This window comes from Xanthomonas vasicola, from assembly GCF_000772705.2.
Lineage (GTDB): Bacteria > Pseudomonadota > Gammaproteobacteria > Xanthomonadales > Xanthomonadaceae > Xanthomonas > Xanthomonas vasicola.
Genome location: NZ_JSBW02000037.1, coordinates 57,672 through 115,342, shown reverse-complemented (window position 1 = coordinate 115,342; position 57,671 = coordinate 57,672). Strand labels below are relative to the sequence as shown.

Annotated in this window: 49 protein-coding genes, 1 tRNA gene and 3 pseudogenes (1 of these 53 only partly in view); 46 read left to right on the top strand and 7 right to left on the bottom strand. The window is 63.0% G+C overall.

Annotation, left to right across the window (positions count from 1 at the left end; translation table 11 throughout):
• The 10 genes and pseudogenes from NX05_RS09095 to NX05_RS09050 all read left to right on the top strand — a co-directional run.
• A pseudogene (locus NX05_RS09095) lies at positions 1-83 on the top strand (DegT/DnrJ/EryC1/StrS family aminotransferase); it begins 1,030 nt to the left of the window's first position.
• Positions 80-1,333, top strand: a complete 1,254-nt coding sequence (locus tag NX05_RS09090; RefSeq protein WP_039432752.1) for an O-antigen translocase — start codon at positions 80-82, stop codon at positions 1,331-1,333. The pseudogene NX05_RS09095 and the gene NX05_RS09090 overlap by 4 nt, the downstream one beginning before the upstream one ends.
• Positions 1,330-2,280 (top strand): glycosyltransferase, encoded by a 951-nt coding sequence (locus NX05_RS09085; RefSeq protein ID WP_039432755.1) that lies wholly within the window; start codon positions 1,330-1,332, stop codon positions 2,278-2,280. The genes NX05_RS09090 and NX05_RS09085 overlap by 4 nt, the downstream gene beginning before the upstream one ends.
• The gene (locus NX05_RS09080; protein WP_039433020.1) at positions 2,277-3,410 is read left to right on the top strand and encodes a hypothetical protein; all 1,134 of its coding nucleotides are present in this window, start codon (positions 2,277-2,279) and stop codon (positions 3,408-3,410) included. Before NX05_RS09085 ends, NX05_RS09080 begins: the two co-directional genes overlap by 4 nt.
• A gap of 44 nt (positions 3,411-3,454) precedes the next feature.
• Positions 3,455-4,291 (top strand): Wzz/FepE/Etk N-terminal domain-containing protein, encoded by an 837-nt coding sequence (locus NX05_RS09075; RefSeq protein WP_039432758.1) that lies wholly within the window; start codon positions 3,455-3,457, stop codon positions 4,289-4,291.
• Between the two features lie 297 nt (positions 4,292-4,588).
• A complete protein-coding gene (locus tag NX05_RS09070) occupies positions 4,589-5,431 on the top strand; it encodes a class I SAM-dependent methyltransferase (RefSeq protein ID WP_039432760.1) in 843 nt (280 codons plus the stop codon).
• A gap of 12 nt (positions 5,432-5,443) precedes the next feature.
• The gene (locus NX05_RS09065) at positions 5,444-6,679 is read left to right on the top strand and encodes an amidohydrolase family protein (RefSeq protein WP_039433021.1); all 1,236 of its coding nucleotides are present in this window, start codon (positions 5,444-5,446) and stop codon (positions 6,677-6,679) included.
• The gene (locus NX05_RS09060; RefSeq protein ID WP_039432762.1) at positions 6,676-7,374 is read left to right on the top strand and encodes a class I SAM-dependent methyltransferase; all 699 of its coding nucleotides are present in this window, start codon (positions 6,676-6,678) and stop codon (positions 7,372-7,374) included. Before NX05_RS09065 ends, NX05_RS09060 begins: the two co-directional genes overlap by 4 nt.
• 121 nt (positions 7,375-7,495) lie before the next feature.
• Entirely contained in the window at positions 7,496-8,626 is a 1,131-nt protein-coding gene (locus NX05_RS09055; RefSeq protein WP_039432764.1) for a glycosyltransferase family 4 protein, read from the top strand.
• Complete coding sequence (locus NX05_RS09050) at positions 8,623-9,717, top strand: glycosyltransferase family 4 protein (RefSeq protein ID WP_039432767.1); 1,095 nt, start codon at positions 8,623-8,625, stop codon at positions 9,715-9,717. Before NX05_RS09055 ends, NX05_RS09050 begins: the two co-directional genes overlap by 4 nt.
• A 119-nt stretch (positions 9,718-9,836) precedes the next feature.
• Here NX05_RS09050 and NX05_RS09045 read toward each other — a convergent pair whose 3' ends face one another.
• Together NX05_RS09045 and NX05_RS09040 are read right to left on the bottom strand one after the other, a co-directional pair.
• Entirely contained in the window at positions 9,837-11,051 is a 1,215-nt protein-coding gene (locus NX05_RS09045) for a nucleotidyltransferase family protein (protein ID WP_039432769.1), read from the bottom strand.
• A gap of 55 nt (positions 11,052-11,106) precedes the next feature.
• Positions 11,107-12,725, bottom strand: a pseudogene (locus tag NX05_RS09040) (B12-binding domain-containing radical SAM protein).
• A gap of 132 nt (positions 12,726-12,857) precedes the next feature.
• Here NX05_RS09040 and NX05_RS09035 point away from each other — a divergent pair.
• Positions 12,858-13,916: a phosphoenolpyruvate carboxykinase (ATP) gene (locus NX05_RS09035; protein ID WP_039432775.1), complete on the top strand. Its 1,059-nt coding sequence runs from the start codon at positions 12,858-12,860 to the stop codon at positions 13,914-13,916.
• A 93-nt stretch (positions 13,917-14,009) separates the two neighbouring features.
• Complete coding sequence (locus tag NX05_RS09030; RefSeq protein WP_039433022.1) at positions 14,010-15,731, top strand: ATP-binding cassette domain-containing protein; 1,722 nt, start codon at positions 14,010-14,012, stop codon at positions 15,729-15,731.
• Positions 15,732-15,884: 153 nt separating this feature from the next.
• Here the strand turns inward: NX05_RS09030 and NX05_RS09025 are convergent, their stop codons facing one another.
• Entirely contained in the window at positions 15,885-17,309 is a 1,425-nt protein-coding gene (locus NX05_RS09025) for an MFS transporter (RefSeq protein ID WP_039433028.1), read from the bottom strand.
• Positions 17,310-17,682: 373 nt separating this feature from the next.
• Here NX05_RS09025 and NX05_RS09020 point away from each other — a divergent pair, with 373 nt between their 5' ends.
• Complete coding sequence (locus tag NX05_RS09020; protein WP_039432777.1) at positions 17,683-18,684, top strand: LLM class flavin-dependent oxidoreductase; 1,002 nt, start codon at positions 17,683-17,685, stop codon at positions 18,682-18,684.
• A 60-nt stretch (positions 18,685-18,744) separates the two neighbouring features.
• Complete coding sequence (locus tag NX05_RS09015) at positions 18,745-19,245, top strand: pyridoxamine 5'-phosphate oxidase family protein (RefSeq protein WP_010363632.1); 501 nt, start codon at positions 18,745-18,747, stop codon at positions 19,243-19,245.
• 31 nt (positions 19,246-19,276) lie between these two features.
• Here NX05_RS09015 and NX05_RS09010 read toward each other — a convergent pair whose 3' ends face one another.
• Entirely contained in the window at positions 19,277-19,945 is a 669-nt protein-coding gene (locus tag NX05_RS09010; RefSeq protein WP_010378275.1) for an exopolysaccharide biosynthesis protein, read from the bottom strand.
• Positions 19,929-21,269 (bottom strand): hemolysin family protein, encoded by a 1,341-nt coding sequence (locus tag NX05_RS09005; RefSeq protein WP_010363627.1) that lies wholly within the window; start codon positions 21,267-21,269, stop codon positions 19,929-19,931. Before NX05_RS09005 ends, NX05_RS09010 begins: the two co-directional genes overlap by 17 nt.
• A 273-nt stretch (positions 21,270-21,542) precedes the next feature.
• Here NX05_RS09005 and NX05_RS09000 point away from each other — a divergent pair, with 273 nt between their 5' ends.
• From NX05_RS09000 to NX05_RS08990, 3 genes are all read left to right on the top strand, one after another.
• Complete coding sequence (locus NX05_RS09000; protein ID WP_010363624.1) at positions 21,543-22,169, top strand: DUF47 domain-containing protein; 627 nt, start codon at positions 21,543-21,545, stop codon at positions 22,167-22,169.
• A gap of 9 nt (positions 22,170-22,178) precedes the next feature.
• The gene (locus NX05_RS08995) at positions 22,179-23,306 is read left to right on the top strand and encodes an inorganic phosphate transporter (RefSeq protein ID WP_010378272.1); all 1,128 of its coding nucleotides are present in this window, start codon (positions 22,179-22,181) and stop codon (positions 23,304-23,306) included.
• 106 nt (positions 23,307-23,412) lie between these two features.
• Complete coding sequence (locus NX05_RS08990) at positions 23,413-24,174, top strand: YdcF family protein (RefSeq protein ID WP_039432782.1); 762 nt, start codon at positions 23,413-23,415, stop codon at positions 24,172-24,174.
• Between the two features lie 59 nt (positions 24,175-24,233).
• On the opposite strand, the pseudogene NX05_RS08985 reads toward NX05_RS08990, so the two are convergent.
• Positions 24,234-24,907 (bottom strand): annotated as a pseudogene (locus NX05_RS08985) (peptidase S10); the annotation flags it as partial.
• A gap of 299 nt (positions 24,908-25,206) precedes the next feature.
• Between NX05_RS08985 and thrS the strand changes: the two are divergent.
• From thrS to NX05_RS08840, 29 genes are all read left to right on the top strand, one after another.
• On the top strand, positions 25,207-27,111 hold the full coding sequence (thrS, locus tag NX05_RS08980; protein ID WP_039432783.1) for a threonine--tRNA ligase: 1,905 nt from the start codon (positions 25,207-25,209) through the stop codon (positions 27,109-27,111).
• A gap of 48 nt (positions 27,112-27,159) precedes the next feature.
• Positions 27,160-27,702, top strand: a complete 543-nt coding sequence (gene infC / locus NX05_RS08975; protein WP_080762940.1) for a translation initiation factor IF-3 — start codon at positions 27,160-27,162, stop codon at positions 27,700-27,702.
• A 248-nt stretch (positions 27,703-27,950) separates the two neighbouring features.
• Positions 27,951-28,148, top strand: a complete 198-nt coding sequence (gene rpmI / locus NX05_RS08970; protein ID WP_002811096.1) for a 50S ribosomal protein L35 — start codon at positions 27,951-27,953, stop codon at positions 28,146-28,148.
• A gap of 10 nt (positions 28,149-28,158) precedes the next feature.
• Positions 28,159-28,518, top strand: a complete 360-nt coding sequence (rplT, locus tag NX05_RS08965) for a 50S ribosomal protein L20 (RefSeq protein WP_003484828.1) — start codon at positions 28,159-28,161, stop codon at positions 28,516-28,518.
• Between the two features lie 289 nt (positions 28,519-28,807).
• Complete coding sequence (pheS, locus tag NX05_RS08960; protein ID WP_010363591.1) at positions 28,808-29,803, top strand: phenylalanine--tRNA ligase subunit alpha; 996 nt, start codon at positions 28,808-28,810, stop codon at positions 29,801-29,803.
• A 124-nt stretch (positions 29,804-29,927) separates the two neighbouring features.
• Positions 29,928-32,306 carry a phenylalanine--tRNA ligase subunit beta gene (pheT, locus tag NX05_RS08955; RefSeq protein ID WP_039432786.1) on the top strand — a complete coding sequence of 793 codons (2,379 nt, stop codon included), beginning with the start codon at positions 29,928-29,930 and terminating at the stop codon, positions 32,304-32,306.
• A gap of 21 nt (positions 32,307-32,327) precedes the next feature.
• Complete coding sequence (locus NX05_RS08950; protein WP_002811076.1) at positions 32,328-32,627, top strand: integration host factor subunit alpha; 300 nt, start codon at positions 32,328-32,330, stop codon at positions 32,625-32,627.
• Positions 32,608-32,964, top strand: a complete 357-nt coding sequence (locus NX05_RS08945) for a MerR family transcriptional regulator (protein WP_010363548.1) — start codon at positions 32,608-32,610, stop codon at positions 32,962-32,964. Before NX05_RS08950 ends, NX05_RS08945 begins: the two co-directional genes overlap by 20 nt.
• A 61-nt stretch (positions 32,965-33,025) precedes the next feature.
• Positions 33,026-33,102, top strand: a tRNA-Pro gene (locus NX05_RS08940).
• 473 nt (positions 33,103-33,575) lie between these two features.
• A complete protein-coding gene (locus NX05_RS08935) occupies positions 33,576-34,274 on the top strand; it encodes a polysaccharide biosynthesis/export family protein (protein WP_005914015.1) in 699 nt (232 codons plus the stop codon).
• Positions 34,256-35,695 (top strand): GumC family protein, encoded by a 1,440-nt coding sequence (locus tag NX05_RS08930; RefSeq protein WP_039432789.1) that lies wholly within the window; start codon positions 34,256-34,258, stop codon positions 35,693-35,695. Before NX05_RS08935 ends, NX05_RS08930 begins: the two co-directional genes overlap by 19 nt.
• A gap of 243 nt (positions 35,696-35,938) precedes the next feature.
• Complete coding sequence (locus tag NX05_RS08925; RefSeq protein ID WP_010378258.1) at positions 35,939-37,393, top strand: undecaprenyl-phosphate glucose phosphotransferase; 1,455 nt, start codon at positions 35,939-35,941, stop codon at positions 37,391-37,393.
• A gap of 94 nt (positions 37,394-37,487) precedes the next feature.
• Complete coding sequence (locus NX05_RS08920) at positions 37,488-38,777, top strand: hypothetical protein (RefSeq protein ID WP_052239615.1); 1,290 nt, start codon at positions 37,488-37,490, stop codon at positions 38,775-38,777.
• On the top strand, positions 38,774-39,865 hold the full coding sequence (locus NX05_RS08915) for an acyltransferase family protein (protein ID WP_039432794.1): 1,092 nt from the start codon (positions 38,774-38,776) through the stop codon (positions 39,863-39,865). The genes NX05_RS08920 and NX05_RS08915 overlap by 4 nt, the downstream gene beginning before the upstream one ends.
• A gap of 13 nt (positions 39,866-39,878) precedes the next feature.
• Positions 39,879-40,904 (top strand): acyltransferase family protein, encoded by a 1,026-nt coding sequence (locus NX05_RS08910; protein ID WP_039433030.1) that lies wholly within the window; start codon positions 39,879-39,881, stop codon positions 40,902-40,904.
• A gap of 67 nt (positions 40,905-40,971) precedes the next feature.
• Positions 40,972-42,114, top strand: coding sequence for a GDP-mannose:cellobiosyl-diphosphopolyprenol alpha-mannosyltransferase (gene gumH, locus NX05_RS08905; protein ID WP_039432797.1), 1,143 nt, complete (start codon positions 40,972-40,974; stop codon positions 42,112-42,114).
• Positions 42,111-43,160, top strand: a complete 1,050-nt coding sequence (locus NX05_RS08900) for a glycosyltransferase (RefSeq protein WP_039432800.1) — start codon at positions 42,111-42,113, stop codon at positions 43,158-43,160. The genes gumH and NX05_RS08900 overlap by 4 nt, the downstream gene beginning before the upstream one ends.
• Positions 43,161-43,177: 17 nt before the next feature.
• Positions 43,178-44,668: a lipopolysaccharide biosynthesis protein gene (locus NX05_RS08895; RefSeq protein WP_010363528.1), complete on the top strand. Its 1,491-nt coding sequence runs from the start codon at positions 43,178-43,180 to the stop codon at positions 44,666-44,668.
• A gap of 63 nt (positions 44,669-44,731) precedes the next feature.
• Positions 44,732-45,928, top strand: coding sequence for a GumK N-terminal domain-containing glycosyltransferase (locus NX05_RS08890; RefSeq protein ID WP_039432803.1), 1,197 nt, complete (start codon positions 44,732-44,734; stop codon positions 45,926-45,928).
• Positions 45,929-45,967: 39 nt separating this feature from the next.
• A complete protein-coding gene (locus NX05_RS08885) occupies positions 45,968-46,762 on the top strand; it encodes a polysaccharide pyruvyl transferase family protein (protein ID WP_039432806.1) in 795 nt (264 codons plus the stop codon).
• A gap of 4 nt (positions 46,763-46,766) precedes the next feature.
• Complete coding sequence (locus tag NX05_RS08880) at positions 46,767-47,561, top strand: WecB/TagA/CpsF family glycosyltransferase (RefSeq protein ID WP_017112201.1); 795 nt, start codon at positions 46,767-46,769, stop codon at positions 47,559-47,561.
• Positions 47,562-47,595: 34 nt separating this feature from the next.
• Positions 47,596-48,057: a cupin domain-containing protein gene (locus tag NX05_RS08875; RefSeq protein ID WP_039432809.1), complete on the top strand. Its 462-nt coding sequence runs from the start codon at positions 47,596-47,598 to the stop codon at positions 48,055-48,057.
• A gap of 89 nt (positions 48,058-48,146) precedes the next feature.
• Positions 48,147-49,163: a TraB/GumN family protein gene (locus NX05_RS08870; RefSeq protein ID WP_039432810.1), complete on the top strand. Its 1,017-nt coding sequence runs from the start codon at positions 48,147-48,149 to the stop codon at positions 49,161-49,163.
• A gap of 427 nt (positions 49,164-49,590) precedes the next feature.
• Positions 49,591-50,622: a 3-oxoacyl-[acyl-carrier-protein] synthase III C-terminal domain-containing protein gene (locus NX05_RS08865; RefSeq protein ID WP_039432812.1), complete on the top strand. Its 1,032-nt coding sequence runs from the start codon at positions 49,591-49,593 to the stop codon at positions 50,620-50,622.
• Positions 50,622-51,470 carry an MBL fold metallo-hydrolase gene (locus NX05_RS08860; protein WP_010363513.1) on the top strand — a complete coding sequence of 283 codons (849 nt, stop codon included), beginning with the start codon at positions 50,622-50,624 and terminating at the stop codon, positions 51,468-51,470. Before NX05_RS08865 ends, NX05_RS08860 begins: the two co-directional genes overlap by 1 nt.
• On the top strand, positions 51,467-52,426 hold the full coding sequence (locus NX05_RS08855) for an NAD-dependent epimerase/dehydratase family protein (protein WP_039432813.1): 960 nt from the start codon (positions 51,467-51,469) through the stop codon (positions 52,424-52,426). The genes NX05_RS08860 and NX05_RS08855 overlap by 4 nt, the downstream gene beginning before the upstream one ends.
• Complete coding sequence (locus NX05_RS08850) at positions 52,417-53,571, top strand: glycosyltransferase (protein ID WP_039432814.1); 1,155 nt, start codon at positions 52,417-52,419, stop codon at positions 53,569-53,571. Before NX05_RS08855 ends, NX05_RS08850 begins: the two co-directional genes overlap by 10 nt.
• Positions 53,561-54,160 carry a hypothetical protein gene (locus tag NX05_RS08845; RefSeq protein ID WP_039432816.1) on the top strand — a complete coding sequence of 200 codons (600 nt, stop codon included), beginning with the start codon at positions 53,561-53,563 and terminating at the stop codon, positions 54,158-54,160. Before NX05_RS08850 ends, NX05_RS08845 begins: the two co-directional genes overlap by 11 nt.
• Positions 54,150-55,406 carry a glycosyltransferase gene (locus NX05_RS08840; protein WP_039432819.1) on the top strand — a complete coding sequence of 419 codons (1,257 nt, stop codon included), beginning with the start codon at positions 54,150-54,152 and terminating at the stop codon, positions 55,404-55,406. Before NX05_RS08845 ends, NX05_RS08840 begins: the two co-directional genes overlap by 11 nt.
• Before the next feature lie 34 nt (positions 55,407-55,440).
• Here NX05_RS08840 and dxs read toward each other — a convergent pair whose 3' ends face one another.
• A complete protein-coding gene (gene dxs, locus NX05_RS08835) occupies positions 55,441-57,357 on the bottom strand; it encodes a 1-deoxy-D-xylulose-5-phosphate synthase (protein ID WP_039433031.1) in 1,917 nt (638 codons plus the stop codon).
• Positions 57,358-57,671: the final 314 nt, after the last annotated feature.

Genomic DNA, 57,671 nt, shown 5'->3' with positions numbered 1-57,671 from the left:
GCCTGCCGATGGGGCCGGCGCTGGATGACGCAGCGGTTGCGCACGTGATTGCGGCCTGTCGGTCGTTCGGTTGCGGCACATGAATGTCGTGCGCAGCAGCGCCTACACCGGCGTTGCAACGCTGGCCAAGCTGCTGGCGGGTTTGGTCCTGGTCAAGTTGGTTGCCGTCTATGCCGGGCCGCAGGGCGTGGGCCGGCTTGGCCAGTTTCTCAACCTGATGTCGGTGCTGGCGGTCGTGGCCGGCGGCGGCATCAGTGCCGGCATCGTCAAGTATGTGGCGCAGTACCGTGACGACGCGCCCGCGTTGGCGCGCTTGCTGAGTGCAGCGCTCTGGTATGCGTTCTGCGCGGCCTGCGTGATGGCACTGCTGGCGGTTGTATTCAGTGGAGCGATTGCCGAGCGCCTGCTGGGTGATGCGAGTTACCGCCCGCTGATTTGTGTGTTGGCGATTGCGCAGCTAGGCATCGCACTGCTCAATTACACGCTGGCGGTGATCAACGGCTTTATGGATGTGCGGCGGCTCGCCTTCGTGCAAGTGTCTGGCGCCGTGCTGAGCGTTGCACTGGTCACGTGGCTCTCCAGCCGGGCACAGTTGCACGGCGCGTTGCTGGCACTGGTGCTAGGCCAGGTGCTGTGGCTATTGGCCGCGGTCCCGGCGCTGCGGCGTAGCCCGTATTTTCAGCCTGCCATGTGGCGGATGCGCTTCGATGCGCAAATGACCTACCAGCTGGCAGCATTTTCGGTGATGACGCTCACCTCTACGCTGGTGCCGCAGCTGGTGTCCATCCTGGTGCGTGACCATCTGGCGCTGCAGTTCGGCTGGGAGCAAGTCGGTTACTGGCAGGCGGTGAGCCGGGTCTCGGATGCCTATCTGCTGTTCTTCACCACTGCCATCAACGTGTACTACTTGCCCAAGTTGGCCTCGCTGCGCGGCTCTGCCGCCTTGGGCCAGGAACTTCGCAGTGCATATCGCTACGTGATGCCGGCGGTGATCGTGATGGCACTCGGCGTTTACGTGTGTCGTGACTGGGTCACCTGGCTGCTGTTCGATACACAATTTGCCGCGGCAGCGCCGCTGTATGGCCCACAATTGCTGGGCGACGTGATCAAGATCGCCGCCTTCGTGCTGTCGTACGTCATGCTGGCCAAGGCAATGACGCGGCTGTTCGTGATCTCCGAATGCGTGTTTGCGGCGAGTTATCTGACGCTGGTGTACGTGTTCACCGCGCAGTTCGGGCTGATCGGTGCGATGTATGCCTTCGCCGCCAACTACGTGCTGTATCTGTTGTTCAACATTGTGGTGGTGCGGCGCTATCTGGGGCGCACGGCATGAACGATCAGGCGCCTGCATCGGCACGTGCACGCTTGCCATTGGTGTCGGTGCTGATTCCGGCGTTCAATCATGAGCGTTTCGTGCAGCGCTGCCTGGATAGCGTGTTGGAAGATCCGTATCCATGCAAGGAGATCGTCATCATCGACGACGGCTCCAGCGATGCCACCGGCGAAACGATCAGCCAGTGGATCAGCGATCATGGGCAGCGGCTACCGGTGCACTTCGTGCAGCGCAAAAATCGTGGTGTAGCCGCTACGCTCAACGAACTGGCGTTGCGTGCGCGGGGAGAGTATCTGCGGCTTGGCGCAAGCGACGATTACCTGCTGCCCGGCGGGCTGGACGCGCAGGTGCGTTACCTGCGCGCGCACCCGCAAAAGCTGGCGGTGATTGGCGATGCCTGTGTGGTCGATGAGCATGGGCAACTGCTGCATGGCAGCGCCATGCGCGATCTGCACGGGGTGGATACGGACCTGTATCGCTCCGAGTCCGGCATCCGCCGCGCGGTGATACGGCACTGGGCGGTCAGCGGGGCAGTGGCGCTGCTGCGGCGTAGTGCCTTCGATGCATGCACCGGCTGGGATGAGTCGTTGCGTATCGAAGACTGGGATTTCTTCCTGCGCCTGGCCGCACGTAATGCACTGGGCTTTGTCGATCTACCGGTGTGCGCGTACCGCCTGCATGGTAACAACCTCAGCAAGACCGTGCATGTACCGGCGCGCATCGCCAACCTACGCGAGTCGCAGCAGGTGGCGCTGCGTTGCGCGCCATTGTTCGGCGAGCCTGATCGCACGCTGGCGCATGCACAGGCGCACTACATCGCAGCCAAGGTCGCGTTTCTGCGGCGCCGGCCGCACCAGGTGGTCATGCAGTTATTGGCCTACGCATGGTTGTCGCTGCCAGCGAGATGGTGGCCCAAGCGCGCCGCGCGCGCGGCAAAGCTTGCATGAGCGCGCTGCTGCGTCGTCCGGCGACCTATCTCGCATTTCCGATGCTGCTCAGCTGCGCGTTGACGTGGATGACCTACGCGCTACCGGACGGGTACGTAGAAGGCATTGTGTTACTCGCGCTTGCGGCGGCGGCAACCTTCGCGCTTGATACGGCGTTGCGCACACAGCTGCCGTCGGTCGAGCGCTTTCGCCATTACCGTTACGCCGGCACCCGCGATGCATTCCTGGCGATGACCTTGGCCGCGGTGGTGACGGTGTTCTGCATCGCCGACGTGGTGCTGTTTCCGATTCCGTTATTCAGCGATCCGTCGTCGTACGCCACCTTGAGCCCGTTGCGCGCGCATGTGCGGCATATCTCCAACATGTGCTGGATCCTGCCGCCGATTGCACTGCTGTGCGTGCGCCATCGCGGGCTACGCGCAGCGATGGTGACGCTGGGGTTCGTGTTCCCGATCGTGGTGATCGACCGCAACCGTATCTTCGCTGGCCTGTTCTCGTTCGTGCTGGTGATGCTGTTGCGCCGCGACCCGGCACGCCGCCTGCCGTGGAAAACCATCGGTCTGCTAGTGCTGGCGGGTGGCGGGGTGTTTTCGATCCTTGGCGCGTTTCGGTCCGGCTCCCTGGCGACGGTGGCATTGCCGTTCAGTCCCTTCTATCGCGCTATGCCGCAGGGCGTGCAATGGCTGCTGCTGTACATCAGCGCCGGGCCGTACAACTTCGGCGCGATAGTGGCCAAGGGCTACATCAATGCCAGTTTTTTGGTCAATCAGCTGGTGCCGTTCAGTAGTTCGATTGCGACTGCCGGCACCAGCATTCCGCTGGATGCACCCAACATCAATGTGGGCACCGAGTTCTTTCCGTTTTTGATGGCGTGGGGCGCACCAGGGGCATTGATGGCGTTGTTTGCCCTGTATGCCGGCTTGGTCTGGAGCGTACGCCGGCTCAATGGGTCACTGTCGATCTTCCATGTACTGATCTTCCTGCGCATCGCCTACGCCTGCTTGATGTCGCCTTTCGCGCCACAGGCATTCACCTGGACCAACTTCGGCTTCATTGCGCTGTGCCTGGTGCTGCATGCCTGCACGCTGTTGTTGCCCAACCGCCTGTCCGCATGTCCGTCTGCCGCGTAAGCGCGCAGCACGCCGTTCTTCGCCCCATTGCAGAGCCGCACCCCATGAATCAACACGACGAAATCTATCTGATCGACCTGTGGCGCATCCTGCGCCGGGAATGGCGCTGGGCAGCGGCGGCGCTGGTGGTGGTGCTGGGCCTGACCTTTGCATTCATCCACCTGGCCACACCGCAATGGGAAGCCACCGCATGGATCCAGGTTGGCGAGATCGGCCCGACCCCTGCTGGCCGCGACCCCAAGGTCGAGCCGTTCCAACGCGTCATCGACCGCATGAAGACGCGGCTGTTTCAGGATGCGGTGTTGCGTCAGGCGCAGGTGCCGCTCACGGGCCGCGCTGCGCAGTTGTATCGCGGCAGCCTGAAGCCGGACCCCGACCCATACGCCAATCTGATCGGTGTGACCATTCGCGCCGAGTCGGCGCAGCAGGCGCGCACCTTGGCGATGGCCACCGTGACCCAACTGCAGATGTTGCATAGCGACACCAATACGGCTGCGCTCGAGCTTGCGCGTGCGCGCCTGCAAGGCTTGAGCGAAGATCTGCGTGCGGCCACCACTAACCGCGAGCAGGCGCAGAAGCAGTTGCAAGCCGGGCAGGGCAGTTCCGCTGCCACGCCTGCGCAGGTACTAGCCGGCGTGTTGTTGACCGACAGCAACACCACCATTCGTGCTTTGAAGAGTGAGCGCGATGATCTGGTGGCACGCCTGACCGCGCGCTACACCTATCAGACCTCGCTGGCATGGCCGCTGTATGTGCCCGACCGCCAGGCGTATCCGAACGCGATCACCGCCTGGGCAGCCGGCCTGCTGGCCGGGGCAGGGCTGGGCGTGCTGGTCGCGGTGCTGCGCAATGCGGTACGTCGCCGTGCGCAGCCGCTGTAAGCGCTGTTGCTTAACGGCTACGGTGGAGCATCGGCACAATGGCGATGGGTTGAGTTGCGCGTGACGCAGGTGCTAAGTGCTATGGCCGCAGAAGGTAGGCCGCACTGTGCATTGCTGTGCGTCGAGCCCACGTACTCGTGTCGAACGTGATCGCCTGAACAGCGTGCGTTTTACCCACCACGCTGCAACCAAAAAGGCAGCACCTGACACTCACAGGTCTATCAAGCGATGCCGCGTTGGCGGCGTTGCGTCCGGAGAGGGTCGTGAGAACAGCAGGACTGGTGTGGGAGGCTGCGCATGTCGTCAATCAATGAGCATGCGGCGCGAGGTGGCACGGTTGCGCCGGAACAATTGCTGGAAACGCAACGCGCGTTCGATAGCGTGGCTCCCGACTACGATGGCCCACGTGGTAACAACGCGCTAATCCAGCGCATGCGCACCACGTTGTGGGACACGGTGGCAGCCGAGCTGCCGGTGGGTTCGCGGCTGATCGATCTGGGCTGCGGCACCGGCCTGGATGCTGGCGAATTCGCACGCCGCGGGTATTCCGTTCTGGCCACTGACTGGTCGCCGGCAATGGTCGAGCGCACCCGCCACCGCGCGGTAATGCAGGGTCTGGATGAACGCCTCACCACCGCGCATGTTGGTATTCAGCAGCTTGATCGGCTGGAAGGCAGTTTCGATGGCATGTACTCCAATTTCGGCCCGCTCAATTGCGCGCCCGATCTGCCGGCCGTCGCCGCCGAATGCGCACGTCTGCTGCGCGCCGATGGCTGCCTGGTGTTTTCAGTGATCGGGCGGATCTGTCCCTGGGAAATCGGCCATTACGCCTTGCGTGGGCGTTTCAAGCGCGCCGCGGTGCGTGCCGCCAAAGGGGCAATTGCGGTGGGCATGAACGGCCATACCATCTGGACCTGGTATCACCTGCCGCGTGAGTTCTACCGCGCATTCGAAAAGCATTTCGTGCTGGAAAGTTACCGTGCCTTGAGCTTGTTCCTGCCGCCGCCGTATCTGGTGGATTTTTGCGAACGCAATCCGCGCCTGTCCGAGCGCCTTGGGCGCTGCGACGACCGCATGGGCGGGCTGCCGCTGCTGCGCGACATGGGCGATCACTTTCTGATCGTGATGCGCAAGCGCTGAGTGGAGATGCCGATGGCCATGGCCGATGTCTGCCTGCAAGGCGCGCGCACGGTGACACGAGCGGGTCCGTCGCGCACCGCAGTGACCATCCGTGCGGGGCACTTCGGCGGCACCCTCGGCACCGGCACCTTGCGGCTGGATCTGCAAGGGCATGTGCTGGCACCGGGCCTGATCAACGCGCACGAGCATTTGCAGGTGAACTGCGTGCCGCCGCTGCCGCAGACCGCGCCGTTCGCCAACAGCTATGTATGGATCGAGGCATTTCAGGCGCATTTTCAGCACCCAGACGTTGCCGCCGCACTGCGCGTGCCCAAGGCAGTGCGGCTGCGCCATGGTGGCTTGAAGAACCTGTTGGCCGGCGTCACCTGCGTGGCCCAGCATGACCCATGGCACGCCACGCTGGATGAAGCGAATTTCCCGGTGGGCCTGCTGCGCAAATTCGGCTGGAGCTATGCGCTGGGCTGGACCGGCTACGGTCCGCCAGTGCAAGGCAGTTTTGCCGCAACTCCTGCTGCGCATCCCTGGATGATCCATCTGGCCGAAGGTACCGACGCCGTAGCGCGTGCCGAGCTGGACGAACTCGACCGGCTTGGATGCCTGGCCGCCAACACGGTGTTGATCCATGGCGTTGGCATGGGCGAGCAGGATATCGAGCGGGTGATTGCGCGTGGCGCCGCCGTGGTGTGGTGCCCGTCCAGCAATCAGGCGCTGCTCGGGCGCACGCTCGATCCGTGGCGCTTGTGCACGGCCGGCCGGTTGGCGCTGGGCACCGATTCGCGCATCAGTGGCGCACGCGACCTGTTGGAAGAGTTGCGCGTTGCCAGCGAGAGTGGGTTGGCGCCGGATCTGTTGTTTGGCATGGTCACCACTGACTCCGCACGCATCCTGCGCATGGCCACGCGTGGACGTATCGTCCCCGGTGCCGTTGCAGATCTGCTGATCGTGCGCGACCGCGGCGGCGGGCCTGCCAACAGCATCATCGGCTGTGACCGCAGTGCGTTGCGTGCAGTGATACGCAATGGCAAGCCGCGCATTGCCGATCCAGATTTTGCGCCGTGGTTCGACGCGGCCGGCATCCAGACCGTGCCGGTCTTGTTGGATGGGCGGCCCAAGTTAATTGACGCCACATTGGCCGACCCGGCGGTGCTGGCGCTCGAACCCGGCCTGCAGCGCGTGTCGCTGGAGCAGCCACCGCAGGCCACTGCGCAGATCGCGCATGCGCTGGCTGCCAATGGAGCAGTTTCGTGAGCGCAGTGCCGGTCCTCGAACCCACCGCGGCATATGCACTATGGGCGCAGGCGTATCCGCCGCACGCGCACAACCCGGTGATGTTGGCCGAAGAACGCGCCATGCTCGCCCTGATGCCTGCCAGCCTGCAGGACCAGCACGTGTTGGACGCCGGCTGCGGCAGCGGCCGCTACATCCTGCACGCATTGCGCCGCGGCGCGCGGCACGTCAGCGGTGTCGATCTGTCGCCGGAGATGCTGCAGCGTGCCGGCGCCGAGTTGGTACAGGACTGGCCGGCCGCACGCATCGACTTGCAACAAGGCAGTCTGGATCAGTTGCCGCTGACCGATGCGGTAGCCGACCTCAGCGTGTGCGGCCTGGTGGTGGGGCATCTGCAACGGCTGTGGCCCGCGCTGGAAGAACTGCATCGCGTCACCCGCGTCGGCGGCACCGTGCTGTGCAGCGACGTGCATCCGATCGGTCACGCGCTGGGCTGGCGCCGCGACTTCAAAGCGGACGGGCAGCACTACGCAGTGCGGCATACCCAGCATCTCTACAGCCACTGGCATTCGGCATGCACCGCACTCGGCTTTGCAATCGAAGCCGTTGCCGAGCCGATGCTGGACTCCGCCGATATTCCCGCAGGCGCGCGTTTCGACCAGACGGCATTACAGGTGCCGGTTGCGTTGGTGCTGCGTCTGCGGCGCGTCGCGTGAGCAAGATGTTGCACGCGGTGGTCGCTGTCTGTGCGGTATGCGCAGCCATTCATTGGCACGCCGCGAGTGCGGCGTATGGCGGTGTCGTCATATTGATCGGCGTGCAAGCGCTGTCATCCATATGAGCCTGCACGTCGCACAGCTGAATCTGGTTCCCACGCCCGATGGCTTAAGCGCGGAGCAGGTATTCGCACAATGGCCATCGCTGGCCGACATTGCCGAGGCTGTCGCCAGCGCAGGTGTGCGTGTGTCGGTGATCCAGGCATCTGCCTTGAACACCCGCCTGCGTCATCAGGGCGTGGACTACCGCTTTGCCGATCTGCAACGACGTGGCAGCGCAAGTCGTGCGCGCACGCTTGCCGCACTGTTGGGTGAGATCGATGCTGACGTATTGCATGTGCACGGTCTGGAATTCGCAGGCGATGCGCGGCGTCTGACGCGCCTGCTGCCGGAGCTGCCGATTCTGCTACAGGATCACGCCAACCGGCCGCCGCGCTGGTGGAGCAGAAGCCTGTGGCGCACCCGTTACGCGGCCGCATCTGGCATTGCATTCACTTCGCTGGAGCTGGCGCAGCCGTTCACGCGTTCGCGGCTGTTCCGCCGCAGCACGCAATTGTTTGCAATCCCCGAATCGAGCAGCCGCTTTACCCCTGGCGATCGACTGCAGGCACGCGAGCAGACACGCTTGCACGGCGATCCGTGTGTGCTGTGGATAGGACATTTAAGCCCGGCCAAGGACCCGCTATGCGTGCTCGACGCGGTAGCCATGGCTGCGCGCATGGTGCCCGGGTTGCGGCTGTGGTGTGTGTTCGACCAGGCGCCGTTGATGGAGCAGGTGCAGCAGCGCTTGCGCAGCGACCCGCAGCTGGCGAAGTGCGTGCAGTTGCTGGGCAAGGTCGAGCATGCGCGCGTGCAGGAGCTGTTGCGCGCGGCCGATCTGTTCGTGTCTGCCAGCCATACGGAAAGCTGCGGTTACGCCGCTCTGGAAGCCTATGCCTGCGGCTGCCTGCCGCTACTCACCGCCATTGCCTCGTTCCGCGCGCTCAGCGATGACGGCGCAATGGGCGAGTTGTGGTCGGTGGGCGATGCTTCGGCATTGTCGGAACTGTTGCTGCGCGTCAGCTGGCAACGCCCCTCGCGCGCGCAGGTGCGCGAGCATTTCGACGCACGCCTGTCGTTTGCCGCAGTGGGTCAGCGCTGGGCGCAGGCATACACCCAATTACGCGCCGCCGCGCCGGAGCGCATCGCATGAAACTGGCACTGGTGGTACCCGGTGGCGTGGATCGCAGTGGGGAAGTCCGCGTGATCCCGGTGTTCCTGACCGTGATCGAGTGGCTGGCCCGCAGCCATGCAGTACACGTCTTCGTGCTGCATCAAGAACCGCAGCCCGGCACCTGGAGCCTGCGCGGCGCCACCGTGCATAACATCGGTGCACGCCGCACACGGCTGCGCGCGATCGCTGCCATTCGCGATGAACACCGGCGTGCGCCGTTCGATGTGATCCAGGCAATTTTTTCGGGCTATTGCAGCTTGATTGCGGTGATTGCGGCAAAGTTGCTGCGCCGTCCCAGCGTGGTGCATATCGCCGGTGGCGAGCTGGTCGCACTGCATTGCATCGGCTACGGCGGCCGCCGGCGTTGGCGCGGGCGTCTGCGCGAAGCGTTAATTTTGCGGCTTGCCGATCGGGTGACGGCTGCCAGCGCGCCCATCATCGATTCGCTGCAGGCACTTGGCATCGCTGCGCAACGCGTGCCGCTGGGCGTGGATCTGCGCGCCTGGCCGCCTGCAGCGCCGCGGGCGCGCACTGAATCGGTTGCGCGGCTGCTGCATGTCGCAAGCCTCAATCCGGTCAAGGACCAGACCACCATGTTGCAGGCGATGGCCGCACTCAAGCGTGCCGGTGTTGCCTTCACCCTGGACATGGTGGGCGTCGACACATTGGACGGCGCCATGCAGCGCCTGGTGCAGCAACTCGGCTTGCAGCAACAGGTGCGCTTTCTCGGCTTCAAGACCCAGCGCGAGTTGCGCCCGATTATGCTATCGGCCGATCTGCTGGTGTTGTCTTCGCTGCATGAAGCCGGGCCGTTGGTGCTGCTGGAAGCCGCCGTTGCCGGTGTACCAACGGTGGGCACTGCTGTCGGGCACTTGGTCGAATGGGCACCGATCGCGGCACTGGCGGTGCCACCAGGCGACTGGGCCGGAATGGCCGAGGCCATCCGCCAGGTGCTCGGCGACGACGAACTGCGCTTGCGTCTGGCCTGGGCGGCGCAGTGTCGTGCCGTCCGCGAAGATGCTGCGTTGACGACGCGGTTGTTCGAGCAGCTGTATCGCCAGTTGGTGTGAGCAGCGACCACTGTATTGACTGCATTGATGCGCGTGACAATGCGCGAAGGTTTCTCGGTGCTCTTGTGCACCCGCGTCTTGATTGAGGAGCGTGCTGGACAAAACCTTTTTGCCCAGCCTCACGCCGGCTGCAGATACCCATCCAGCGCCGCACGCACCACATACAACATGTCGGTGCGGGGCACTGGTCGAGTCAGGCGTGTCATCAAACGGCGTGCCTGGGTTTGTCGCACCCACGGCTGATCTTGCAGCCATAACTGCGTCTGCAGCATGTCCGCACGTTCTTTGCAGCTTTCTGCTGAAGGCACGACGCGGTTGCGCAGATACTGCCGCGCCTCATCGAACGAACGCGACCATTCAATCCCCGGCAACGCCGACAGCCACAGGTTGGAACACGATGCAGCGGTGAGCGTTTGCCGAGCTGCGCGCAGCCGTAGCAGTGGAGGGCAGGCTGCATGCAGGCGCGCCATCACCGCAGCCGGTACCACGGCGCGGTAATAACGCTGCAGCAACAGCAGTGGCGGCAGCGCCCACCACGGTGGCATGGAACTGTCTTCCCGCAATTCCTCCCAATCGCGCGGACCCATGCGCGTGGTCAGCAAGGCCAGATCATGCAGATGCATCAGGCGAATAGTGCGATGGCAGATACCGCCCGCCGCGTGTAGCAGCAAGTGGCACATCAATGCGCCGATGGACGGGTAGGGGTTCAAGCCCGGTTGCGGGTGCTGCGGCCAAATCCGTGCAGTGATCTCCACGCTACTCACCGGCAAGCGTTCCTGGATGCGCGTATGCAATTCAATAGTGATCGGCGCATCGCGGTGTTCGCCCAGTCCCGCCACGGCCTCGCCCTGCACCGGTTTGAAGACCTGATGCTTCCACTGTTCGAAAGACGCGATATAGCCGAGTTCGCACAACAGAACGGCCACTGTGGGCGCGTTTTCCGGTTCCACCAGTAGGTCGATATCGGCCATTGGGCGGTCGCCGGGCAGATACACGCCCAGCCGATGCAAGGCGGTGCCTTTCAGGCCCACCAGCGCGATGCCGGCACTGCGTGCAGCTGCGTCAATGCGGGTTAGCAACAGCGCGATCCGCCGATGGCGGTCTTCCACATGCCCACGTTGTTCGCTCAGGAAGGTGTTCCATTCGGCGTCCTGCCACAACGAGCGGCGTTGCAGCAGTGGCGAGATGCCATGCGCCGCCGCCGCTGCGGCCGCCAGCTGCCATTGCAGTCGGTCCCACTGCGGCGATGCGTCGCCCGGCTGGGCCAGCTCCTGAGCGAGTCGCTCGGTCGCCGTGTGCAGGCGGTGCTTGATGGTGCGAAGGGAGGGCTGCATGCGCGTGGTCCGGTCAGGCAAAGCGATGGAGGAAAAGATTCAGAGCAGGCGAGGGTTAGCCCACCAGCACGGTGGCCAACTGCCGTGGCTGACGCGCAACGCTGTAGGTCAGCGGCTCGGTGCGGTGTTGGCCTTCGCTGGCGATCAAGACCGACCAGCGTGCTTCCAGCTGATCCGATGCCTGCGCAAACGCATCGGCCGTCATCGTGACGCGCGCCTGTTGTAGATCGACCTGCGTGTGCAATAGATCGCGCACGCTGCGATAGAACTCGGAGTCGTACGCGCCACGGAACATCATCGCCAGATCATCAGATCGCGCACGCTGCGATAGAACTCGGAGTCGTACGCGCCACGGAACATCATCGCCAGATCATCGCTGTCCTCCCAATGGGTCTTGCTGCCGAGCTGATTTTTTACTTCTTCGTAGAATTTGGTGCCGGGCAGGGGATACGACACACTGACGCCGATGATGTCCGGGTTAGCCTGCGTCACCAGTGCGCGCGTGGCCAGGATGTCGTCAAGTTCCTCGCCCAGATACCCCAGCTGGATAAAGAAGCCTACGCGTATGCCTTGCGTACCCAGGCGCTCACGCGCGGCGATTACTTCGCCAACCTGCATACCCTTGGTCATCTTGTCGAGAATGCGCTGGCTGCCGCTTTCGGCACCGATCCACGCCTCCGCGCAACCGGCACGTGCCAGCGCTGCGGCCATGCGTTCGCTGGCAAGGTCGGCGCGGGTCTGGATGGTGAAGGGGATCGCACCATCGGCATCGCTCAACTGCTGCGCAAAGGTTTCCACCCAATCGATATGGAAGCCGAAGATGTCGTCGGCCATCCAGATATGGTCAGGCTGAAAGCTGCGTTTGAGGTGAATCATTTCTGCGGCCACCTCTTCGGCGCCGCGGCGTTTGTAGTGATTGCCCCAGATCGGCTTGGCGCACCAGTTGCAGCGGAACGGGCAGCCACGCGAGGCGGCCATGTTCAAACTGAAATGGCCGTGTCGTTGTTGCCAAAAACGCTGGTAACGCGGCATATCGACCAGGTCCCAGGCCGGCAACCCGCTCAGGCGTGCGTCCGGCGGTTGCGCGCCAGGATGCACATGGGGTGTCGCAGGCAGGCTGGTGGCGATCCGATCAACGCCTGCCAGCCAATGTTCGGTGGCGATGTCCGGCTGTGCTTCCACGCGCTCAAGCAACGTAAGCAGCGGAGTAATGCCTTCGCCGATCAACACGGCATGCGCGCCGGCAGTCAGGAACACATCCGGGTTGTCGGAGGCATCCGAGCCCGCCACCAGCACGCGGCAACCGGCGGCGCGGGCTTGCCCGATCATGCGGCAGGCAGCGTCGCGCATCCGGCTCAGGCACATTTTGGTGAGGAAGTTGAAGTTGTCTTCGTAGAACACCACCAGATCCGGCTGCGCCGCATGCAGTGCGGGGGTGTAGTCCTCCACATCGTCGGCCAGCATCGCATCGAACAGACTCAGTGCATGCCCGCGTTCGCGCAGCAGCGCAGCGATTTGCAACGTTGCCAATGGCGGATACGGCTTGCCGCGCTCCCATTGTTTGGAGTCGTAACGCAGGAAATACGAATGACTGACCTGGATCTTTAGCATCTGCACAAGGCTCTCGTTCTGTCGCCAGGCGGGCGCAGCGGCGGCGTGCGCAGACGCCGGCATTCGGCTCGGCAGTAGGTGCGCATGCAGGCGCCTTTGGTTGCGTAGTGGTTTGCGCAGACACAGCCGCTGGCGACGCAACCTTTCTGTAGAGAATCGACACACATCGGCTGATTCAGTGCATTGGATACAGGCATGCCGCAGTCGGCTGCATGGGCGGAACACATCTCGTTGAGCGATGGCACAACCGCTATCGCAACAGGGGCTGCAGTGGCGGCGGATCCGTTCGGCGAGCAGCGTCCGCGGTGCTTGACCGTGCGTCGGCAGATTCTCGGCGCGTTGTTTCACTTCCAAAGCGATAGCGAAGCGCTACTGGCACTGGTCGATACCGCTTATGCCGGCTTGCCCGCGCATCGCTTGCCGGGCGCACCAGAATTTCACGTCACGCTGGACCTGCTGCCGCGTGCGCCGGGCAGCATCGGTGCAGAACCGCCACCGGTGCGCACGCATGCCAGCGGTGGCTTGCTATGCGGCGTCATGGATGCGTGCAATTACCTGATGCTGTCGGTGCCGCAGCACCGCGCAATGCTGGTCGTGTCCGAAGACATGCTCGCCCACGCGTATCACGTGCGTTACGAGTTGATCGAATTCGCCGTGTTCCTGCTGGCCGCGCGTGGCATCGGGCTGGTGCCGTTACATGGCGCCTGCGTCGGTCAGCGCGGCCGCGGCGTGTTGCTGCTCGGCGCCAGTGGTGCGGGTAAATCGACGCTGGCCTTGCATAGCCTGCTCCACGGCCTGGACTTCATTGCCGAAGACGGCGTCTTCGTGGCGCCGGACAGCCTGCTGACCACCGGCGTTGCCAATTTCCTGCATCTGCGCGCCGAAGCGCTGGGCCTGGTAGATGCGCAGACGCGCGCATGGATCAGCGCATCGCCGGTAATCCGCCGCCGCAGCGGTGTGGAAAAGTACGAGGTCGATATCCGCCATGGTCGTGCGCATCTCGCGGCTAAGCCCATGCAGTTGCACGCGGTGGTGATGCTTTCAAGGACACCGGCCAGCGTCTCGGCGCAGCGCCTGGTGGCGGTACCGACAAAGCAGGTCGCTGCTTCCCTGGCCCACGATCAACCCTATGCCGCTGGTCAGCCCGGCTGGCAGCGGTTTGTCGAACAGGTGCAGCGCATCGGCATGTTTACCTTGCATCGTGGCACGCACCCGCAGGCATCGGTGGATGCGCTGCTGCAGTTGTTGCAATGAGCAGTTGCCCGCAAGCGTGCCGCAGCGCAAGTAGGCGACAACCCGTGGTAGCACGCTGGGAAATGCATGTTGTACGCACCTGAGATGCCGGCGATGACAGCGCAGCAGCGCATGCGCACCATGCTGCAGCACTTCGTGAGCACCCTGGTGCCGGCAGACATGGCGACGATTGCACTTTACGTCGCGTTATCGTTGGCCGCCGCGTTGGTCGGCAGCATTGTGGCCGTGTGTCTGCTGCCGCTGGTGCAGCCCGGTCACAGCGTGCAACTGGCCGGCTATCGCTTGGCATTACCGGGCGGGCTAGCCATGCAGGCGAGCCTGTTTGTGGCGGTGAGCGTACTATTTGCCGCCTTGCGCTGGCAGAGCGCACGGCTGGCCGCGCGCTTGACCAGCCGCTATGCCATCGGTCTGCGGGCACGCGTGCATGCGGCACTGATCGATGCGCCATTGCCTGCCTTGTCCGGTGCCAGTTCGGCAGAAATCGCCAATGTGCTCACCTACAACATCGAGATCGCCACGCAAGGCTTTAGCGCGGTGCTGCAGCTATTGGTCGCGGCCACCACTGCGCTGGTGAGCGTGTGCATCGCAGTGCTGATCGCCCCTGTGCTATTGATCGCCGCACCGCTGCTGGCGGTGCTGGCGTGGTTGGGCTTACGTATTTCCAGCGCCGATGCACAGTCACGTATCAGTCGTGCCTATGTGGCGGACATGACGCAGCTGTTCTGGCTAAGCGAAGATTTTCCGCGTCGTCTGCGCCACGTGCGTTCGTTTCAGCGTGAAAACGTCGAGACAACGCATTACGCGCGCATCTCGGCGCGGCTGGGGCAGGGGTATGCGCAACAGCAAGAGCTGGTTGCCGGCAGCCGACTGCTGCTCGAGCTCACTGCGGTGGTCGCCATTGCCGGCATTCTGGTGTTGGCCAATCGCTGGCAGGGGGCCGATCGCGCTGCGCTGATCACCGTCAGTCTGTTGCTTGGCCGCTTGCTGCCGTACCTGGTCACCACACGACAGAGCGTGCAGCAATTACGTTCGGCATGGCCGGCGCTGCAGTTGTGGCGCCGCTATGTGGACCTGGGCGTTGCGCGTGCTCATGTGCCGGAAGAAACCGCCGAACCATTGCCGGCCGCGGTACATATCGAACACATTGGGCTGTCACCTCCGCTGCCGCAGCTTGCACTCGAATCAATCTTGCTGGTGCCAGGTCAGATGACGTTAGTGGTAGGCGCCTCCGGCGTGGGCAAGAGCAGTCTGATGGACGTGCTTTCCGGCCAGACGCTGCCGGCGCAATTCGTTGCGCACATGGGCGGGCGCCGGCTCACGTTTTCCGCCTATCGACAGCTGGTGCGACACAGCGCCTATATCGGCCAGGGCGTCCGGCCGTGGCAACACACGGTGCGCGATTGCCTGCAGTGGGCGCTGCCCGGTGCCTCCGACGCTCGCATGTGGGAAGTGCTGGCCGATGTTTGCCTGTGTGCGCGGCTGCAGCGCGATGCGCAAGGCCTGGACACGCCGATCCATGCGCAGGACGGGCGCCTCTCTGGCGGCGAGTCGCAACGCCTGTTGTTGGCGCAGGTGTTGCTGCGGCGGCCGACCCTGGCGGTGTTGGACGAAGCAACTAGCGCGCTGGACGCCGATGCCGAACATCAGCTGCTAAGCACCTTGCGCGCGCGTCTGCCACATACCGTGCTGGTGGTGGTGTCGCATCGCACCAGCCTGGCCGCGGTGGCGGATCGCACGGTGACCTTGGGTGGTGCACCTGCTAGACGAGTGCATATCAGCTCGGCGGAAATTGCCACACCGTACGACGTGCGCTAGGCGCGTCACACGCTGGCGGGTCGTTCGCTCCGGAAGGCGCTCACAACACAGAGCGCGCAATCATCAGGCTCAAGTCGAAACACGCAGGCGCTTGATGGGCTGGTTGCGCTGCGCACCGGCCGCGCACGCCAGGCGTGCGCCTAGTCACCGCGTTTAGCCGTTTTCACCCGCAATCTCTTCCAGCGCACGATTGCGTGTGCGCGGCCCGAACACTGCAATCACGCTCGCCACGATCGACATGCTGAGCGCGATGAAGGCCAGGACGCCATGGCTGCCGACTTGCGCAAGCAGCCAACCGATCAGCACGCTGCTCACCGCGGTGGACAGGCGGCTGAACGAATAACAAAAGCCCACCGCACGCGCGCGCAAGCCGGTCGGGAACAGCTCTGCCTGATAGCCGTGATAGGCAAAGCTCATCCAGGCGTTGCAGAACGCAACCATCGCCCCGCACAGCACCATGCCGACGGCTTCATGCTGTAACGCGAACAGCCCGCCGAACAGCACCGCGCCCAACGCCGATGCGGTGATCTGCCATTTGTTTTCCCAGCGCTGCGCAAACCGCAGCAACAGCAACGGCGCCAGCGGGTAGGCCAGCGAGATTGCAAAGGAATACGCAAGGCTCTTGGTCACCCCTGCGCCAGCGCCTTGTGCCGAGATCAGCGCCGGTAGCCAGTTGCCGAAACCGAAGAAGCCGATCGCCTGAAACACATGGAAGACCACCAACATGCCGATGCGCCCGCGATATGGCGCGCGCCACAGCAGCGATGTCGGCATGACGCCGGCAGGCGAGGGTGCGGCTGCCTGCGGCTCAGGCAATGGCGCACCCACATCGCGCATGCAGCGCGCTTCCAGCTCGGTCACTACTGCATCGGCTTCTGCATGTCGGTCATGCGCGGCCAACCAGCGCGCCGATTCTGGTAAGCGGCTGCGCAGCCACCAGATCGCCAGCGCAAACACACCGCTGAGCAATACCACCCAGCGCCAGCCGCTCACACCCAAGGGCGCATACGGCACCAACATCCACGCAGTCAGCGCCACCGTGGGTACCGCCAGAAATTGCACGAAAAATGAAAATGCAAACGCCGCACTGCGCATGTGCCTCGGCACCAGTTCGGACAGATAGGTGTCGATGGTAACCAGCTCGATCCCCAACCCGATGCCGACCACAAAGCGCAGCACGATCACCCCGGTAGCAGTGCTCTGCAGGCCCATCGCGACAGTCGCAGCGGTGTACCAGATCAAGGCGAAGGTAAACACCGGCCGACGCCCGAACCGGTCGGCAAACGGGCTCAATAACGCGGCACCGACAAACAGCCCGAGGAAGGTTGCCGCCGCAAATGCGGCTTGATCGGACATGCCGAACGCGCCATCCGCACCGCTGGCAAAAATGCCGTCGCGCATCAGCCCGGGGCTGATGTAGGCAGTCTGGAACAGGTCGTACAACTCGAAGAACCCTCCCAGTGCGAGCAACCCCACCAATCGCCATAGCGTCGCACTGGCCGGCAACCGATCGATCCGCGCCGCGATCTGTGCTGCAGGTGAGGGCTGTGCAGGGGCGGGCGAGGCAGTTGGAGACATGGGCAGGTAGCGCAGGCAGGGCATCGCCATGATAGCCAGCGTCCAGCTCGCACAGCGGCCACGCTTCGTCGCGCAGTCGATGCGTTCGTCTGCGCGCGGGAGGGTGCCGAGTATTCGCTTGTATCGAAATGATGTGGTCGCGCAAACGGAGCGAATGCGACCACATCGGCACCGAAGCACCACCCAACCCGCAGATACAGCGCGCTCTGCCAGCAGCAAGCTCAACAGTCCAGCTGCTGCTTGTCCGAGCCCATCAATCCGTCCGTTGTCCGACTGCTGGAATGCTGTAATCCCCTCAGCACCCTCCGAGCCGCTGGCAAAGCCGCCAGGCCAGCCCCATCTCTTGCACATCACTCTTCTCCGGAGTCACCCGATGACCCCCATTTCCGTGCTCGATCTGGCGCCAGTCTGCGAGGGCAGCGATACCACCCAGGCCTTCGCCAATATGCTCGATCTGGCTCAGCACGCCGAGCGCTGGGGCTATCAACGCTACTGGCTGGCCGAGCACCACAACATGCCGGGCATCGCCAGCGCCGCCACTGCTGTGTTGATCGGCCATGTCGCTGGCGGCACCAAGACCATCCGTGTCGGTGCCGGCGGCATCATGTTGCCCAATCACGCCCCGCTGCAGGTGGCCGAACAATTCGGCACGCTGGCCTCGCTGTATCAGCAGCGCATCGACCTGGGCCTGGGCCGTGCGCCCGGTACCGACCAGCCCACCGCACGCGCGCTGCGTCGCTACTTCGACAGCGCCGACCACTTCCCGCAGGACGTGGCTGAATTGATGCGCTATTTCGCACCGGCGGTGCCGGGGCAGCTCGTACAGGCCGTGCCCGGCGCAGGGCTTGAGGTGCCGGTATGGTTGCTGGGGTCGAGCCTGTTCAGTGCACGTCTGGCGGCAGCGATGGGTTTGTCGTTTGCGTTCGCCTCGCACTTCGCACCCGACGCGATGGACCAAGCGGTGGCGATCTATCGCCGCGAATTCCGCCCGTCGGCACAGCTGGCCAAGCCGCACGTGATGCTGGCCTTGAATGTGGTGGCGGCCGACACCGAAGCGCAGGCACGCTGTCTGTTTACTACCCAACAGCAGAGCTTCGTCAATCTGCGTCGCGGCAAGCCGGGCAAGATTCCCGCGCCCATCGACGACATCGACAGCTTCTGGCAGCCGCATGAGCGCGTGGGTGTGGAGCGGGCATTGGCTTGCACTGTCCTCGGCGATGCCGAGCAGATCAGCCAAGGCGTGGCCGATTTCATTGAGCGCCACACGCCGGACGAACTGTTGTTCACCGCCAACATCTACGACCACGCAGCACGTTTGCGCTCATTCGAAATTGCCGCGGCTGCATGCCGCGAACTGGACGTGACCACCGCGTGATTCACGTCGCTTTGCGCGGCGATCCGCTGTGATGCGTGCACATCCATTTGGAAGACAAGCATGCAATTTCAGGAACGCAGCGAGAGCATTAAGCAGTTGGCCGAATTGATTCGCGGCGTGGACATCGCGATGTTCACCACCGTGTCGGCCGACGGTAAATTGGTGAGCCGCCCGCTGGGCACGCAGGAAGTCGAGTTCGACGGCGACCTGTGGTTCGCCACCGCCGCCGACAGCCCGAAAGTGGCGGAAATCGCCGCCGATCCGCGCGTCAACGTGGCCTATGCCTCGGCATCGAAAAACACCTATGTCTCGGTGGCCGGTACCGCACGCGTGGTCCATGACCGCGCCAAGATCGACGCACTGTGGTCCCCGGCAATGAAGGTGTTTTTCCCGGGCGGCAAGGACGACCCGAACCTGCGCCTGATCCACGTGCGCGCCGAATCGGCCGAATACTGGGATGGCCCCAGCGGGTTGCTCGGCAAGGCGCTGTACTTCGTGATGACGGCAGTGACCGACGATACCGCCAGCCTGTCGGACAACCGTGTGGTCGATCTGAAGTAACTGCGTCAGACACGCGCCGGACGTCTTGCGCTCAGCGCCAGGCGTCCGGCCACCAGTCGCGAATCAGGTCCACCAGCTGGTCGGAAGTGACGCCGAATACGGCCACCGAGATCAGCGCAGCGGCCCAGCCCACCAGCATCAGCGCACCGTCGCGTTCGAGCAGGGCTAGCGCGAACAGCAGCAGGATCAACCCGAAAAGATAGTTGGTCAACGGAATCGGCAGCGTCAGCAATATGCCGACCAGCACCAGCAGCACGCCGGTGAATACCTGCGCCGGCATCCGGTCCAGCATGCCGTGCAGACGTGGTTTGAGCAGGCGATCCAGGCGTTGCAGCGTCGGTCCCAATTTGGAGACGAAGCGCTGGCTAGTGCGACGGCGCGGCCCACGTTCGCCGATGAAGCGCGGCACCCATGGCTTGCGCAGGCAGCACATCATTTGCAGGCCGATCAATACCGTCAGCGGGCCGCTGATGCCACCGGCCACGCCGGGAATCGGGATGAACGAGGGCAGGATCGCCAGGAACAAAAACACGCCGAAAGCGCTTTGCTGCAGGTCTGCCAAGATCTCGCGGACACGTAACACCTGGTCCGGGTCGCCCTCGCTGAAGGCCGCCAACAAGCTGCGGATGCCTTCGTTGCGGTAACGCATCTGCTCGCTGGTGTCGTCGCGCGGCGCGCTGCCGTCATCCGACGATGTCATCGCTGTCCTCGTCGCCTAGTCGGCTCAACAGCAGCTTGTCCACGCGCGCACCATCCAGGTCGACAATCTCGATGCGCCAGCCGGCCCAATCGAAGAATTCGCCGGCCTGCGGAATGCGCCCGAAGTAGTAAATGCACAGGCCCGCAAGCGTGTGGTAATCGCCTTCGTCGGCGTCCGGCAAGTCGGCACCGAGCACTTCGCGGAGTTCTTCTACCGGCAGCGAGCCGTCGATCAGCAGCGAGCCGTCGGCACGCGTGATCACCAGCGCGTCTTCGTCGGTATTTTCGACCGCCTGCAGACGGCCGACCACCGCGCCCATCAGGTCGCTGATGGTCACCAAGCCGCGGATTTCGCCGTATTCGTCGACTACCAGCGCCATCGACTGCTGTTCTTCGCGAAAGATTTCCAGCAACTTCATCGCGTGCGTGGATTCGGACACGAACAAGGTATCGCGTAGTGCCTGGAACAGGTTCTCGCCGTGCCCGCCCATGCGCGTGACCAGCGATTTGACTTCCAGCACGCCGGCAATGTCCTGGTCGCTGCCACGATAGACCGGGTAGCGGGAAAATTCATGCTCGCGCATCACCTGCAGATTGCGTTCCGGCTCGGCGTTGGCGTCCAGCCAGGCGATGCGGTTGCGCGGTGTCATCAGGCTGTCGGCGGTGCGGTCGCCCAGCCGCATCACGCGATTCATCATGTCGCGCTCGTGCGCGTCGATCACCCCGGCTTCGTGGCTTTCGGCCACCAGCATGCGGATCTCTTCTTCGGTCACCGATGCCGATTCATTCTTGCCCATGCCCAACATCCGCAGGACCAGCCGGGTGGAGCGCGCCAACACCCACACCCCGGGCGCAGCAATCTTGGCCAGCCAGGCCATCGGCACCGCAACGAAGCCTGCGATGTCTTCGGAATTGCGCAACGCCAACCGCTTGGGCACCAGCTCGCCGAAGATCAGCGTCAGGAAGGTGATCAGCGCCACCGCCAGGGTGCTGCCGATGACGACCGAATAAGGACGCGGCTTGCCGACCAGTTCGAACGAGGCCGCCAGGGCCGGGAACACGCCCTGCAGCCAACTGGCGATGGCCTCACCAATCGCTTCGCCGCCGAACACACCGGTCAGGATGCCGATCAGGGTGATACCGATCTGGACCGTGGAGAGGAAGTTTTCCGGGCTTTCCGCCAATGCCAGCGCCCGTGCGGCGCGCTTGCTGGAGCCGGCCATCTGCTTCAGGCGGCTCTTGCGCGAGGTCATCAACGACATCTCCGACATGGCGAAGAAGCCATTCAACACAATCAGGGCGATGACGATTAAAAACTCAACCACGGGCGTCTTCCCCGGTCAGTGAAGGGGAGGGCGGGGGAGCACTGGGTCTGCCGGCGGGCGAACAGGCCGGGCGGCAACACGGGGGGATAGGGTCGTCTTCCATAGGGTGCACCCGAAGGCGCGGGGGCATGTTAGCAAACCACAGGGTGGTTCGAGCCGGGAAATGCCGATGTGAAGGCAGGTTCTTGGCGCGAGATACCCAGAGAGGTCATGGAACGGTCATAATTCGCGCCTGGCGCTGTCTCTCCCTCGACGGCAGGAAGTTGTCCACCCATGTTCTCGTTGCAGACCATCTTCGGTTCCGGCAAGCAGTTCTATTCGCTTCTGAACGAAGCGGCGCAGGCCGCCTACGACAGCACCAAGGCGTTGCACGCTCTGATGCGCGAGTCCGACCGCCAACCCGCGCTGGACGCCTTCAAGCTGGCCCGCCTGCGCGAACGCGCCGCCTCCGACAAGATCGGCCAGGCGCTGGTGGACAGCTTCATGACCCCGATCGAGCGCGAAGACATCGAAGCGCTGGGCTCGGCGCTATACAAGATTCCCAAGCAGGTGGAAAAGTTCGCCGACCGCTATTCGCTGGCGACCAAGCATCTGGAACACATCGACTTCGCCCCGCGCGCAGCGATGCTGGAGCAGGCCGCCGGCGTGGTGGTGGAGATGGTGACCGACCTGCCGCAGATGAACATCGACCGCATGACCGCGCTCAACGACAAGCTGCGCATGCTCGAAAACGAAGCCGACCGGCTGATGCTAGAGCTGTATCGCGACATCTATTCCGGCCGCCTGGACACGCTGCAGATGTTCCTGCTCAAGGAGTTCTTCGAGATTCTGGAAAAGGCCATCGACCGTTGCCGCGAGGCAGGTGTGGTGGTCTACCAGATCGTGCTGAAGAACAGCTGAGGTCGCCGCGTGCTTAGCTTAGTTCTGGTGGTCATCCTGGCTGCGTTGGTATTCGAGTTCATCAACGGCTTCCACGACACCGCCAACTCCATCGCCACCGTGGTCGCCACCAAGGTGCTCTCGCCCGGTTGGGCGGTGATGCTGGCGGCCGGCATGAACCTGATCGGCGCGCTGACCGGCACCGCCGTGGCGCTGACCATTGCCTCGGGCCTGCTCAACACCAACGTGGTCGAAGTCACCCCGCAGGTGATCTTGTGCGCACTGCTGGGCGGGATCATCTGGAATCTGATTACCTGGTGGAAGGGGCTGCCGTCGTCGTCCTCGCACGCCTTGATCGGCGGCCTGTGCGGCGCTGGCCTGGCTGCGGCGCATAACAACTGGGACGCGCTGATCTGGTCGGAAAACATCGGCAACTGGGCCAAGAACAAGGGCCTGTTGTGGAAGGTATTCGTGCCAATGATCACCTCGCCGATCGCCGGCTTCCTGCTCGGCATCGTGGTGATGGTGCTGCTGTGGGCAATCATCGCCGGCATGTCCAAGCTCGGTGGCCGCATCGGGCGGCTGGCGCGGCCGCGCTGGGTCAACGCGTTCTTCGGCAAGGCGCAGATCGCCTCGGCCGCGTACATGGGCTATGCGCATGGCCACAACGATGCGCAGAAAACCATGGGCATCATCGCGATGACCTTGATCGGCGCGCAGTCGGCCGGTGCACTGGACGACCTGCCGAGCTGGCTGTCGTTCCTGCATCCGGGCACCGGCCTGGCAGCTGGCGCCGGTATCCCGATGTGGATCGTGCTGACCTGCGCGGTGGTGATGGCCGCCGGTACCGCGTCGGGCGGCTGGAAGATCATCAAGACGCTCGGCCACAAGATGGTCAAGCTGCATCCCATCCACGGCTTTGCCGCAGAAACCAGCTCGGCAACGGTGCTCACCGTGGCGGCGCATTTCGGCATGCCGGTGTCCACCACGCACAGCATTTCCACCGCCATCATGGGTGTGGGGTTTGCCAAGAACCCGCGGTCGCTGCGCCTGGGCGTGATCGAGCGCATCGTCTGGGCCTGGATCCTGACCATCCCGGCCGCCGGCGGCGTGGCGTATCTGATCCTGATGCTGTTCGAACTGTTCGGCTGGACCTGAGCCGTTTCGCGGTGCGGTCACGCACCGTGGGGACGCTGCGATGCCGTACCGCGTAGACCCGCTTTCGGTGGGTCCGTCCGCACGTTATGAGTGAGACCCTTCCGCGATGATGCTGGCCTTGGTGTGCGTGTTGTTCGGGTTCGCTTGGTTGATCGACCGCCGCGGATTGCGGCGCTTTTCCCGCGTGTTGGGTCTCACCAGTGTATTGCTGGTGTTTGCGGTCGGCTGCGGCCCGCTGCCTTCCTGGATGCTGCAACGCCTGCAGCACACCGGGGTCAACGATTTCAACGCCTGGGGCGGGCGTAACGTCATCGTGTTGCTGGGCGCCGGCACCGTGCGTCCGGAAGGTCGTGACGCGGTGGCCGAAGCCAACATGTTTGCCTATGGCCGCATCGTCGAATCGGCGCGGCTGTATCAGCAATGCCGGCACAGCGGTGGCGATTGCAAGATCGAAATCAGCGGCGGCGATGCACGCGGCCTGGGTCTATCCGAAGCGGTGGTGTATCAGCGCGTGTTGGTTGGCCTGGCGATTCCGCAGGCGGACCTGATCCTGGAGCCGTCGAGCATGAATACCTGGCAGAACGCGCAGTTCAGCCAGCCCCTGCTGCGCGCATACCGGCCCGATCGCATCGTGCTGGTGTCATCGGCCACGCATCTGCGCCGCGCCGAGTTGTATTTCCGCCATTTCGGTATCGATGCCACGCCGGTGCGCGCCGATTGGCTAACCGCCAGCTGGTCGATCCTGCCGCAGAGCTACAACTTCACCCTGGCCGATGTGGCGCTGCACGAATACCTCGGCATTGCGCGTTATCAGCTCTACCAATGGATGGGCTGGAACGTGAAAGCGACCGCGCCTGGCGCAGTGTAGGCACCAGCCTAGTTCGCTCGTGCATCGCAGGACGTTGAGTTGCCCGGCGATCCAGTCATTCAGCGCGTTTCGTACATCGCCTTGACGTCGTTGCGGAACGCAGCCTGGCTGTCGGCACGGTTGTAGAACATGTGGCCACCCGGATATTCGCGCACCCGCACGCGTTTCAAGTCGCTGCCCATTGCCGGCATCTGATCGACCGTCAAGACCGAACCCATGAACGGGCAGGGGAGGTCGTTCCAGCCATGCGCGATCAACACGCGCAGCTTCGGCTCGATCGCCACCGCCTGGCGCAACTGGGTCACCGCACCCTTGCGCAGTTCGTCGTTCCAGTCCCAGAGTTTGTTCACGTCGTAGTTGAGCGCGCGATATTGCGCATCGATCCTCCAGCCAACCACGCGGGTGACGAAGTCCACCATCGCGGTGGTGGTGGTGGGGCAATGCTGCTGTCCAGCAGCGGGTCGTTGGTGCGTTGTTCGGCATCGTTGGGGAACGGGTCGAAGGCGGTCACATTGGAATCGTAACGACTGCCCAACTCGCCCTTGTCGAGAAACACGTCGCGCAGATAGGCCTGGGTTTCCAGGCGCCCGCCGGAGCGCCGCACGTATGCCGGGTCCAGCCCGGTCATTCGGGTGACCTGCTGCAGCATCGCTTCGGTGGCCTGCGGATCGGTGCGTCCTTTCATCAGCGCCACTGCGTAATCGCCGCGGGTGTAGTCGACCTGTTCAGTCGCGGCATCACGCCACGCGCCCGCCTGCACCGTGCCGCCGCACGCAGCGGCCGGCTGATTGGTTTACCATTCACGTCCAAGACCCCTTGCGAGAAGGTGGCCCGCGCCCAGCGCCGGCCCAGCGTGCGACATGAGCACTACCACCGCCCACTGCTGATCCTTGCCTGCGCCAGCGCGCAACGCGCCTGCGTGGTGGCGCCTCTGTTTCAAGCCTACCGAACCCTATTTCGAGCCTGCCCGGCAATGGGTAGATCTCTCATTGCAGCAGACCGCTGCAGCCCGACCAGACCTCATTCTTGCCCATGATCAACATCACGCTCCCCGACGGCAGCCGCCGCGAATTCGAATCCCCCGTCTCGGTGATGCAAGTCGCCCAGTCGATCGGCGCTGGCCTGGCCAAGGCCACCATCGCCGGCCAGGTCGACGGCCAGCTGGTCGACGCCAGCGACGTCATCGACCATGACGCCAGCCTGCGCATCATCACCGCCAAGGATGCCGAGGGCGTGGAGATCATTCGTCACTCCTGCGCGCATCTGGTCGGGCATGCGGTCAAGCAGCTGTATCCCGAGGTCAAGATGGTGATCGGCCCGGTCATCGCCGAAGGATTCTATTACGACATCTACAGCGAACGCCCGTTCACGCCGGAAGACATGGCCGCGATCGAGCAGCGCATGCAGGAACTGATCGCCCAGGACTACGACGTGATCAAGAAGGTCACCCCACGCGCCGAGGTGATCGAGGTGTTCGCCCAGCGCGGCGAAGAGTACAAGCTGCGCCTGATCGAGGACATGTCCGAGGACATCACTGCGATGGGCCTGTACTACCACCAAGAATACGTGGACATGTGTCGCGGCCCGCACGTGCCCAACACGCGCTTCCTCAAGGCGTTCAAGCTGACCCGCATTTCTGGTGCCTACTGGCGCGGCGATGCCAAGAACGAGCAGCTGCAGCGCATCTACGGCACCGCCTGGGCCGACAAGAAGCAGCTGGACGCCTACATCCTGCGCATGGAAGAGGCCGACAAGCGCGACCATCGCCGCATCGGCAAGGCGCAGGACCTGTTCCACCTGCAGGAAGAGGCGCCCGGCCTGGTGTTCTGGCACCCAAAGGGCTGGTCGCTGTGGCAGGTGGTCGAGCAATACATGCGTAAGGTCTATCGCGACAGCGGCTACGGCGAAGTGCGCTGCCCGCAGATCCTGGACGTGTCGCTGTGGCAGAAATCCGGCCACTGGGACAACTATCAGGATGCGATGTTCTTCACCGAGTCGGAGAAGCGCACCTACGCGGTCAAGCCGATGAATTGCCCCGGCCACGTGCAGGTGTTCAACCAGGGCCTGCACAGCTACCGCGACCTGCCGATCCGCTACGGCGAGTTCGGCGCCTGCCACCGCAATGAGCCCTCCGGCGCGCTGCACGGCATCCTGCGCGTGCGCGGTTTCACCCAGGACGACGGTCACGTGTTCTGCCTGGAATCGCAGATCGAGTCTGAAGTCACCGCCTTCCATCAGCAGGCGCTGGCGGTCTACACTGCGTTCGGCTTCGACGACATCCAGATCAAGATCGCGCTGCGTCCGGAAAAGCGACTGGGCGACGATGCCACCTGGGACAAGGCCGAAGCCGCGCTACGCAGTGCGCTGGGCGTGTGCGGGGTGGAATGGCAGGAACTGCCGGGCGAGGGCGCCTTCTACGGTCCCAAGATCGAATACCACCTCAAGGACGCCATCGGCCGCACCTGGCAGCTGGGCACCATGCAGGTCGATTTCATGATGCCGGGCCGTCTTGGCGCCGAGTACGTGGACGAGAACAGCCAGAAGAAGCATCCAGTCATGCTGCACCGGGCGATCGTGGGTTCGATGGAGCGTTTCATCGGCATTTTGATCGAACACCACGCTGGCGCATTCCCGTCCTGGCTGGCCCCGGTGCAGGTCGTTGTCGTCAATATCACCGACGCTCAGGCTGAATATGTCGACTCGGTGCGGAAAACCCTTGCAAATCAAGGCTTCCGTGTCAGCGCCGATTTGCGTAACGAGAAGATCGGTTATAAGATTCGCGAGCATACGCTGCAACGCGTGCCATATCTGCTCGTGGTCGGTGACCGTGAGAAGGAAAATGGCGCTGTCGCCGTGCGGACGCGTTCGGGTGAGGACCTTGGGACCATGACGGTCTCGGCCTTCATTGAACGCCTGCAGGCAGAGCAGGCAGCGTGAGCCAACCCCGGCCGGTCTGGATGATCCGGATGCGCCGGTTCGATTCCTCTGGGAGATTGCAATATCAGTACCCCTGACAACAAACAGAACCGCAAGAACCAAGAAATCCGTGTGCCGCGCGTTCGCGTGATCGGCAGCGACGGAGAGATGGTCGGCGTGTTGTCGCGCGACGAAGCGCTCGCCAAGGCCGACGAAGAAGGCCTGGATCTGGTCGAAATCCAGCCGCAGGCCGATCCGCCGGTCTGCAAGATCATGGATTTCGGCAAGTTCAAGTTCGAGCAGCAGAAAAAGGCCAACGAGGCCAAGAAAAAGACCAAGCAGGTCGAGATCAAGGAACTCAAGTTCCGCCCGGTCACCGACGAGGGCGACTACCAGATCAAGCTGCGCAACATGCGCCGTTTCCTGGAAGAGGGCGACAAGGTCAAGGTCAACATCCGCTTCCGTGGCCGTGAAATGAGCCATCAGGAGCTTGGCCGCGAGATGGCGGCGCGGATCGAAGCCGATCTGGGCGACGATATCGTCATCGAGTCGCGTCCGCGCCTGGAAGGGCGCCAGATGGTCATGATGATCGCGCCCAAGAAGAAGATCTGAAGATCTTCTTCGTTGCCGCACGGGCCCCCGGCGGGGCCGTTGTGGTTGCAAGATCAATCAGTTGCAAGAATTCCCGGCAACTAGTAGACTGCGCGGCCCGCTTTTATTGGGGCGCCGTGCGAGCGGCACCAGGACCTGTCCGGATCGTGTTCGATCAAGGACTTACAAGCAGGCAAGGGCAAGGATGGAAAGCGTGGTCGCAAGACTGCCGCCCATGTCAGTGACAAAACATCATCAAGGACATTGCAATGCCCAAGATCAAGACCAACCGGGCGGCGGCCAAGCGTTTCCGCAAGACCGCCTCCGGCAAGTACAAGTGCGGCCACGCGAACCGTAGCCACATCCTCACGAAGAAGGCGACCAAGCGGAAGCGCAACCTGCGGCAGACGAATCACGTCCGTGCCGAAGACGCAGGCCGGCTCGATCGTATGCTTCCCTATCTCTGAGGACTGAACCATGGCACGAGTAAAGCGTGGTGTGCAGGCGCGCCGCCGCCACAAGAAAATTCTGACCCTGGCGAAGGGTTACTACAACGCTCGCCGCAAGGTCTTCCGCGTTGCCAAGCAAGCGGTCATCAAGGCACAGCAGTACGCCTACATTGGCCGTAAGCAGAAGAAGCGTAATTTCCGTTCGCTGTGGATCACCCGCATCAACGCGGCTGCCCGCATCAACGGTTTGAGCTACAGCCGTTTCATGAATGGCCTGCTCAAGGCTGGTATCACCCTGGACCGTAAGGTGCTGGCCGATATCGCCGTGCACGATGCCGCCGGCTTTGCCGCATTGGCAGAGAAGGCAAAGGGCGCGCTGGCTGCGTAAATGCAGGTAGGTCCCTCTGCAGGAGCCCGCACGCGGTATGTGCGAGTCCCTTGCAGAGCCCGCGCATCCATGTGCGGACTGCTCAAAGAAGCGAGTCATCGGATGTAGTCACACTTGCTGTGCTGCTTCGATGAGGTGAAACGCAGAGATGCAGGGGGAAGGGCGCGAGTCCTTCCCCTTTTGCGTTTTAGCGAAGTCGCCAAGTGGGCGATGACAGGTTAATGCAGTGACAATGCGTTCCGGTGTATCCGGAAACACCGTTCGGCTAGCAGTTTGAGGCGCAAGTGCAATGAGTGAGATTCAATCCCTGACCGAACGCGCGCTGGCCGATGTTGCCGCGGCGCAGACGCCGGACCAACTGGAAGCCTTGCGTGTTGCGTTGCTAGGCAAGAGCGGCAGCATTACTGCCCAGCTCAAGCAGCTCGGCACCTTGCCCGCCGATCAGCGCAAGGCCGCTGGCGAGGCCATCAATCTGTCGCGCGACGCGCTGACTGCCGCATTGGCCGAGCGCAAGAGCACGCTGGAAGCCGCCGCGCTGGACGCACGTCTGGCTGGCGAACGCATCGACATCACCTTGCCGGGCCGCCGCAGCGAACGCGGTGGTCTGCACCCGGTGACGCGCACGCTGGAGCGCATCGTTGAAATCTTCGCGCGGCTCGGCTATGAATTGTCGGACGGCCCGGAAATCGAGGATGACTGGCACAACTTCGAAGCGCTGAATTTCCCGCCGCACCATCCCGCGCGCGCGATGCACGACACGTTCTATTTCGGCGACGGTCGCCTGTTGCGCACCCACACTTCGGGTGTGCAAGTGCGCTACATGGATGCGCACAAACCGCCGCTGCGCATGATCGCGGCCGGCAAGGTGTATCGCTCCGATTCGGATCAGACCCACTCGCCGATGTTCCATCAGGTCGAAGGCCTGTTGGTGGACGAGCATTCCAACTTCGCCGACCTCAAGGGCACCTTGTCCGAGTTCGTACGTGCGTTCTTCGAGCGCGATTTCGAAATGCGCTTCCGCCCCAGCTATTTCCCGTTCGTGGAGCCTGGCGCGGAAGTGGATATCGCCTGGCAGCAGCCCGATGGCAGCACGCGCTGGCTGGAAGTGCTGGGCTGCGGCATGGTGCACCCGAATGTGTTGCGCAGCGTCGGCATCGACCCTGAGCGCTACACCGGCTTCGCCTTCGGCCTGGGCGTGGAGCGCTTCGCGATGCTGCGCTATGGCGTCAACGACCTGCGCGCGTTCTTTGAGAACGATGTGCGTTTTCTTCGGCAGTTTGCTTGACGGCGGTGAGTCGGGAATGGGATCGGGAATCGTAAGAGCCTTGTGCTCCATCGGTTCGCTCCCCAAAGCCTGACAACCCCGCTTTTGCGATTCCCCATTCCCCATTCTCGATTCCCGGCCTCTCATGAAATTCTCTGAAAATTGGCTGCGTAGCCACGTTCCGATCCAGGCCGCGCGCGACGAACTGGCCGCGACGCTGACGGCGATTGGCCTGGAAGTCGAAGAAGTCACGCCGCTGGGCGAGTCGCTGGGCCAAGTGGTGGTGGCGCGTATCGTCGAGGCGGTGCGGCATCCCGAAGCCGATCGTCTGCAGGTCTGCAGCGTCGATGCAGGGCAGGGCGAGTTGCTGCAGATCGTGTGTGGCGCGCCGAATGCGCGCCCGGGTCTGGTGGCGCCGCTGGCATTGGTCGGCGCGAAGATCGGCGAGCTGACCATTACCGCTGCCAAGCTGCGCGGTGTGGCGTCCAACGGCATGTTGTGTTCGGCCAAGGAGCTCGGGTTGGATAGCGACGCCTCCGGCCTGTTCGAGCTGCCGGACGATGCGCCGGTGGGGCAGGCACTTGCCGAGTATCTGGGCCTGCCCGATGCCAGCATCGAGATCAAACTCACTCCGAACCGCGCCGATTGCTTCAGCGTGCGCGGTATCGCCTTCGACGTGGCCGCCGCGTGCGCCAGTGAAGTGGTGGCATTCGACGCCGGTGCCGTGGCGCCGGTCTCCACGCGCACGCTGGCAGTGGAGCTGGATGCCGGCAAGCAAGCGCCGCGGTATTGCGGTCGCGTGATCGAAGGGATCGACCCATCTGCGAAAACGCCGGTGTGGCTCGCCGAACGCCTACGCCGCAGTGGCGTGCGCCCGGTCTCGTTGCTGGTGGACATCACCCAGTACGTGATGCTGGAACTCGGCCAGCCGATGCATGCGTTCGATCTGGATACCTTGCACGGTCCGATCGGCGTACGTCGTTCGCGTGCCGGCGAGCAGCTGGCGTTGCTCGATGGACGCCAGGTCACGCTGGACGACGGCTTCCTGACCATTACCGATGCCGGGCGTCCGGTGGCGCTGGCCGGCTTGATGGGCGGGCTGGACACGCGCGTGACCGAGACCACGCGCAATGTGTTCCTGGAGTCGGCATATTTCGACCCGGCCGCGATCATGGGGCGCGGCCGCAAACTCGGCCTGCATACCGATGCCGGGCATCGCTTCGAGCGTGGCGTGGATCCGGCGTTGCCGCCACAGGCGATCGAAGTGGCGACGCGCATGGTGCTGGAACTGGCTGGCGGCACGCCTGGTCCGGTGGTGCATGCACAGCTGCCCCAGCATCTGCCGCAGCCGGCGCGCATCCTGTTGCGTCGCGCGCGTATCGCACGGGTGCTCGGCATCCAGATCGACGATGCCGACGTGGTGCGCATGTTGCGCGCGCTTGGCATGCAACTCGATGCAGTTGCCGAGGGCTGGGAGGTGATGGCGCCGAGCCGTCGCTTCGATATCGCCATCGAAGAGGATCTTATTGAAGAGTTGGCGCGCATCCACGGTTACGACCGGGTGCCGACCACGCTGCCCGGTGGCGCCAGCCGTATCGCGATGCCGAGCGAAACCCAGTTGGACGAACTCAGCGTGCGCCGCCAGCTGGTGGCGCGCGAGCTGCAGGAAACCATCAACTACGCCTTCGTCGATGCCGGTTTGCTGGAGCGTTGGCAGGTCACCGATGGCCTGGTGCCGTTGGCCAACCCGCTCAGTGCGGAGCTGGCGATCATGCGGCCGCGCCTGTTGCCGGGCCTGGTGGCGACCCTGGGCCGTAACGCGGCCCGTCAGGCGGGGCGGGTGCGCTTGTTCGAGCTGGGCAAGGTGTTTGCCGCTGCCGCCGAGCCAGGTGCAGCACCGCTGGAATCGCAGCACGTTGCCGCGGCGGTGTGCGGCGATGCGCTGGCGCTGCAGTGGGACGAGGCTGCGCGCAAGGTGGATTTCCACGATTTGAAGGGCGACCTGATGGCACTGGCCGCGGCCAGTGGCGCACAGCTGGAGTTCCAGGCATCCGCGCAGCCGTTCGGACATCCGGGCCGGTCGGCCGATATCTACCGTGACGGTGCCTGCATCGGCTGGATAGGGCAGGTGCATCCGCGCCTGGCCAAGGCACTGGACATCAATGTGGACGTGGTCGCATTCGAATTGCAGCTGGCGCCCTTGGTGCAGCGGGCGCTGCCGCGTGCCGGCGAGCTGTCGCGCTTTCCCTCGGTACGCCGCGATCTGGCCTTCCTGGTGCCGGAAGAGGTGAGTTGGGCGGCAGTGTCGGCGAGCGTGCGGACCACGGTCGGGCCGTTGTTCCGTGAGGTGCAACTGTTCGACCGCTACGTCGGGCAAGGGGTCGAGCCAGGTTTCAAGAGTCTGGCTATGGGCTTGATTTTGCAGGATAACTCGCGCACTCTCACCGACCGGGACGTTGATGCGGTCGTCACCGATGTGGTGGCTGTGATAGAGCGCGAGCATCGCGCCCGGATCCGGAGTTGAGGCGGTAACCAGGGGATTGGCATGGCATTGACGAAAGCGGAGATGGCCGAACGTCTGTTCGACGAGGTCGGTCTGAACAAGCGTGAGGCAAAGGAATTTGTCGACGCGTTCTTCGATGTGCTGCGCGATGCGCTGGAGCAGGGCCGTCAGGTGAAGCTGTCCGGTTTCGGCAACTTCGATCTGCGGCGCAAGAACCAACGGCCCGGTCGCAATCCCAAGACCGGCGAAGAAATTCCGATCTCGGCACGGACGGTGGTGACTTTCCGCCCCGGGCAGAAACTCAAGGAACGGGTGGAGGCTTATGCTGGATCCGGGCAGTAATCGCGAGCTACCGCCGATTCCGGCCAAGCGCTACTTCACCATCGGTGAGGTGAGCGAGCTATGCGACGTCAAGCCGCATGTGCTGCGCTACTGGGAAACCGAATTTCCCAGCCTGGAGCCGGTCAAGCGGCGCGGCAACCGGCGCTACTACCAGCGGCATGACGTGCTGATGGTGCGTCAGATCCGCGGGCTGTTGTACGAACAGGGCTACACCATCAGCGGTGCGCGCCTACGCCTGGAGGGCGAGGGTGCCAAGAGCGAGTCCGCGCTGAGCAATCAGATCATCAAGCAGGTGCGGATGGAGTTGGAAGAAGTGCTGCAACTGCTGCGCCGCTAGGAAAACGTTTTATAAAGCCGCTATAATCGCAGGCCGCTCTCGCAGCGGAATGCAGCATCTTCGGGGTATAGCGCAGCCTGGTAGCGCACTAGTCTGGGGGACTAGTGGTCGTCGGTTCGAATCCGGCTACCCCGACCAAACATCGAGCCCATGACGCCACGTCATGGGCTTTTTTGTTGCGACGCAACATTGCATTTTTGTGTCTGCGCCTGGCTCTATGCATATGTAGATCGGCATATCGTACTGGAGCATGAACGCTACGCTAGTCATCGCTTTTTGCGGCCCGGTTCGCTATGGACTTGCGTCACGAAATGATGCTAAGTGTCCGAAAAAGCTCTAAAAACCTTGAGGCCAAATCAGAACGCGGATCACGATTCATTAACGCGATATCGACGAACTTGAATCAATAGGCCAACGCCGTCAAAAAACTGGCGTTTAGTGTCTTTCAGTGCAATCTTTCTGTGCCATAGTGCACTGCAACACGGCCTTAGCTGTCGTGATCCCGATGTCTTGGGATGAATTCTCTTGTCGTACGTTCGTGCTGGCGTGTTTGGCCGGTTGAATGCTGCGCGAGCTCCTGTCCCACCCAACCGAGGCAGCCAGCCACACGCATGAAGAAACTGATCGGACGATTTTGCCAAGCGCTCAGCCTGGCGTTGATCTGCTCGATAACACTGGGCGCTTGCAGCACTGGGAAAGACATGGCGACCTCGTTGCCGCTGCCTGACCCGCTCGCAATGTCGGCAGTGCAGCCCGAGTATCGGCTTTCGCCAGGCGACCTGTTGCTGGTCAAGGTGTTTCAGATCGATGATCTGGAGCGGCAGGTCCGTATCGATCAGAACGGCCACATTTCGTTGCCGCTCATTGGCGATGTGAATGCGGCCGGCATGGGCGTCGGTGAGTTGGAAAAGATGGTGGCCGACCGGTATCGCAACGGCTATCTGCAAAATCCGCAGGTGTCGGTGTTCGTGCAGGAGTCCAACGGCCGTCGCGTCACCGTGACCGGGGCGGTTGACGAGCCGGGCATTTATCCGGTGATCGGCGCCAACCTGACCTTGCAGCAGGCCATTGCGCAGGCCAAGGGTGTGAGTACGGTCGCCAGCCGCGGCAATGTCATCGTGTTCCGCATGGTCAACGGGCAGAAGATGCTCGCGCGCTTCGACCTGACCGAAATCGAGAAGGGGACCAATCCGGATCCTGAGATTTATGGCGGTGACATTGTCGTGGTGTACCGCTCGGATGCGCGCGTGTGGTTGCGCACCATGCTGGAACTGACTCCCCTTGTGATGGTGTGGCGCGCTTACCGATGAGTATGAATTCCGACAATCGTTCCTCTTCGTCGCAGCGCCATGGGCATCTCGAACTTGCCGATGTGGGATTGCTCGACTACTGGCGCGCCCTGGTATCGCAGCGCTGGTTGATTATTGCGATCACGCTGGCGGCGTTGCTGCTGGCGCTGGCCATTACGCTGCTCATGCCAGAGAAGTACCGCGCGACCAGCACGCTGCAGATCGAACGCGATTCGCTGAACGTGGTGAATGTCGACAACCTGATGCCGGTGGAGTCGCCGCAGGATCGTGACTTCTACCAGACCCAGTATCAGTTACTGCAGAGTCGTTCACTGGCACGTGCCGTGATCCGCGAAGCCAAACTCGACAAGGAGCCGGCGTTCAAGGACCAGGTGGACGAGGCGCTGGAGAAGGCCGCGGCGAAGAATCCCGAAGCGGGGAAATCGGTGGATTCGCGCCAGGCAATCATCGAGCGCAGCCTCACCGATACGCTGTTGGCCGGTCTGGTGGTCGAGCCGATCCTCAATTCGCGCCTGGTCTACGTCAATTACGATTCACCGGACCCGGTGCTGTCGGCCAAGGTCGCCAATACCTACGCGAAGATGTTCATCATCAGTACGCAGGAGCGCCGCATGAAGGCGTCCTCCTTTGCGACCAAGTTCCTCGCTGAGCGACTGGAGCAGTTGCACGGCAAGGTGGAGGACTCGGAAAAGTCGTTGGTTGCGTACTCGACCGACGAGCAGATTGTTTCGGTGGGCGACGACAAACCTTCGTTGCCTGCGCAGAATCTGACCGATCTCAACGCATTGCTGGCTTCGGCGCAGGATGCCCGGATCAAGGCCGAGGCTGCCTGGCGTCAGGCGGAAAGTGGCGACGGTATGTCGCTGCCGCAGGTGCTCAGCAGCCCGTTGATCCAAAGCCTGCGCACCCAGCAAGTGCAGCTGACCAGCGAATACCAGCAGAAGCTTTCGACCTTCAAGCCGGACTACCCGGAGATGCAGCGCCTGAAGGCGCAGATCGAAGAGTCGCGTCGGCAGATCAACGGCGAGGTCATCAATGTTCGCCAGTCGCTGAAGGCTACCTACGACGCGTCGGTGCATCAGGAGCAGTTGCTCAACGAACGCATTGCTGGTTTGCGTAATAACGAGCTCGATCTGCAGGGCCGCAGCATTCGTTACAACATGCTCAAGCGCGACGTCGATACCAATCGTCAGCTCTACGATGCGCTTCTTCAGCGCTACAAAGAAATCGGTGTTGCAGGCAATGTCGGCGCCAACAACGTGACCATCGTCGATACCGCAGATGTGCCTACGTCGAAGACTTCGCCGAAACTGAAATTGAACCTCGCTTTAGGTCTCATCTTTGGCGTATTCCTAGGTTTGGCGGTGGCTCTCGTGCGGTACTTCCTGCGCGTCAATGGGCAGGAAACGCAGTTGAACTGACATCGTGATGTTGCAAAACGATGGTTAATTAAAGTGACAACTGATTCAGCGTGGAAAAGGTGGGACCCAGTATGTTTTGGGCTCCCTCGTTCGAAGGTTTGTCTCTGTTGAAACAAAGGGCTGTCGAGTGATCTGGGGTCGGTAGGTTTTACCGCGGTGATCGCTTGACGGAGATGATTGAAAGCTCGCGTGCGATTCGTATGTTCCCCCGCATGCGTCGTATCGAGTTTGGAGGACATCCCCATGCTTTTAGCAGACTTGAGTAGCGCGACTTACACAACTTCCTCGCCGCGATTGTTGTCCAAATATTCGGCTGCGGCCGATCTGGTTCTGCGCGTCTTCGACCTGACCATGGTTGTGGTGTCCGGTCTGGTCGCTTACCGCATTGTGTTCGGTTCCTGGGTGCCGGCAGCGCCGTATCGGCTGGCAATCGCTACCACGTTGTTGTATTCGGTGATCTGCTTTGCGTTGTTCCCGTTGTACCGCAGCTGGCGCGGCCGTGGCCTGTTGAGCGAGCTGATGGTGCTGGGCGGCGCGTTCGGCGGTGTCTTCGCGCTGTTCGCCGTGCATGCGTTGATCGTGCAGGTGGGCGAGCAGGTGTCGCGCGGGTGGATCGGCCTGTGGTTCGTCGGTGGCCTGGCCTCGTTGGTCGCTGCCCGCACGGTGCTGCGCGGTTTCTTGAATCATCTGCGTACCCAAGGTGTGGACGTTCAACGCGTGGTGGTGGTGGGTCTGCGTCACCCGGTGATGAAGATCAATCACTACCTGAGCCGCAACTCGTGGGTCGGTATGAACCTGGTCGGTTATTTCCGCACGCCGTACGACATTGCTGTGACCGAGCAGCGCCAGTCGCTGCCGTGCCTGGGCGAGCCGGATGCGTTGATCGACTATCTAAAGGAAAACCAGGTCGAGCAGGTGTGGATCTCGCTGCCGCTGGGTGAGCGCGACCATATCAAGCAGCTGCTGCAGCGCTTGGACCGGTACCCGATCAACGTCAAGCTGGTGCCGGACCTGTTCGATTTCGGTTTGCTCAATCAGTCTGGCGAGCAGATCGGCAACGTGCCGGTGATCAACCTGCGCCAGGGCGGCGTGGACCGCGACAATTACTTTGTGGTGGCCAAGGCGTTGCAGGACAAGATTCTTGCTGTCATCGCGCTGATGGGCCTGTGGCCGCTGATGGCTGCGATTGCAGTGGGCGTCAAGCTGAGCTCGCCGGGCCCGGTGTTCTTCCGTCAGCGCCGTCATGGCCTGGGTGGCCGCGAGTTCTACATGTTCAAGTTCCGCTCGATGCGCGTGCATGACGATCATGGCACCACGATCCAGCAGGCCACCAAGAACGACGCACGTATCACGCGTTTCGGTGCGTTCCTGCGCCGTAGCAGCCTGGACGAGTTGCCGCAGATCTTCAACGTGCTGGGTGGCAGCATGTCGATTGTCGGCCCTCGTCCGCACGCCGCGCAGCACAACACGCACTACGAAAAGCTGATCAACCATTACATGCAGCGTCACTACGTCAAGCCGGGTATCACCGGTTGGGCGCAGGTGAACGGTTTCCGTGGCGAAACCCCGGAACTTCGCACCATGAAGAAGCGTATTCAGTACGACCTCGATTACATCCGTCGTTGGTCGCTGTGGCTGGACATCCGCATCATCGTACTGACCGCAGTGCGCGTGCTCGGACAGAAGACCGCGTACTGATGATGGTGGGGAGCGTGCGACCTGGCGCGTTCGGCGCCGCAGGCGGCTGCATCGCAGTCGCCTCTTTCAAGCAGGCGGCTGCATGCTGATTCGAATGAGCGAGGAAACTCGCGTCCGCTGGCACAACCTGCTGATTGAGCTGACGTTGCTTGTGGGCGTGGGTTACAACCTGGTGCTGGCGTTCATCAATGCGAACGTGTTCACCGTGCGACCGGTGATTACCTACGCAGTCGAGTTCATGGTCTACGCAGCCTGCTTCTTGCTGGGCCTAGGCTCAATGAGCCGCAAGCGCATTGCCCTGATCGTCAGTGGACTCGGCTTCATCGTCGCGCTGATGTTCGTGCGTTTTTTGGTGAATTGGCAGGTCGACCCCAAGTTTTTCCGCGACGCGTTGGTGGTGTTCGCCTTCGTTGTGCTTGGCTCGGCCTACGCCGGCTCAGTGCCCAAGCTGTTCATCCGCATGACCATCATCGTCTCGCTGGTCGCCGCCTTTGAGCTGGCGATGCCGGTGAAGTACGGTGATCTGATCAATCCCAAGAGTTTCTTCGTTAATGCGCGTGGCATGAGCGCCGAAGGCTTCTGGAACGAAGACAGCAATCTGTTCGTCAGCGCCACGCGCCCGGGTGAGCGTAACTTCCTGCCGGGTTCCAATTTGCCGCGCGCCTCCTCGATGTTCATCGAGCCGGTGACGATGGGCAACTACATCTGCTTCTTTACCGCGATTGTGCTGGTGTTCTGGCGATGGATGCGGCCGGCGGCGCTGATCCTGTCGGTCGGGTTGATCGGCTTCATGATCGTGGCCTCGGACGGACGATTAGCGGCGGGCACCTGCGTGCTGATGGTGTTGCTGTCGCCACTATTGAAACGGTTGGATCAACGACTGGCGTTTCTGGTGTTCCTGTTGGTGATCATGAGCGCGTGGTTGCTGGTCTGGGTGACTGGCATCACCGCCTACCAGGACACCACGATGGGGCGCGTGTTCTTCACCGTGTATTCGATGAATAACCTGTCGTTCGAGTCCTGGATGGGCCTGGATTTTGATCAGGCATACCGCTACTTCGACAGTGGTATTTCTTACTTCATCGCATCGCAATCGATCGTAGGCGTGCTTGCGTTCTTGCTGTCGTATTCCTTCCTGCTGCTGATGCCAAGCAAGGAAGGGCAGCTGTTCAAGAACCTGGCGATCTTTGCGTTCGCATTGAGTCTGCTGGTGTCCAACGGCTACTTCTCGATCAAGACGTCGGCGCTGTGGTGGTTTGTCTGTGGTTGCATGTGGCACATGTTGCCGACCTGGTCTGCGTCCGGCACCCAGGCTGCTTTGACCAAGGACGAGCCAACGGTAGATGGCGCGCAGTTGCCATTGCCTGCGGGAGCGGCACGATGAGCGCGGCGGCAACGCCGGCCTGGTTGTCGGCTTTGCCGGCCGCCGGCGCGCAGGTTGCAACTACTGGTCGCGCCCGCGATCCGCGTATCGATGCCACCAAGGCGATCGCCATCCTGCTCGTGGTGTTCTGCCACGCCAAGGGCGTCCCGCATGGCATGACTTTATTTGCCTACAGCTTCCACGTGCCGCTGTTTTTCCTGGTGTCGGGTTGGTTGGCAGCGGGTTATGCCTCGCGCAATACCGGCTTGACGCAGACGATCACCAAGCAGGCACGTAGCCTGCTGCTGCCATACGTCACCTTTTATCTGTTGGGATACGCGTACTGGTTGCTGACACGCAATATCGGCGAGAAGGCTGCGCGCTGGGGAAGTCATCCCTGGTGGGAGCCGATCGTGGCGATGTTCACCGGTATCGGCCCGGACCTGTATGTGCAGCCTCCGCTGTGGTTTCTGCCGGTAATGTTGGTTACCGTGGTGAGTTACATGGTATTGCGCCGTCTGATGTCGCCGATATTGATCGCAGGGCTGGCATTGATCGTGGCGTGGTTCTGGATGAACTGGCTCCCAGCACAGCAGGTGCGGATTTTTTTCGGCTTGGACGTGCTACCGGTGTCGCTGTATTTCTACGCGTTGGGCGCCTTGCTGATCCATGTGGCGCCGCGCCTGCCGACGTCCTTGGCTGGCAGCGCCCTGGCGACCGTCGTGTTGGCATTAGCGGTGGCTTGGCTGGCCAAAGCCAACGGGCGAATCGACGTCAACATGCTTCAATTCGGTCACAACCACGCACTGTTCCTGGTGAGCGCGGTGCTTGGTTCGTTGATGGTGATCTGCGCGGCGCGGCTGGTACAGAGCTGGGCGTGGCTGCAGTGGATCGGCCGCAATACCTTGCTGATTCTTTGCACGCATATGTTGGTGTTCTTTGTTTTGTCCGGCGTTGCGGCACTGGCCGGTGGGTTCGGCGGTGCGCGTCCGGGACTTGGCTGGGCAGTCTTCGTCACGTTGTTTGCGTTGGCCGCCTGCGTGCCGCTGCGTTGGATCTTGATGCGTTTCGTCCCATGGACGCTGGGTGCGCGCCGGGTGGCGGCATGAGCGGCGTTTTGGCATGACAAGCGAACTCTCTCCATCATTCGTTGCGCGTGCGCATAGCCCGGCCGACGCCCGGCCGACGCGCGATTGGCAGATTGATGCTGCGAAGGCGCTGGCCATCGCGCTAGTGGTGCTGGGCCACGCCAGTGGAATGCCGTCCGCGTACAAGCTGTTCGCTTACAGCTTTCATGTGCCGCTGTTTTTCGTGTTGTCGGGCTGGGTTGGCGAACGGTTTGGGCAGCGCGCATTGACGGGGGCAACGGTTGCAAAGCTGGCGCGCACCTTGCTGGTTCCGTACCTCGCATTCTTTATGGTGGCCTATGCGCTGTGGTTGCTGACCGCTGTGCTCGATGGGCACTCGGGGCATCCACAGACGCGACCGTTGTGGCACCCACTCACAGGATTGCTGTGGGCCAATGGTTCACGTCTGTATGTGCTTCCGGCGCTGTGGTTTCTTCCCGCGCTGTTTGTCACAACGCTCGCTTACATTGCCTTGCGTGCGCGACTGACTGCGGCCGCGGTAGCGGCGGTCAGTTTGCCGCTCGCGCTGGATGTGCTGCCGGTCGCGTTGTTCTTCATTGCGATCGGCGGCTGGCTGTCGCGCTTTGCCGATGCGTTGCGATTGCTGGGCGCGCAGGTGTGGGCGCTGGCGTTGTTGCCGTTGGCCGCAGGGTGGTGGTGGCTGGCCGGCTGGAACGGGCAGGTGGACGTGAACAACCTGCAGTTCGGGCAGTCGGCGGCCGTGTTCCTGCTGGTCAGCCTGCTAGGAACGGTGATGACGTTTTGCGTCGCCTATTTCATTCGGGGCGTGCGCTGGGTGCAGTGGATCGGTACCAATACGCTGCTGATTTTGTGCACGCATACGTTGGTCTTCCTGGTGGCCACCAGCGTGGTGGCACGTACGGGCCTGATCGCACGCAGCGCAATCGGTACGCCCGCCTGGGCGTTGGGGCTAAGTGCTTTCGCGATCGCGACGAGCGTGCCGATGCGCGCGGTGCTGGTGCGGGTGGCGCCGTGGATGTTGGGATTGAAACGCAAATGACAAGTTTTCAGAATCATCAGCCGTCGCAGCAACTCGATGCGCGTCGCTGGCAAAGGAGATTGGCGTAATGAAAGTGGTGCATGTCGTCCGCCAATTCCATCCTTCGATCGGAGGCATGGAAGAGGTCGTTCTCAATGTTGCCCGCCAACATCAAGCCAATAGTACCGATACGGTTGAGGTCGTGACGCTGGATCGTGTGTTCACCGATCCGAGCGCTCAGCTTTCAGCGCAGGACACGCATCAAGGGCTGCCAATCCGGCGGATTGGCTATCGCGGATCGTCACGCTATCCGCTGGCGCCGTCGGTACTGGGTGCGATTCGTTCGGCCGACGTTGTCCATCTGCACGGCATCGACTTTTTTTACGACTATCTGGCGTTGACCAAGCCGCTGCATGGCAAGCCGATGGTGGTGTCCACGCATGGCGGATTTTTCCACACTGCCTACGCATCGCGCATGAAGCAGCTGTGGTTCCAAACCCTGACGCGCACCTCGGCACTGGCCTATGCACGTGTGATCGCTACCAGCGAAAACGATGGCGACCTGTTTGCCAAGGTGGTGTCACCATCGCGGTTGCGGGTGATCGAGAACGGTGTGGATGTGCAGAAATATGCAGGGCAGGGTGCGGCCACGCCCGGCCGAACGATGCTGTATTTCGGGCGTTGGTCGGTCAACAAGGGGCTGATCGAAACGCTGGAGTTGTTGCAAGCCGCGCTCAAGCGTGACCCGCAATGGCGGCTGATCATCGCCGGTCGCGAGTACGATCTGAACGAGGCCGATTTGCGCAAGGCGATTGCCGAGCGTGGCTTGCAGGACAAGGTGCAGCTGAGCATGTCGCCTTCTCAGGAGCAATTGCGCGCGCTGATGCGGCAGGCGCAGTTCTTCGTCTGCTTGTCGCGGCATGAAGGCTTTGGTATCGCGGCAGTGGAGGCGATGAGTGCGGGTCTGATTCCGATCCTCAGCGATATTCCGCCGTTCGTGCGGCTTGCCAGCGAGTCGGGCCAGGGCGTGATCGTCAATCGCGACAAGATCGAGGCAGCCGCCGATCAAGTGCAGGCACTTGCGCTGCAGGCCGATGGCGATTTCGACACGCGTCGTGCCGCGTCCATGGCTTACGTCAGCCGCTACGACTGGAAGCACGTGGTCGGGCGCTACATTGACGAATATCACGATGCGCTGGGCATCCCGCGCGTGCACGAGGCGGTGCGATGAGCGCGCTGGCCTCTCCTTCGATGACGCATGCGGCAACCCACCCGCAGGTCACGGTGCTGTTTTCCACCGAAAAACCTAATGCCAGCACCAACCCGTACCTGACCCAGCTTTACGACGCATTGCCCGCCGCAGTGCACCCGCGCTTTTTTTCGATGCGCGATGCCTTGTTGTCGCGCTACGACGTGCTGCATCTGCATTGGCCCGAGTACCTGCTGCGCCATCCAACCGCTGCCGGCACCCTGGCCAAGCAGGTCTGTGCTGCCGTGTTGTTGCTCAAGCTGCAGCTGACCGGCACGCCGGTGGTGCGCACCCTGCACAATCTTGCGCCGCATGAAGACCGCGGTTGGCGCGAACGTAGCCTTCTGCGCTGGATTGACCGGCTGACACGTCGCTGGATCCGCATCAACGCGACCACGCCGCCGCGTCCGCCGTTCACCGATACGATTCTGCATGGCCACTATCGCGACTGGTTCGCGACGATGGAGCAGGGCAGCACGGTGCCGGGGCGGTTGCTCCACTTCGGTCTGATTCGCCCGTACAAAGGCGTCGAAACCCTGCTGGATGTCATGCGCGAGGTCGACGATACCCGCGTGACCTTACGCATTGTCGGCAACCCGGCCACGCCGCAGATGCGCAGCTTGGTGGAAGACGCTTGCGCGCAGGATCCGCGCATCAGCGCATTGCTGGCCTATGTGGAAGAGCCGGTGCTGGCGCGCGAAGTCAGTGAGGCCGAGCTAGTGGTGTTGCCGTATCGGCAGATGCATAACTCCGGCACCCTACTGCTGGCGTTGTCGCTGGCGCGTCCGGTGCTGGCGCCTTGGAGCGAATCCAACGCGGCCATCGCCGAAGAAGTCGGCCCTGGCTGGGTGTTCCTGTATGACGGTGAGTTCGATGCGGCGCTGCTGACCGGCATGCTGGACAAGGTGCGTGCCGCACCGCGCGGGCCGGTACCGGATCTCTCGCAGCGTGATTGGCCACGTATCGGGCAGTTGCATTACCGCACTTATCTGGAAGCGCTGGGCAAGGATGGAGACGCCGCGCTGTGACCGCAGAGACACCTACGATGACATCTTCCACACCACCGTCGCCTCCGCAACGCAGCCTGGGCTCGCGCGCTGCCGGCGGCGCTGCGGTGACCATGCTTGGCCAGTCGGCCAAGATGGTGGTGCAGTTCGGCGGCATCATTCTGCTGGCGCGCTTGCTGACGCCTTACGACTACGGTCTGATGGCAATGGTGACCGCGATTGTGGGCGCTGCCGAGATCCTGCGCGATTTCGGCTTGTCGGCAGCGGCCGTGCAAGCCAAGCATGTCAGCCGCGAGCAACGCGATAACCTGTTCTGGATCAATAGCGGCATTGGTTTGCTGCTGTCGCTGGTGGTGTTCGCGTCGGCGCATCTGATTGCGAACTTCTACAAGGAGCCGGCCCTGGTGACGATTTCCCAGGCACTGGCGGTCACCTTCCTGATCAACGGCATGACCACGCAGTACCGCGCGCATCTGAGCCGCGGGCTGCACTTCGGGCAGGTCGCGCTGAGCGACGTCGGCTCGCAGGTGCTTGGCCTCGGCGCAGCGGTTGCTGCTGCGTTGCTGGGCTGGGGCTATTGGGCGCTGGTCGTCCAGCAGGTGGTGCAGGCCATCGTCAATTTCGTTATCGCCGCAAGCTGCGCACGCTGGTTGCCGGGTGGCTATCAGCGTTCGGCACCGATGCGCGATTTCATGAATTTCGGCTGGAACCTGATGGCTGCGCAGTTGCTGGGCTATGCCAGTCGCAACGTGGGGCAGGTGATCATCGGGTGGCGGACCGGGCCAGACGCGCTGGGCTTGTACAACCGCGCATTCCAGTTGTTGATGATGCCGTTGAACCAGATCAATGCGCCGGCCACCAGCGTGGCATTGCCGGTATTGTCGCAGCTACAGGATGACCGCGAACGCTTCAGCGCATTCTTATTGCGCGGGCAAACCGTGATGGTGCATCTGATCTTTGCGCTGTTCTCGTTCGCCTGCGCACTGGCGATGCCGCTGATTGTGCTGGTGCTGGGCGAGCAATGGCGCGAGGCTGTGCCGCTGTTCCAGGTGCTCACGCTGGGCGGTATTTTCCAGACGGCCGCCTATGCGACGTACTGGGTGTTCCTTGCGCGGGGATTGATGCGCGCGCAGCTGGTGTATTCGCTGGTCAGCCGCGTCCTGCTGATCGCCTGCATCTTCGTCGGCTCGCGTTGGGGCGCGATGGGCGTGGCGATCGGCTATTCGTTCGGTCTGTTGCTCACCTGGCCGCTATCGCTGATATGGATTGGCAAGATTTCCGATGCGCCGGTCGGGGCTCTCTTCACCAATGCGATGCGCGCCATGACCGCGTACGGCATTGCGGGTGGATGCGCGTATTACGCCTCCATCACCGTTGGCGGTCCGCTCTGGGAACAGCTGGCCGTCGGCGCAGCGGCGATGGCTGCGGTTTGCCTGCTCGCCCTGGCGATCTGGCCCGCATTCCGTCGCGATGTGATTGCCATCATCAACATCCGCAGGCTGCTGATGCAGGCCAAGGCGCGTCGATGAGTCGACATTGTTTTCGCCTGCAATCAGGCATCATTTCTCTCACTCATTCATAGGACACGGCCCATGAGCGACACACCCGCCGCCGCTTCCGGCATCCGCCGGCCTTGCTATCTGGTCTTGTCCGCCCACGATTACCGCACGCCGCGACGCGCCAATATCCATTTCATCACCGATCAACTGGCACTGCGCGGAACCACGCGGTTTTTCTCGCTGCGTTACAGCCGGTTGTCGCGGATGAAGGGTGATATGCGGCTGCCGCTTGACGAGACGGCAAATACAGTGGTCTCGCATAAGGGTGTCGAGTGCTACCTGTGGCGCACGACGGTGCATCCGTTCAATACGCGCCGTCCGTGGCTACGTTCGGTCGAGGATGCGATGTTCCGCTGGTACGCCGCACACCCGCCACGCCAACTGCTCGACTGGATGCGCGAGTCGGATGTGATCGTGTTCGAAAGCGGCATTGCGGTCGCTTTCATCGAACTGGCAAAACGCATCAATCCGGGAGCGAAGCTGGTCTATCGCGCGTCCGATGGACTGAGCACGATCAATGTTGCGTCCTATATCGAACGCGAGTTCGACCGCGTCGCGCCCACGCTCGATGTGATCGCGTTGGTGTCGCCGGCAATGGCAGACGAAATCGCCAGCCGCGACAACGTCTATCACGTGGGCCATGGCGTGGATCACAACCTTGATCAGCTCGGCGACCCATCACCGTACGGTGAGGGCATTCATGCGATCGCTGTCGGTTCGATGTTGTTCGATCCGGAGTTCTTCGTGGTCGCCAGCAAGGCCTTTCCGCAGGTGACGTTTCACGTGATCGGCTCGGGCATGGGCCGGCATCCGGGCTATGGCGATAACGTCGTGGTCTACGGCGAGATGAAGCACGCCGAGACGATTGGCTACATAAAACACGCACGTTTCGGAATTGCGCCCTACGCGTCCGAGCAGGTGCCGGTGTACCTGGCCGATAGTTCGATGAAGTTGTTGCAGTACGACTTCTTCGGCTTGCCTGCTGTGTGTCCGAATGCCGTGGTCGGGCCGTATCAATCGCGTTTCGGCTACACTCCTGGCAACGCTGATTCTGTCATTTCGGCAATTGGCCGCGCCCTGGAAGCACCGCGCTTACGTTATCGCCAGTGCCTGAATTGGTCCGACACCACCGATCGCGTGCTGAATCCCAGCGCGTATCCGGAAACACGTTTGTATCCACAGCAAAGCGCAGTAGTGCATGCCTCGTCGGAGGCTGCGCTCTCGCATTGATGCGGCGCACATCTTTTCTTTTTAGGAGATTCATATCTTATGGCCAACGCCTTGCTGCAGAAATGGATAGAACATGCAGAACGTCGTGCACTGTTCTGGTGGCAGCCCAAGAACGCTGGCGTGAATATGGGAGATCACCTGTCCAAGGTGATCGTCTCCTGCGTGCTGTCCTTGCAGGACAAGACGCTGATCGAGAAGCAGGATCTGAGCAAGAAGCTGATTGCGATCGGTTCGGTGCTGCATTTCGCCAAAGACGGTGACACTGTCTGGGGCAGTGGCATCAACGGCAAGATTCCTGCCGAACGCAACACCTTCAGTACGCTCGACGTGCGTGCAGTGCGCGGGCCGAAGACGCGCAAGTTTCTGCTCGATCGCGGCATCGCGGTGCCGGAAGTGTATGGCGATCCCGGGCTGCTGACGCCGATGTTCTTCCCGGCCGATGCGCTTGGCGCGATCAACAAGCGGCCGTTCGCCATCGTTCCTCACTTCAACGAGCCGGTCGAAAAATACAGCGCGTACAAAGACCACTTGGTGTTCCCGAACGTCAAGCCAGCAACCTTCATGAGCGCATTGCTTGGCGCCGAATTGGTGATCAGCAGTTCGTTGCACGGCCTGATTCTTGCCGAAGCCTATGGAATCCTCGCGGTGTATCTGGATTGGGGCAACGGCGAAGATCGCTTCAAGTACGACGACTACTACAACGGCACCGGACGTATGCAGTGGCATTCGGGTAACAGCGTGGAAGAGTGTCTGCAGTTGGGTGGCAACGGCGATTTCGATTTGGAAAAACTGCAGGCCGGGCTGTTGGCTGCATTCCCTTACGACCTTGGGTGATTCGATGATGCAGGGCCAGCGTGTGGACATGGAAACAACGGGAATCGCCAACGGGACCACGCCGCCCGGTGTGGTGATTCCGCTGGGTGGCTTTCCGGTGTTGTCCACCACGCAGGAAGCGTTCGCGCTGGATCTGTTCCATGCGCTGGCAGCCCGTCAGCCGCGTCGGGTGTTCTTCGCCAATACCAATTTCATCGTGCAGTGCCAGGCACTGCGGATGCGCATGCGCGAGCCCAGCGTGCGCATCGTCAACGATGGGATCGGCATGGATCTGGCCGCGCGGCTGATCCATGGCCGTCGCTTCGCCGGTAACCTCAATGGCACCGACCTGATTCCGTATCTGTGCCGTGAGAGTGCACAGCCGCTCAAGTTCTTTCTGCTGGGCGGTCGTCCGGGCGTCGGCAAGACCGCTGCAGCCACGCTGACCGGGACGTTGGGGCAGCAGGTGGTCGGCATGTGCGACGGCTACGGCGAATTCGCTGCGGCGGGCGAGGGTCTAGCCGAGCGGATCAATCGCTCCGGTGCCGATGTGTTGCTGGTGGCGTTCGGCAATCCACTGCAAGAGCGCTGGATCCTGGATCACAGCCAGGCGCTGAGCGTTCCGCTGGTCTTCGGTGTGGGCGCGTTGCTCGACTTCTTGTCGGGTACCGCCAAGCGTGCGCCCGAGTGGGTGCGGCGCCTGCATATGGAATGGATGTATCGGCTGCTTAACGAGCCCCGCCGTTTGCTCAAGCGCTATAGCTGGGATCTGCTGGTGTTCTTCCGCACCTGTTTGCGCGCGGGCAAACAGCTGCCCTGATGCAGTGGTGGCGCCTCTGGCCTAGCATGCACGCATGCATCCGACCGCGGCCGCCCTGATCCACGCGCTGGACCTCGCCCCGCATCCCGAAGGCGGGCACTATCGCCGCGTCTATGCTTCCGCACGCCATGTCATCGACAACGGCCAAACCCGCCCGGCGTTGACCGCCATCCGCTTTTTGCTGAGCGCAGGCGAATGCAGTGCGTGGCACCGTGTGGATGCCGAAGAGACCTGGCATTGGCAGCAGGGCGATGCGCTGGAACTGCTGATCTACGACCCCTCCAGCGCGCAATTGCAGCGCGTGATTGTGGATGCCGCCGAGCGCGGTGAACCGATGCATGTGGTGCCCGCTGGTTGCTGGCAGGCGGCGCGTTCGCTCGGCGACTTCAGCCTGGTGGGCTGCACGGTATCGCCGGGCTTCGTGTGGGAAGGTTTCGCGCTGCTCGACGCGGCCTCGCCGCTGGCGACGCACCTGGACACGCTGCTTCCACGCTAAACACCGAGGACGAGGACGGCCGAACGCTTCCCTAACGCGGCCGCTGCCGGCTTCGCGTACTGTCCGCCTCAAATAGGGGGCGACACGCAATGCAACGCAAGGTAGCGGGATGGGGAGTGGGCTTGATGCTGGTGTCGCTGTTGGCGACCGCCGGCAAGACTGCGCCACCGAAGACTGTGCCACCGCCTCCGCCGGTGGTGGATCTGGAGGCCATGGTCGTGCGCGGCGTGCAGCCCGGACCGGGCTTGTGGAAGGTCAGCAAGGGCGACCATGTGTTGTGGATACTGGGCACCTTGTCACCATTGCCTAAGCGGCTGCAGTGGCAATCGACTGAAGTGGAAACCATCATCGGCCAATCCCAACAGGTATTGATGGCGCCGACCATCGAGCTCGATGTCGGCATGGGGTTCTTCGGCAGGCTGACGTTGTTGCCATTGGCAATGAAGGCAGTGAAGAACGAGCATGGCCGCGAACTGCGCGAGGTGCTGCCAGCCGATCTATATACGCGCTGGAGCGTGGCCAAGGCCCGCTACATCGGCGGCGACCGCGGTGTCGAGCGCAAGCGCCCGATGCTGGCAGCCGGCGAGTTGTATCAGGCGGCGCTGAAGCGCTCGGGCCTGGCCCGCTCGCCGGTGATCTGGTCGGTCGTGGAGCGTGCCGCCAAGCGCGCAGGCATCAAGCCGACGCCCACGGCGCTGGACTACAAGATCGCGGACCCGCGCCAGGCGCTCAAGGAATTCCGTGCCGGTGGCATGGACGATACCGCATGCTTCCGCAGCATCTTGGTGACGGTGGAACGCGATCTTCCCACGATGGTGGAGCGTGCCAATGCCTGGTCGGTGGGGGATATCGAAGCCTTGCGTCAGCTTCCGCGCGAAGACCCGCAGGCCGCCTGCATGGGGGCGATGGCCAGCTCTGGTGCCGCGAAGAAGCGCGGCATCGACGATCTGGAACGGCGCATGCGCGAGCATTGGCTGAGCATCGCCGCCGCTGCCTTACGACGTAATCGCAGCACCTTCGCGGTGCTGCCGATTAGCCGGCTGACCGCCCCAGATGGCTATCTGGCGCGCCTGCAGGCGCTGGGCTATGAGGTGGAAGCGCCCTAAGCCGGTTTGGTGAGGCTCGCTGCGTGCCATGCTGTTTCCGTAGAGGCAAGCACAGGCACGGGTCGGTCGTTCTGTCATGCGGTTGTCGTGCTTGTGCGCGGCGCCCGTATCGGCGTGGCCTGGTACACGTCGTGTGGCTAAGCGTCTGGAGACAGGGGCGTCCTGCTCAAGGTCCGACGTACTGCATGTCCGGATAGCGGCACTAGCAGCTGCGACGCAGATGCGAAGCCGCCTGCCGCTCCCTGCAGCCTCTGGTGCCTTCCTGCGTGAGGTCACGGATATCGCCTGTCTGGCAGCGAAGAGGCTGACCGTCAGCTAGCGTCTGCCGCTGCCCTCAATGGCAGGCCATGCAAGACGTGCGCGCCAACCATCGCAGTGCTGCATCGGCTATCCCCTTCGAGGTTAGTCCTGCCGATGCCGCCACGGTATGCTGCGCGCCTTGTGTCTTGAGAGCTCCGCGTTGAACGCATTGCCGCTGCGCATTCTGGGCACCGGGTGCCATGTTCCGGCGACGGAAGTCACCTCGCGCCAGTTGGACGCCCGCTGGCAGTTGCCGGCGGGGACCACGTTCGCACGTCTGGGCGTGGAAACCCGCCATTACGTGGGCAAGGGCGAGACCGCATCGTCGATGGGTGCAGCCGCCGCGCAACAGGCCTTGGCCAGCGCCGGTCTCGATGCCAGTCAAATCGATTGCCTGATCTCCGCCTGCAGCGTCATGGAGCAGCCGATCCCGTGCCAGGCGGTGTTGATCCAACGCGCGCTCGGCCTCGGCGATTCGGGCATTCCCGCATTCGACGTCAATGCCACATGCTTGAGTTTTCTGGTGGCACTGGATATGGCAGCCAATGCGCTTGCGCTGGGACGCTACAAGCGCGTGCTGATCGTCTCCAGCGAGGTCGCATCGGCCGGGCTGGATGCGGCGACCCCGGCCACGGCCGGCCTGTTCGGCGATGGCGCAGCGGCAGTGTTTGTTGGACGCAGCGACGCAGGGCAGGGCTCGGCGCTGCTTTCCAGCCGGCTGTCCAGTTACGGCAGTGGCGCGGAGCTGTGCCGTATTCGCGGCGGCGGCACGCGTTATCCGCACGGCGAAGACAGCACCCCCGATGCCTCACGCGTGTTCTGCATGGACGGGCGCGGCGCCTACCGCTTCGCCGCGCGGCATTTGCCGGCGTTTTGGGAACAGCTGTTGCGCGAGGCCGGTACCACCCCTGCAGCCTTGCGTTGCCTGGTCCCGCATCAGGCCTCCGGCGGAGGCCTGGATCATGTCGTGCAGGCACTGCAACTGCGCCCCGATCAGGTGGTGCGCATCCTGCAACGCACGGGCAACCAGGTCGCCGCTTCGTTGCCGCATGCGCTGCATCATGCATGCGTCGAACTGGGCCTGCAGCGCGGCGATCTGGTCGCGCTACTCGGCACCGGCGCCGGGCTCGCCATCGGCGGCATGGTGTTGCGCTACTGATGCTCGTGCGCGTCTCGCTCGAGCTGCTGCGCGTCGGCCACTGTCGCCATTGCGAACGCATGGTGCGTGCCGATGGCCACTGGCATGCAGTGGAATTCCCCGCATTGAGCGTGTTGATCCGACATCCGCAGCGTGGCGCGCTGTTGTACGACACCGGCTACGCCACGCATTTTTTTCGCGCCACCGATGCGTGGCCGGAGCGTCTGTACCGCTGGACCACACCAGTGACCTTGCCCACCCACGAAACCCTGGGCGCGCAGTTGGCCAAACGCGGCGTGGCGCTGGATGACATTGCCTGGTGCCTGATTTCCCACTTCCATGCCGACCATGTGGGCGGTCTGCGCGATCTGCCGCATGCGCGCTTTATCTGCCTGCGTGCCGATTACCAGCAGTTGCGCAGCTGTTCACGCGTGGGTGGATTGCGTCGCGCCTTGCTACCGCAATTGCTACCCGACGACTTCGATCAACGGCTGCAGTTTGCCGAACAAACATCGCAGCGTGCATTGACCGGTGCCTGGCAGGCGCTCGGCCCTGCCTACGATCTGTTCGCAGACGGCAGCGTGCTCGCGGTACCGCTACCGGGGCACGTGCCCGGCCAAATGGGGCTATTGGTACGCGACCAGCACGACCGCGGGGTGTTGCTGTGTGCGGACGCAGTGTGGTCGTCGGCCACCTGGACAACGCTGCAATGGCCAGCGTGGCCCACGCGTTTGCTGATGCATGACTGGCAAGCATTCCAGCGCACCGTGCATCACTTGCACGCCTTGTCGCAGGCGCATCCGGAGCTGGCAATCCTGCCGTCGCATTGCCAACCCAGTCTTGACCGTTACCAACCGGAGTGGCGATGAGCCTGCGCATTCTTGTGACCGGCGCGTCCGGCTTTGTTGGTGGTGCGTTCCTGCAGCGTTTCCAGGGGCAGCCGGGTGTCGAGATGCACGGCATCGGCCGCCGCCCCAGCGCGTTGCCCAACTACCACCGTATCGATCTGAGCCAACCGTTTTCGCTGGATTGGCAGCCGGATGTGGTGATTCATGCGGCTGCACTGGCATCGCCGTGGGGCACGCGTGCGCAGTTTCAACTGCACAACGTGCAAGCCACTGCCAATGTCATCGACTTCTGCAAGCGCAACGGCTGCCCGCGCCTGCTGTATGTCTCGTCCAGTTCGGTGTTCTATCGCGAAGCGCATCAATACGATCTGGATGAAGACAGCCCGATCGGCCCAGGGTTCGTTAATACCTACGCAGAAACCAAATATTTTGGCGAAACATTGCTCAATGACTATCCCGGCGAAAAGAGCGTGTTGCGTCCGCGTGCCGTGTTCGGGCCCGGCGACACGGTGCTGTTTCCGCGGGTGATCGCCGCTGCGCGCAAGGGCGCGTTGCCACGTTTCGTCGGCCAGACCCAACCGGTGATCGGCGACCTGATCTATATCGATGCGCTGTGCGATTACCTCTACCGCGCGGCCACCGCGCCGCAGTTGCAGCCGGCCTACAACCTCACCAATGCACAGCCGGTGGATCTGCAGCAGCTATTGCTGGATGTGCTGACGCGCCTGCAGCTGCCGTTGCCGCAGCGCGAGGTACGCATCGGCACCGCGCTGCGCATGGCCAGCGTGGTGGAAGCGGTCTATCGCGTGCTGCGTCTGCGTGGCGAACCGCCGATTACGCGTTTTGGGGTCGGCGTGTTCGCCTATTCCAAGACCTTTGATCCACGCCGCACGCTTGCCGATCTCGGCCCGCCCAGTGTCAGTCTGGACGAAGGCGCGGAGGCCTTCGTGCGCTGGCAGGCAGCACAATGGACCTGATCGTCCCGACCCTGGCAGCGCTGTATCTGGCCGTGCTGCTGGTCAAAACAACGGCGGTGGTGTGGGTCATGCGGGGTGAACGCATTAGGCCAGCGCGCACTGCCGTTGCAGGGCCGGCAGACGTTGCGATTCTGCAGCCCATTCTGGGTGGCGACGCGCATCTGCAAGAGGTGCTCATGGCCAATGTGCAGGCATTGCCGCAGGCGCAGTTCATTTGGTTGTTGGACGCCGACGACATCCCGGGAAACGCCGCGGCTGATGCAGTGATCGCGCAGCATCCGCAGGTGCGTATCGCGCGCGTGCAGGTGCCCCCGGCGCCTGCCGGCATCAATCCCAAAGCGTGGAAACTCGATTACGCATTGCCGCACATCACTGCGCGCGTCAGCCTGATTCTCGACGACGATGCGCACCTCAGCGGCCGCGCGCTGTCGCAGCTGTTGCTGGACCTGACCCATGCCGATGTGGTCACCGCGCTTCCGTATTACTGCGACAGCGACACGGTGGCGGGCCGCCTGTTGGCGCAGTTCGTCAACAACAATGCCGCGCTGACCTATCTTGGCTGGCTACTGTTCGCAGCGCCGTTGACCATCAACGGCATGTGCTACGCAGTGCGTACCGAGCAGCTGCGCAGCTGGGGTGGTTTTTCTTCGTTGCTAACGCAGCTGACCGACGATCTGGCATTCGCCACCCTGGTGCGCGAACGGGGTGGACGACTCTGGCAATCCATCGCGCCGGTCGCGATGCGCACCGCGATACCGGATTTGCCTGCGTATGTGCGGCAGATGCATCGTTGGATGCTGTTCGCATCGATCCTGCTGCGCCGTCAGCGGCTGGGCGTGCGTAGCGCCATCGGCGTATTACAGGGGCTGCCGCCGGTGCTACTGCTGACCATGCTGATGTGCGCTTGCATGCAGCACAGCTGGCCGGCTGCACTCTCGGTGTTGATCGTTTTGCTGCTGCGCGTGCTGCTGCTCTGCGGTGTGCAATGGCGCGTTTCCGGCGCAGTGCGCCATCGCGTGTTGCTTTCGATCATTGTCGAATGTCTGCAGCCGCTGCATCTGCTGCACGCAGCGTTGGTGCGCACGATTCGCTGGCGCACGCGGCGTTATCGCGTGTTGTCCAACGGGTGTTTCCGTGCGGAGTGAGCCAGGCCCGCTGCAGATCGCCTTCCTCACCGGACAGAGCGATCCGGCAAGCTGCGCCTTGAGTGCGGAACAGGTGGCGTTGCTGGAGCAGCTGCAGGGCACAGGCCGGCAGCTGGTGGATTGTAATTATCCGTACCACCGCAACAGCGCGCCGCACCGGCGGATACCGCTGTGGCGGGGCAGCATAGCCAATGCGCGGCAATATCTTGCCGCCCGCAACGCCCGCGTTACCCATGCCGATCGCCCGCGCGTGCACGCGTTGCTCGAGCAGGCGCCGATGACGTTGCTGCTGGCGGGTAGCTGCGGGCTGCAGTTGTTGACCGCATTGCAGTTGCCGGATGCGTTGCGCGCACGTCTGGCCGTGTTTGCGTACGGCCCAGTGTGTCGTGCGCCTGCAGCGTTTGGCGAGCTGCGGGTGGTGCAAGGGCGTAGCGATTGGATCTCGCGTGCGCTGTTCGATGGGCACATCGATCTAAGGCCTGCATGCGGACATATGGCGTACCTGCGCAACGCCGAGGTGCTTGCCGAGTGCCAGCGCTTTCTCGCCCAACTCGAACGGACGCGATGGAACACAACGCATGCGCATTGATCTCATCGCACCGCCGTACAGCGGCCATCTGCATCCCATCCTGGCGATTGCGCAACAACTCGCCGCGCAGCATGACGTGCGCATCATCAGCACGCCGGCCGCGCAGGCGCGCATCCGTGCGTGCGGGCTCACCGCTGACAGCGTGCTGGATGCGCACGCCGATCGCATGCTGCTCGCCATCGCCAACCCGCCGCACGCCGTGGGCCACAATCCCTTGCGTCTGCGTCGGCAGTTGCACAGCGCACTCGGGCTGATGGCGCAGCTCGGCCAAGCGCTACATCAGCGCTGGCGCGCGCGGCGGCCGGATCTGGTGATCGTCGATTTCACCTTGCCCAGTGCAGGACTGGCCGCACAGACGCTGGGCATCGCGTGGTGGACCAGCATGCCGTCGCCGTGCGTGATCGAAACCACTGACGGGCCGCCCGCGTACTTCGGTGGATTGCTGCCTGCCACCACGCAATTGCAGCGGATCTGGCATGCAGTGGCGCGCCGGCTCACGCGCGGCTTCAAACAGACCTTGCACCTCTGCTATCGGCGCAAGATGCGCGCCTGCGGGTTGCCGGCAATCTATCGCCGCGATCGCAGCGAGGCAGTGTATTCGCCGCACTGCATCCTGGCCTTGGGCGTGCCATCGTTCGAGCTGGCGCAGCGTTGGCCTGCTGCAGTGCGCTTCGTCGGTCCGCAACTGTGCACGCCGACCACCGCGGTGACGGCACCCAGCTTTGTTGACGGTCGCCGGCATGTGCTGGTGACGCTGGGTACCCATCTGCAATGGGTGAAGCAGCGTCTGGATAGCGTGTTGCGTGCGCTGGCGCCGCAATTCCCCGAGGTGATCTTTCATTTCAGCGATGGCGACACCGCAGCGCCGCTGCAGCCAGGGCAGGGCAATTACCAACGGCTGCCGTACGTGGATTACGCGCAGCACTTGCAGCGCTACGCGCTAGTCATTCACCACGGCGGTGCCGGCATTCTGTATGCCTGCCTGGCCGCAGGATTGCCGGCGATCGTCTACCCGCTTGATTACGACCAGTTCGACCACGCTGCGCGCCTGCAGGTGGCAGGTGCTGCCTGGTGGTTGCGCGATCTGGATGGCTTGCCTGCGCTGTTGCGCGAGGCGCTCAGCGCCGATGAGGTGCCACCCGGCGTGCGTCACCTGCAGGCAGAGCTACAGACAATCCAGTCGCAAGCGCGCATCGTGCAGTTGGTGGATGAGTTTGCACGCACTGGCGCGGTGCCGCCGAGATAAAGCGGCACCGCGCGACGAAGTCCGTCAAGCGTTCTCAGCCCGCCGCAGCATTCAACGCAGGCGTCTTGCTGGTCATCAGCTGCGGCCAGCGCTTGAGCACGGCGGCGCGAATGCCTGCTTGATCGATGCCGGCTTCCGCAAGCAGATCTTCGCGGCTGGCGTGATGCTGGAAGCTGTCCGGCAGGCCCAGGTGCAGCATCGGCAAGGTAATGGCTTCGGCATTGAGCAGCTCCGACACGCCAGAACCGGCGCCGCCGGCAACCACGTTGTCTTCGATGGTGACGAAGCCGTCGTGGGTTTTTGCGAGCTCCAGCAGCATTGCCTTATCGAGCGGTTTGACGAAGCGCATGTTGACGACAGTCAGGCCCAGCGCGCGGCCCACTGCCTCGGCCGCATCCACCGTCGCGCCGAAGCCGAGCAGGGCGATGCGGGTGCCGCTGTGGCGCAGCTGCGCCTTGCCAATCGGCAGGGTGGCAAGCGAGCTGTCCAATGCTGCGCCCGGGCCTGTGCCGCGCGGGTAGCGCACCGCAGCCGGGCCTTGGTACTGCACGCCAGTGCTCAGCATCTGACGGCATTCGGCCTCGTCCGCCGGCGCCATCACCACCATGTGCGGCACGCAGCGCAGGAAGCTCAGGTCCAGATTGCCGGCATGGGTGGCGCCATCCGGGCCGACCACGCCGCCGCGATCGATCGCAAACAGCACATCCAGCTGCTGTACCGCCACGTCGTGCACCAGTTGGTCGTAACCGCGCTGCAGGAAGGTGGAATAGATCGCCACGACTGGTTTGGCGCCCTGGGTCGCCATGCCGGCGGCCAGCGTCACCGCATGCTGCTCGGCAATCGCCACATCGAAATAGCGCTGCGGATATTCCTTGCTGAAACGCACCAGGCCCGAGCCTTCGCGCATTGCCGGGGTGATCACCAGCAGCTTGGGTTCGGCGGCGGCCATGTCGCAGACCCAGTCGCTGAACACATCGGTATAGGTCGGCTTCTTGACGCCGGCCTTGGCCACCAGGCCCTTGCTCGGATCGAACGGACCGACCGCGTGGTAACCGATCTGGTCGCCTTCGGCCAACTCGTAACCCTTGCCCTTGGTGGTGATGACATGCAGCAGCTGTGGGCCCTTGAGCGTTTGCAGGGTCTTCAGCGCGCCGACCAGGCTGGGCAGGTCGTGGCCATCGATCGGACCGGTGTAATGGAAGCCCATTTCCTCGAACAAGGTGGACGGCACGAACATGCCTTTCCAATGTTCTTCCCAGCGCCGCACGAAGCGCGCAGTGGGGTTGTTCTTCTTGTCGCCGAGGATCTTCTTGCCGCCTTCGCGGATGGCATTGAGCGTGCGGCTACCGCTGGCGCGGCCCAGCATCTTGGTCAGCCCGCCCACCGCTTCGGAGATCGACATGCGGTTGTCGTTGAGGATCACCAGCAGGTTCGGTTCCGGGTCCATGCCACCGGCGTGGTTGAGCGCCTCGTAGACCATGCCGGCCGTCATCGCGCCGTCGCCGATCACCGCGACCACCTTGCGGTCGTCGCCATTGCGCTGCGCGGCGATGGCCATGCCGAGCGCGGCCGAGATCGAGGTCGACGAATGGCCCACACCGAAGGTGTCGTAGATGCTCTCTTCGCGCTTGGGAAACGGTGCCAGGCCGTCCTTTTGCTTGACCGTGTGGATCTGGTCGCGCCGGCCGGTGAGGATCTTGTGCGGGTAGGTCTGATGCCCGACATCCCACACCAGCTGATCGACCGGGGTCTGATACAGGTAGTGCAGGGCCACGGTGAGTTCGATCACGCCCAGGCCGGCTGCGAAGTGTCCGCCGCTCTTGCCCACCGATTCGATCAGGTAGGAACGCAGTTCTTCAGCGATCGCGGTGAGCTCGGCTTCATCGAAGCGGCGCAGATCGTCGGGAGTCTGGATGCAGGACAGGCACGGATAGCGGGTGGTGTCGATCATCATCGTGTCAATATTCTGAAGGCGTATTGTCCTCCCCATGCGAAGGCCCGGCAAGCAAACCGGTTCAGCTGTCAGCGGGAAGTGATGCGCGCGCGCGCCGTCACGCCTGAGGCGCGTAACGCTCACGCGTGCCTGCGGCAAACTGCCGCACCTGGGGAGGTGCCGATATGCGCCGTGTTTGCTTGGACAGTCGGGGCCCGCGTGCATGTGTGGGGGACGGAAAGGCGCCGACTTCAGGGATCTTGCGTTGTGTTGCCGCGGCAGGGTCCGGCGTCACGTCGAATACGCGGTGCGTGGTGAGGGCGCCAAGGCTC

Excerpts from the sequence above, each read along its gene's own strand:
- NX05_RS09090 (WP_039432752.1), top strand. The coding sequence starts at position 80 with ATGAATGTCGTGCGCAGCAGCGCCTACACCGGCGTTGCAACGCTGGCC.
- NX05_RS09085 (WP_039432755.1), top strand. The coding sequence starts at position 1,330 with ATGAACGATCAGGCGCCTGCATCGGCACGTGCACGCTTGCCATTGGTG.
- NX05_RS09080 (WP_039433020.1), top strand. The coding sequence starts at position 2,277 with ATGAGCGCGCTGCTGCGTCGTCCGGCGACCTATCTCGCATTTCCGATG.
- NX05_RS09075 (WP_039432758.1), top strand. The coding sequence starts at position 3,455 with ATGAATCAACACGACGAAATCTATCTGATCGACCTGTGGCGCATCCTG.
- NX05_RS09070 (WP_039432760.1), top strand. The coding sequence starts at position 4,589 with ATGTCGTCAATCAATGAGCATGCGGCGCGAGGTGGCACGGTTGCGCCG.
- NX05_RS09065 (WP_039433021.1), top strand. The coding sequence starts at position 5,444 with ATGGCCATGGCCGATGTCTGCCTGCAAGGCGCGCGCACGGTGACACGA.
- NX05_RS09055 (WP_039432764.1), top strand. The coding sequence starts at position 7,496 with ATGAGCCTGCACGTCGCACAGCTGAATCTGGTTCCCACGCCCGATGGC.
- NX05_RS09050 (WP_039432767.1), top strand. The coding sequence starts at position 8,623 with ATGAAACTGGCACTGGTGGTACCCGGTGGCGTGGATCGCAGTGGGGAA.
- NX05_RS09045 (WP_039432769.1), bottom strand. The coding sequence starts at position 11,051 with ATGCAGCCCTCCCTTCGCACCATCAAGCACCGCCTGCACACGGCGACC.
- NX05_RS09035 (WP_039432775.1), top strand. The coding sequence starts at position 12,858 with ATGCCGCAGTCGGCTGCATGGGCGGAACACATCTCGTTGAGCGATGGC.
- NX05_RS09030 (WP_039433022.1), top strand. The coding sequence starts at position 14,010 with ATGACAGCGCAGCAGCGCATGCGCACCATGCTGCAGCACTTCGTGAGC.
- NX05_RS09025 (WP_039433028.1), bottom strand. The coding sequence starts at position 17,309 with ATGTCTCCAACTGCCTCGCCCGCCCCTGCACAGCCCTCACCTGCAGCA.
- NX05_RS09020 (WP_039432777.1), top strand. The coding sequence starts at position 17,683 with ATGACCCCCATTTCCGTGCTCGATCTGGCGCCAGTCTGCGAGGGCAGC.
- NX05_RS09015 (WP_010363632.1), top strand. The coding sequence starts at position 18,745 with ATGCAATTTCAGGAACGCAGCGAGAGCATTAAGCAGTTGGCCGAATTG.
- NX05_RS09010 (WP_010378275.1), bottom strand. The coding sequence starts at position 19,945 with ATGACATCGTCGGATGACGGCAGCGCGCCGCGCGACGACACCAGCGAG.
- NX05_RS09000 (WP_010363624.1), top strand. The coding sequence starts at position 21,543 with ATGTTCTCGTTGCAGACCATCTTCGGTTCCGGCAAGCAGTTCTATTCG.
- NX05_RS08990 (WP_039432782.1), top strand. The coding sequence starts at position 23,413 with ATGATGCTGGCCTTGGTGTGCGTGTTGTTCGGGTTCGCTTGGTTGATC.
- thrS (WP_039432783.1), top strand. The coding sequence starts at position 25,207 with ATGATCAACATCACGCTCCCCGACGGCAGCCGCCGCGAATTCGAATCC.
- rpmI (WP_002811096.1), top strand. The coding sequence starts at position 27,951 with ATGCCCAAGATCAAGACCAACCGGGCGGCGGCCAAGCGTTTCCGCAAG.
- rplT (WP_003484828.1), top strand. The coding sequence starts at position 28,159 with ATGGCACGAGTAAAGCGTGGTGTGCAGGCGCGCCGCCGCCACAAGAAA.
- pheS (WP_010363591.1), top strand. The coding sequence starts at position 28,808 with ATGAGTGAGATTCAATCCCTGACCGAACGCGCGCTGGCCGATGTTGCC.
- pheT (WP_039432786.1), top strand. The coding sequence starts at position 29,928 with ATGAAATTCTCTGAAAATTGGCTGCGTAGCCACGTTCCGATCCAGGCC.
- NX05_RS08950 (WP_002811076.1), top strand. The coding sequence starts at position 32,328 with ATGGCATTGACGAAAGCGGAGATGGCCGAACGTCTGTTCGACGAGGTC.
- NX05_RS08945 (WP_010363548.1), top strand. The coding sequence starts at position 32,608 with ATGCTGGATCCGGGCAGTAATCGCGAGCTACCGCCGATTCCGGCCAAG.
- NX05_RS08935 (WP_005914015.1), top strand. The coding sequence starts at position 33,576 with ATGAAGAAACTGATCGGACGATTTTGCCAAGCGCTCAGCCTGGCGTTG.
- NX05_RS08925 (WP_010378258.1), top strand. The coding sequence starts at position 35,939 with ATGCTTTTAGCAGACTTGAGTAGCGCGACTTACACAACTTCCTCGCCG.
- NX05_RS08920 (WP_052239615.1), top strand. The coding sequence starts at position 37,488 with ATGAGCGAGGAAACTCGCGTCCGCTGGCACAACCTGCTGATTGAGCTG.
- NX05_RS08915 (WP_039432794.1), top strand. The coding sequence starts at position 38,774 with ATGAGCGCGGCGGCAACGCCGGCCTGGTTGTCGGCTTTGCCGGCCGCC.
- NX05_RS08910 (WP_039433030.1), top strand. The coding sequence starts at position 39,879 with ATGACAAGCGAACTCTCTCCATCATTCGTTGCGCGTGCGCATAGCCCG.
- gumH (WP_039432797.1), top strand. The coding sequence starts at position 40,972 with ATGAAAGTGGTGCATGTCGTCCGCCAATTCCATCCTTCGATCGGAGGC.
- NX05_RS08900 (WP_039432800.1), top strand. The coding sequence starts at position 42,111 with ATGAGCGCGCTGGCCTCTCCTTCGATGACGCATGCGGCAACCCACCCG.
- NX05_RS08895 (WP_010363528.1), top strand. The coding sequence starts at position 43,178 with ATGACATCTTCCACACCACCGTCGCCTCCGCAACGCAGCCTGGGCTCG.
- NX05_RS08890 (WP_039432803.1), top strand. The coding sequence starts at position 44,732 with ATGAGCGACACACCCGCCGCCGCTTCCGGCATCCGCCGGCCTTGCTAT.
- NX05_RS08885 (WP_039432806.1), top strand. The coding sequence starts at position 45,968 with ATGGCCAACGCCTTGCTGCAGAAATGGATAGAACATGCAGAACGTCGT.
- NX05_RS08880 (WP_017112201.1), top strand. The coding sequence starts at position 46,767 with ATGATGCAGGGCCAGCGTGTGGACATGGAAACAACGGGAATCGCCAAC.
- NX05_RS08875 (WP_039432809.1), top strand. The coding sequence starts at position 47,596 with ATGCATCCGACCGCGGCCGCCCTGATCCACGCGCTGGACCTCGCCCCG.
- NX05_RS08870 (WP_039432810.1), top strand. The coding sequence starts at position 48,147 with ATGCAACGCAAGGTAGCGGGATGGGGAGTGGGCTTGATGCTGGTGTCG.
- NX05_RS08865 (WP_039432812.1), top strand. The coding sequence starts at position 49,591 with ATGCTGCGCGCCTTGTGTCTTGAGAGCTCCGCGTTGAACGCATTGCCG.
- NX05_RS08860 (WP_010363513.1), top strand. The coding sequence starts at position 50,622 with ATGCTCGTGCGCGTCTCGCTCGAGCTGCTGCGCGTCGGCCACTGTCGC.
- NX05_RS08855 (WP_039432813.1), top strand. The coding sequence starts at position 51,467 with ATGAGCCTGCGCATTCTTGTGACCGGCGCGTCCGGCTTTGTTGGTGGT.
- NX05_RS08850 (WP_039432814.1), top strand. The coding sequence starts at position 52,417 with ATGGACCTGATCGTCCCGACCCTGGCAGCGCTGTATCTGGCCGTGCTG.
- NX05_RS08840 (WP_039432819.1), top strand. The coding sequence starts at position 54,150 with ATGCGCATTGATCTCATCGCACCGCCGTACAGCGGCCATCTGCATCCC.
- dxs (WP_039433031.1), bottom strand. The coding sequence starts at position 57,357 with ATGATCGACACCACCCGCTATCCGTGCCTGTCCTGCATCCAGACTCCC.